Annotated in this window: 55 protein-coding genes and 1 tRNA gene (2 of these 56 cut by a window edge); 35 read left to right on the top strand and 21 right to left on the bottom strand. The window is 64.2% G+C overall.

What is annotated here, in order from left to right; translation table 11 throughout:
- Both K359_RS51865 and apaG read right to left on the bottom strand, forming a co-directional pair.
- Positions 1 to 220 carry the 5' portion of a hypothetical protein gene (locus K359_RS51865; RefSeq protein WP_029079883.1) on the bottom strand. It extends 59 nt beyond the left edge of the window, so only the first 220 of its 279 coding nucleotides appear in the window; its start codon is at positions 218 to 220; its stop codon lies off the left edge, out of view.
- A 341-nt stretch (positions 221 to 561) separates the two neighbouring features.
- Positions 562 to 960 carry a Co2+/Mg2+ efflux protein ApaG gene (gene apaG / locus K359_RS0113800; RefSeq protein ID WP_029079882.1) on the bottom strand — a complete coding sequence of 133 codons (399 nt, stop codon included), beginning with the start codon at positions 958 to 960 and terminating at the stop codon, positions 562 to 564.
- Between the two features lie 287 nt (positions 961 to 1247).
- Here apaG and K359_RS0113795 point away from each other — a divergent pair, with 287 nt between their 5' ends.
- From K359_RS0113795 to K359_RS0113775, 5 genes are all read left to right on the top strand, one after another.
- Entirely contained in the window at positions 1248 to 2525 is a 1278-nt protein-coding gene (locus K359_RS0113795; protein ID WP_029079881.1) for an OpgC domain-containing protein, read from the top strand.
- On the top strand, positions 2525 to 3289 hold the full coding sequence (locus K359_RS0113790) for a hypothetical protein (RefSeq protein WP_029079880.1): 765 nt from the start codon (positions 2525 to 2527) through the stop codon (positions 3287 to 3289). The genes K359_RS0113795 and K359_RS0113790 overlap by 1 nt, the downstream gene beginning before the upstream one ends.
- A 14-nt stretch (positions 3290 to 3303) precedes the next feature.
- Positions 3304 to 4311 carry an SGNH/GDSL hydrolase family protein gene (locus tag K359_RS0113785; RefSeq protein ID WP_029079879.1) on the top strand — a complete coding sequence of 336 codons (1008 nt, stop codon included), beginning with the start codon at positions 3304 to 3306 and terminating at the stop codon, positions 4309 to 4311.
- Positions 4312 to 4574: 263 nt separating this feature from the next.
- Positions 4575 to 6077, top strand: coding sequence for a glycerol kinase GlpK (gene glpK / locus K359_RS0113780; protein WP_029079878.1), 1503 nt, complete (start codon positions 4575 to 4577; stop codon positions 6075 to 6077).
- Positions 6078 to 6187: 110 nt separating this feature from the next.
- On the top strand, positions 6188 to 8632 hold the full coding sequence (locus K359_RS0113775) for a penicillin acylase family protein (protein WP_029079877.1): 2445 nt from the start codon (positions 6188 to 6190) through the stop codon (positions 8630 to 8632).
- Positions 8633 to 8811: 179 nt separating this feature from the next.
- On the opposite strand, the gene K359_RS0113770 is transcribed toward K359_RS0113775, so the two are convergent.
- Entirely contained in the window at positions 8812 to 9093 is a 282-nt protein-coding gene (locus K359_RS0113770) for a hypothetical protein (RefSeq protein ID WP_029079876.1), read from the bottom strand.
- 151 nt (positions 9094 to 9244) lie between these two features.
- On the opposite strand from K359_RS0113770, the gene K359_RS0113765 reads away from it, so the two are divergent.
- Complete coding sequence (locus tag K359_RS0113765; RefSeq protein WP_029079875.1) at positions 9245 to 9838, top strand: GNAT family N-acetyltransferase; 594 nt, start codon at positions 9245 to 9247, stop codon at positions 9836 to 9838.
- 27 nt (positions 9839 to 9865) lie between these two features.
- Here K359_RS0113765 and K359_RS57230 read toward each other — a convergent pair whose 3' ends face one another.
- Entirely contained in the window at positions 9866 to 10333 is a 468-nt protein-coding gene (locus K359_RS57230) for an EF-hand domain-containing protein (protein ID WP_165127502.1), read from the bottom strand.
- A gap of 173 nt (positions 10334 to 10506) precedes the next feature.
- Here K359_RS57230 and K359_RS0113755 point away from each other — a divergent pair, with 173 nt between their 5' ends.
- The 5 genes from K359_RS0113755 (at position 10507) to K359_RS0113730 (ending at position 16549) form a co-directional block, all read left to right on the top strand.
- Positions 10507 to 11133: a glutathione S-transferase family protein gene (locus K359_RS0113755; RefSeq protein ID WP_029079874.1), complete on the top strand. Its 627-nt coding sequence runs from the start codon at positions 10507 to 10509 to the stop codon at positions 11131 to 11133.
- 1145 nt (positions 11134 to 12278) lie between these two features.
- Complete coding sequence (gene thrC, locus K359_RS0113745) at positions 12279 to 13694, top strand: threonine synthase (RefSeq protein ID WP_029079872.1); 1416 nt, start codon at positions 12279 to 12281, stop codon at positions 13692 to 13694.
- A complete protein-coding gene (locus K359_RS0113740; RefSeq protein WP_029079871.1) occupies positions 13695 to 14984 on the top strand; it encodes a pitrilysin family protein in 1290 nt (429 codons plus the stop codon). It abuts the gene before it with no gap.
- A 189-nt stretch (positions 14985 to 15173) separates the two neighbouring features.
- Positions 15174 to 15761: a GNAT family N-acetyltransferase gene (locus tag K359_RS0113735; RefSeq protein ID WP_029079870.1), complete on the top strand. Its 588-nt coding sequence runs from the start codon at positions 15174 to 15176 to the stop codon at positions 15759 to 15761.
- Between the two features lie 140 nt (positions 15762 to 15901).
- Entirely contained in the window at positions 15902 to 16549 is a 648-nt protein-coding gene (locus K359_RS0113730; protein ID WP_029079869.1) for a hypothetical protein, read from the top strand.
- A 119-nt stretch (positions 16550 to 16668) separates the two neighbouring features.
- Here the strand turns inward: K359_RS0113730 and K359_RS0113725 are convergent, their stop codons facing one another.
- The 5 genes from K359_RS0113725 to K359_RS0113705 all read right to left on the bottom strand — a co-directional run bounded on the left by K359_RS0113725 (position 16669) and on the right by K359_RS0113705 (position 19264).
- Complete coding sequence (locus K359_RS0113725) at positions 16669 to 17154, bottom strand: ATP F0F1 synthase subunit B (RefSeq protein ID WP_029079868.1); 486 nt, start codon at positions 17152 to 17154, stop codon at positions 16669 to 16671.
- Positions 17155 to 17158: 4 nt separating this feature from the next.
- Positions 17159 to 17725 (bottom strand): F0F1 ATP synthase subunit B, encoded by a 567-nt coding sequence (locus tag K359_RS0113720; RefSeq protein ID WP_029079867.1) that lies wholly within the window; start codon positions 17723 to 17725, stop codon positions 17159 to 17161.
- Positions 17726 to 17784: 59 nt separating this feature from the next.
- Positions 17785 to 18015, bottom strand: a complete 231-nt coding sequence (locus K359_RS0113715; RefSeq protein WP_016847054.1) for a F0F1 ATP synthase subunit C — start codon at positions 18013 to 18015, stop codon at positions 17785 to 17787.
- 55 nt (positions 18016 to 18070) lie between these two features.
- A complete protein-coding gene (locus K359_RS0113710) occupies positions 18071 to 18820 on the bottom strand; it encodes a F0F1 ATP synthase subunit A (RefSeq protein ID WP_029079866.1) in 750 nt (249 codons plus the stop codon).
- A gap of 72 nt (positions 18821 to 18892) precedes the next feature.
- The gene (locus K359_RS0113705; RefSeq protein WP_029079865.1) at positions 18893 to 19264 is read right to left on the bottom strand and encodes an AtpZ/AtpI family protein; all 372 of its coding nucleotides are present in this window, start codon (positions 19262 to 19264) and stop codon (positions 18893 to 18895) included.
- 275 nt (positions 19265 to 19539) lie between these two features.
- On the opposite strand from K359_RS0113705, the gene K359_RS0113700 reads away from it, so the two are divergent.
- The 3 genes from K359_RS0113700 to K359_RS0113690 all read left to right on the top strand — a co-directional run bounded on the left by K359_RS0113700 (position 19540) and on the right by K359_RS0113690 (position 21245).
- Entirely contained in the window at positions 19540 to 20163 is a 624-nt protein-coding gene (locus K359_RS0113700; protein ID WP_029079864.1) for a 2-hydroxychromene-2-carboxylate isomerase, read from the top strand.
- Positions 20164 to 20194: 31 nt separating this feature from the next.
- On the top strand, positions 20195 to 20707 hold the full coding sequence (locus tag K359_RS0113695; RefSeq protein ID WP_029079863.1) for a hypothetical protein: 513 nt from the start codon (positions 20195 to 20197) through the stop codon (positions 20705 to 20707).
- Between the two features lie 64 nt (positions 20708 to 20771).
- On the top strand, positions 20772 to 21245 hold the full coding sequence (locus K359_RS0113690) for a secondary thiamine-phosphate synthase enzyme YjbQ (RefSeq protein WP_029079862.1): 474 nt from the start codon (positions 20772 to 20774) through the stop codon (positions 21243 to 21245).
- Between the two features lie 96 nt (positions 21246 to 21341).
- On the opposite strand, the gene K359_RS0113685 is transcribed toward K359_RS0113690, so the two are convergent.
- Positions 21342 to 23006, bottom strand: coding sequence for an MFS transporter (locus K359_RS0113685; protein WP_035976527.1), 1665 nt, complete (start codon positions 23004 to 23006; stop codon positions 21342 to 21344).
- 317 nt (positions 23007 to 23323) lie between these two features.
- Here K359_RS0113685 and K359_RS0113680 point away from each other — a divergent pair, with 317 nt between their 5' ends.
- Positions 23324 to 23998 carry a response regulator transcription factor gene (locus tag K359_RS0113680; RefSeq protein WP_029079860.1) on the top strand — a complete coding sequence of 225 codons (675 nt, stop codon included), beginning with the start codon at positions 23324 to 23326 and terminating at the stop codon, positions 23996 to 23998.
- Between the two features lie 191 nt (positions 23999 to 24189).
- On the opposite strand, the gene K359_RS0113675 is transcribed toward K359_RS0113680, so the two are convergent.
- From K359_RS0113675 to K359_RS0113650, 6 genes are all read right to left on the bottom strand, one after another.
- Positions 24190 to 27699 carry a PAS domain-containing hybrid sensor histidine kinase/response regulator gene (locus K359_RS0113675; protein WP_029079859.1) on the bottom strand — a complete coding sequence of 1170 codons (3510 nt, stop codon included), beginning with the start codon at positions 27697 to 27699 and terminating at the stop codon, positions 24190 to 24192.
- A 113-nt stretch (positions 27700 to 27812) separates the two neighbouring features.
- A complete protein-coding gene (hemA, locus tag K359_RS0113670) occupies positions 27813 to 29042 on the bottom strand; it encodes a 5-aminolevulinate synthase (RefSeq protein WP_029079858.1) in 1230 nt (409 codons plus the stop codon).
- 191 nt (positions 29043 to 29233) lie between these two features.
- Positions 29234 to 30298, bottom strand: a complete 1065-nt coding sequence (locus K359_RS0113665; protein ID WP_029079857.1) for an MBL fold metallo-hydrolase — start codon at positions 30296 to 30298, stop codon at positions 29234 to 29236.
- Positions 30299 to 30610: 312 nt separating this feature from the next.
- A complete protein-coding gene (locus K359_RS0113660; protein ID WP_029079856.1) occupies positions 30611 to 32755 on the bottom strand; it encodes a methyl-accepting chemotaxis protein in 2145 nt (714 codons plus the stop codon).
- A 237-nt stretch (positions 32756 to 32992) separates the two neighbouring features.
- On the bottom strand, positions 32993 to 33727 hold the full coding sequence (locus tag K359_RS0113655) for an outer membrane protein (RefSeq protein WP_029079855.1): 735 nt from the start codon (positions 33725 to 33727) through the stop codon (positions 32993 to 32995).
- Between the two features lie 229 nt (positions 33728 to 33956).
- Positions 33957 to 34277 (bottom strand): hypothetical protein, encoded by a 321-nt coding sequence (locus K359_RS0113650; RefSeq protein ID WP_029079854.1) that lies wholly within the window; start codon positions 34275 to 34277, stop codon positions 33957 to 33959.
- A 102-nt stretch (positions 34278 to 34379) separates the two neighbouring features.
- Here K359_RS0113650 and K359_RS65780 point away from each other — a divergent pair, with 102 nt between their 5' ends.
- Positions 34380 to 34505: a hypothetical protein gene (locus K359_RS65780; protein ID WP_256375151.1), complete on the top strand. Its 126-nt coding sequence runs from the start codon at positions 34380 to 34382 to the stop codon at positions 34503 to 34505.
- Positions 34506 to 34547: 42 nt separating this feature from the next.
- Here the strand turns inward: K359_RS65780 and K359_RS51855 are convergent, their stop codons facing one another.
- From K359_RS51855 to K359_RS0113625, 3 genes are all read right to left on the bottom strand, one after another.
- Positions 34548 to 35975 carry a hypothetical protein gene (locus tag K359_RS51855; RefSeq protein ID WP_051346116.1) on the bottom strand — a complete coding sequence of 476 codons (1428 nt, stop codon included), beginning with the start codon at positions 35973 to 35975 and terminating at the stop codon, positions 34548 to 34550.
- Between the two features lie 574 nt (positions 35976 to 36549).
- Positions 36550 to 37641, bottom strand: a complete 1092-nt coding sequence (locus tag K359_RS0113630) for a peptidoglycan-binding protein (protein ID WP_029079852.1) — start codon at positions 37639 to 37641, stop codon at positions 36550 to 36552.
- A 708-nt stretch (positions 37642 to 38349) separates the two neighbouring features.
- Positions 38350 to 38424, bottom strand: a tRNA-Thr gene (locus K359_RS0113625).
- A 319-nt stretch (positions 38425 to 38743) separates the two neighbouring features.
- On the opposite strand from K359_RS0113625, the gene K359_RS63265 reads away from it, so the two are divergent.
- From K359_RS63265 to K359_RS0113600, 5 genes are all read left to right on the top strand, one after another.
- Entirely contained in the window at positions 38744 to 38953 is a 210-nt protein-coding gene (locus K359_RS63265; protein ID WP_165127512.1) for a hypothetical protein, read from the top strand.
- A gap of 53 nt (positions 38954 to 39006) precedes the next feature.
- The gene (locus K359_RS0113615) at positions 39007 to 40701 is read left to right on the top strand and encodes a cyclic nucleotide-binding domain-containing thioredoxin-disulfide reductase (RefSeq protein WP_029079851.1); all 1695 of its coding nucleotides are present in this window, start codon (positions 39007 to 39009) and stop codon (positions 40699 to 40701) included.
- Positions 40702 to 40862: 161 nt separating this feature from the next.
- Positions 40863 to 41171 carry a UBP-type zinc finger domain-containing protein gene (locus K359_RS0113610; RefSeq protein WP_029079850.1) on the top strand — a complete coding sequence of 103 codons (309 nt, stop codon included), beginning with the start codon at positions 40863 to 40865 and terminating at the stop codon, positions 41169 to 41171.
- 176 nt (positions 41172 to 41347) lie between these two features.
- Positions 41348 to 41848, top strand: a complete 501-nt coding sequence (locus K359_RS0113605) for a hypothetical protein (protein ID WP_035976524.1) — start codon at positions 41348 to 41350, stop codon at positions 41846 to 41848.
- Between the two features lie 143 nt (positions 41849 to 41991).
- Entirely contained in the window at positions 41992 to 42816 is an 825-nt protein-coding gene (locus K359_RS0113600) for an alpha/beta fold hydrolase (RefSeq protein WP_029079848.1), read from the top strand.
- A 378-nt stretch (positions 42817 to 43194) separates the two neighbouring features.
- Here K359_RS0113600 and K359_RS0113595 read toward each other — a convergent pair whose 3' ends face one another.
- Entirely contained in the window at positions 43195 to 43845 is a 651-nt protein-coding gene (locus K359_RS0113595; RefSeq protein WP_029079847.1) for a TetR/AcrR family transcriptional regulator, read from the bottom strand.
- A 114-nt stretch (positions 43846 to 43959) separates the two neighbouring features.
- On the opposite strand from K359_RS0113595, the gene K359_RS0113590 reads away from it, so the two are divergent.
- The 13 genes from K359_RS0113590 (at position 43960) to K359_RS61215 (ending at position 55577) form a co-directional block, all read left to right on the top strand.
- Complete coding sequence (locus K359_RS0113590) at positions 43960 to 44898, top strand: SDR family oxidoreductase (protein ID WP_029079846.1); 939 nt, start codon at positions 43960 to 43962, stop codon at positions 44896 to 44898.
- Between the two features lie 40 nt (positions 44899 to 44938).
- Complete coding sequence (locus tag K359_RS0113585; RefSeq protein ID WP_029079845.1) at positions 44939 to 45598, top strand: epimerase; 660 nt, start codon at positions 44939 to 44941, stop codon at positions 45596 to 45598.
- Positions 45599 to 45684: 86 nt separating this feature from the next.
- A complete protein-coding gene (locus K359_RS0113580; RefSeq protein ID WP_029079844.1) occupies positions 45685 to 46113 on the top strand; it encodes a DUF2948 family protein in 429 nt (142 codons plus the stop codon).
- Between the two features lie 224 nt (positions 46114 to 46337).
- Complete coding sequence (hisD, locus tag K359_RS0113575; RefSeq protein WP_029079843.1) at positions 46338 to 47633, top strand: histidinol dehydrogenase; 1296 nt, start codon at positions 46338 to 46340, stop codon at positions 47631 to 47633.
- The gene (locus K359_RS0113570; RefSeq protein WP_029079842.1) at positions 47630 to 48136 is read left to right on the top strand and encodes a UPF0262 family protein; all 507 of its coding nucleotides are present in this window, start codon (positions 47630 to 47632) and stop codon (positions 48134 to 48136) included. Before hisD ends, K359_RS0113570 begins: the two co-directional genes overlap by 4 nt.
- A gap of 96 nt (positions 48137 to 48232) precedes the next feature.
- Complete coding sequence (locus K359_RS0113565) at positions 48233 to 48697, top strand: low molecular weight phosphatase family protein (protein WP_029079841.1); 465 nt, start codon at positions 48233 to 48235, stop codon at positions 48695 to 48697.
- Positions 48698 to 49038: 341 nt separating this feature from the next.
- Complete coding sequence (locus K359_RS0113560) at positions 49039 to 50238, top strand: site-specific integrase (RefSeq protein ID WP_029079840.1); 1200 nt, start codon at positions 49039 to 49041, stop codon at positions 50236 to 50238.
- Between the two features lie 196 nt (positions 50239 to 50434).
- The gene (locus tag K359_RS0113555; RefSeq protein ID WP_051346115.1) at positions 50435 to 50686 is read left to right on the top strand and encodes a hypothetical protein; all 252 of its coding nucleotides are present in this window, start codon (positions 50435 to 50437) and stop codon (positions 50684 to 50686) included.
- A gap of 59 nt (positions 50687 to 50745) precedes the next feature.
- Positions 50746 to 51834 carry a DNA-primase RepB domain-containing protein gene (locus K359_RS0113550; RefSeq protein WP_029079838.1) on the top strand — a complete coding sequence of 363 codons (1089 nt, stop codon included), beginning with the start codon at positions 50746 to 50748 and terminating at the stop codon, positions 51832 to 51834.
- Positions 51834 to 53342, top strand: a complete 1509-nt coding sequence (locus K359_RS0113545) for a hypothetical protein (RefSeq protein ID WP_029079837.1) — start codon at positions 51834 to 51836, stop codon at positions 53340 to 53342. The genes K359_RS0113550 and K359_RS0113545 overlap by 1 nt, the downstream gene beginning before the upstream one ends.
- Before the next feature lie 445 nt (positions 53343 to 53787).
- Positions 53788 to 54426: a hypothetical protein gene (locus tag K359_RS0113540; protein ID WP_156928479.1), complete on the top strand. Its 639-nt coding sequence runs from the start codon at positions 53788 to 53790 to the stop codon at positions 54424 to 54426.
- Between the two features lie 237 nt (positions 54427 to 54663).
- Positions 54664 to 55134 carry a hypothetical protein gene (locus K359_RS0113535; protein ID WP_156928478.1) on the top strand — a complete coding sequence of 157 codons (471 nt, stop codon included), beginning with the start codon at positions 54664 to 54666 and terminating at the stop codon, positions 55132 to 55134.
- Complete coding sequence (locus K359_RS61215; protein WP_156928477.1) at positions 55134 to 55577, top strand: hypothetical protein; 444 nt, start codon at positions 55134 to 55136, stop codon at positions 55575 to 55577. The genes K359_RS0113535 and K359_RS61215 overlap by 1 nt, the downstream gene beginning before the upstream one ends.
- A gap of 72 nt (positions 55578 to 55649) precedes the next feature.
- Here K359_RS61215 and K359_RS51850 read toward each other — a convergent pair whose 3' ends face one another.
- Positions 55650 to 56177 (bottom strand): hypothetical protein, encoded by a 528-nt coding sequence (locus tag K359_RS51850; protein ID WP_051346114.1) that lies wholly within the window; start codon positions 56175 to 56177, stop codon positions 55650 to 55652.
- A 414-nt stretch (positions 56178 to 56591) separates the two neighbouring features.
- On the opposite strand from K359_RS51850, the gene K359_RS0113520 reads away from it, so the two are divergent.
- A protein-coding gene (locus tag K359_RS0113520) for a hypothetical protein (protein ID WP_029079833.1) crosses the window boundary here: on the top strand, positions 56592 to 56633 show its start. It continues 627 nt past the right edge of the window; only the first 42 of its 669 coding nucleotides appear in the window; it begins with the start codon at positions 56592 to 56594; its stop codon lies beyond the right edge, outside the window.

Below are 56633 nucleotides of genomic sequence, written 5' to 3'. Positions count from 1 at the left end.
CTCTGCGAAACGCGCCTGCGCTAGGCCCCTTGGCAAAACCCCCACGCCTGAAAGCGGCTTGGGTCACCACGGCTTCGTCGGCGACGACTCCTTGCTGCACACCCTGTCCGCGCAGATCGCTCAGCAATGCGTCGATACCCTGATGGTCGCTTTGAATGATTGCGTCCGGCCCATGGAGCTGGATGAGGCTCGCCAAAACCTTCAGCGTCGTAATCGGCATGGTCACGCTCCTGTATTCGCAGCGCGGTGCAGGGATCAACCGAAGCCCGGCGCATTGAACAGCCCGAGCAACAACAAAGTATACCGTTTTTGTCGCAGAGGCAACGTGGTCGGTCCGGGCCAATCCCTTAGGGCGCAATTTCCGGATACGCTCGTGCACTATGCCACAAGCACGTTGATGCAAGGAAACCAACGTGTTGGATCGCACCGCGAGAGTGCGGACCTATGTTTGACCGTCACAGCTTCGTCGCGATCGCTCTCCACGGTGACGGAGAGCGTGCGGACTGGCTCCCTGAAGACTTGTGGCGCGCACCCTTGCCGCGACGTTGTCGCCGGGGAGTCTCAGTTCAACACCCTTTTCCCATCCGGGCTCGGGCTGTCCAGCGAGAACGTCGGCACGTCGATGTCGAAGCGCTCGCCGGCTTCGGTGACCATCTGGTAACTGCCGGTCATGAAGCCGGAGGCGGTCGGCAGCGGCACGCCCGAGGTGTATTCGAAGCGCTCGCCGGGCGCGAGCACCGGCTGCTCGCCGACCACGCCCTCGCCACGCACCTCCTGGCGGCGCCCGGTGGCGTCGGTGATGATCCAGTGCCGGGTGCGCAGCTGCACCGTTTCCGGCCCCGCATTGACGATCACGATCTTGTACGACCAGAAATACTCGCGCCGATCGACCGATGAGCGCTCCGGCATGAAGTTCGGCTCGACGGTGACTTCGATCTGGCGGGTAACGGCGCGGTACATACGGCTCAATCCGATGATCTCGGCGCAAAATCCGTTTTCGACCGGATCATGCGCAAACAGGCGCCTATCATAGCCAATTGGTCAGCCGGAACCAATCGCTTGCCGGGCCGTGAAAAGCCGGTCCCGGGGCCGGCCGTTCATCGCGGTTTCAACATAGTTCCGCTCTAAAGCGCGGCGGCATGCCGCCGCACTCTGTGCTTTGTCGGCAAGGCTTTCTCCGGAAGTCGTGGACCGGTATTATCTTTTCAGCACGGCCTGCGGGGCGTCCGCAGCCGACACGGTGTTTGATGAGCTCGATTGCCGATCCCATAGCCGGTTCGCCGGTGGCTGAGGCCAAGACTGACGTCAAGGCCGAGGCAAAAGCCGATGCCGAGGTGAAGGCGAAGGCCGCGGCGCCTGCGATCACGCTGCCGGTGACCGGCGAGCGCGAGCTCAGGCTCGACCTGTTCCGCGGGCTCGCGCTGTGGCTGATCTTCATCGATCATCTGCCGACCAATCTCCTGACCTGGCTGACGATCCGCAATTACGGCTTCTCCGACGCCACGGAGATCTTCATCTTCATCTCCGGCTACACCGCGGCCTTCGTCTATGGCCGCGCCATGCTGGAGGGCGGCTTCGTGATCGCGACCGCGCGCATCCTGCGCCGGGTCTGGCAGATCTATGTCGCGCATGTCTTCCTGTTCACGATCTTCCTCGCCGAGATCTCCTATGTGGCGACCTCGTTCGAGAACCCGCTCTACACCGAAGAGATGGGGATCATGGACTTCCTCAAGCAGCCCGACGTCACCATCGTCCAGGCGTTGCTGCTGCGCTTCCGTCCGGTCAACATGGACGTGCTGCCGCTCTATATCGTCTTGATGCTGTTCCTGCCGCTGATCCTGTGGCTGATGAAATGGAAGCCCGATGTCACGCTCGGCCTGTCGGTCGTGCTCTACGCGGTGACCTGGCAGTTCGACCTCTATCTCTCGGCCTATCCGAACGGCTTCTGGGCGTTCAATCCGTTCGCCTGGCAATTGCTGTTCGTGTTCGGTGCCTGGTGTGCGCTGGGCGGCGCGCGGCGGATGTCGCACATCCTGTCGTCGAACATCACGATGTGGATCTGCATCGTTTATCTGGTCGCCGCGTTCTTCGTGACGCTGACCTGGTACGTGCCGCAGCTCGGCCACATCATGCCCAAGGTGATCGAGCAATGGATGTATCCGATCAACAAGACCGACTTGGACGTGTTGCGGTTCGCGCATTTCCTGGCGCTCGCAGCCCTCACCGTGCGCTTCCTGCCCCGGGATTGGCCGGGGTTGAAATCGCCCTGGCTGCGACCTTTGATCCTGTGTGGCCAGCATTCGCTTGAGATATTCTGTCTCGGGGTCTTCCTCGCCTTTGCCGGTCACTTCGTGCTTGCCGAAGTATCTGGCGGTGCCGCACTGCACGCCTTGATCAGCGTCAGCGGCATCCTCATCATGTGCGGCATGGCGTGGATTATTTCGTGGTACAAACACTCCGCCGACAAAGGCGCCTCGAAAAAAGGCGCCGGCGGCAACGCCGATATGGCGGGAGGGGGAGCATGATGTCCGCGCGGACGCTGCTGGGCCTGACGCTATTGGCCGCCTGTTTGGCGGCGGCGCCCGCACGCGCCGGCGACACCGCCGAGCCGCCCGCGCCGCCCTGCGACGTGCCCGCCTATCTGCTTTCGACCGAAAGCTCGCTGCCGAAGGTCATGGATGCCGTGAAGGCCAACCAGCCGCTCAACGTGCTAGTGGTCGGCAGCCGCTCCTCGACCATTCCTGGCAACGAGGCGAGCGCCTATCCGGCCACGCTGCAGGCGGCGCTCAAGGAGGCATTGCCGTCGTCTGTGATCGATCTATCCGTAGAATTACAGGGAAAGAGCACCGCCGAGGAGACCGCGGGAACCCTTGTTAAGCTTGCTGAAGCAAAAAAGCCTACTTTGGTTATCTGGCAGACCGGCACGGTCGATGCTATGCGAGCAGTCGATCCCGACGATTTCCGTACCGCCATCAACGACGGCGTTGTTGCGTTGCGGGGCGCCGGGACTGACGTGGTGCTGGTCAATCTGCAATACAGCCCGCGTACGGAGACGATGATCTCTGCACCGCCATATCTCGACAATATGAAGGTGGTGGCGCAGCAGCACGACGTTCCGCTGTTCGACCGGTTCGCGATCATGAAGCAATGGAGCGACGCCGGATATTTTGACCTGTTCAGCACCTCGCATGGTGTCGACCTGGCCAAGAAGGTTCATGCCTGTCTCGGCCGGGCCCTTGCGAAATTCGTGATCGATGCGGCCCATCTGGGCCCGGTGCAGCAGAATTAGAGGAAGCAGAGTTGATGCGTTTTGCGTTCCCTTTTCGCCTCACCGTAGGGCGAACCCTGTGCGCCGTTGCGGCGCTCGCGCTGCTCGCGCCGCTATCGGTTACGCCGTCGCGCGCGCAGACCGGCCAGGGCGATCAGCATGCGGCACTCGCGCCCGGTGCCAAGTCTGAGGCCGCACGGCCTGACGCGGACAAGCCCGCCGCCATCGAAGCCGATGCGGCCAATCAGCAGCCCGGCGTCGCCGCGAAGGCGTTCGACAAGGTGAGGCAGGTCGCCAAATCCGCCAGCGACATTTTCCACCGCGTGCCGTGCCAGCAGCCCAAGGGCGTGCCGAGCTCGACCGGCTCGCTGCCGCATGTCGCGGCCAAGCTCGCCGCCGGCAAGCCGGTCGTGATCATCGCATTCGGCTCGTCCTCGACGGAAGGGTATGGTTCGTCGGCGCCCCAATTCACCTATCCGAACCGGCTCGCCGGACAGCTGCGCCGGCAGTATCCGTCCGCCGACATCACCGTGCTCAACCGCGGCAAGGGCGGCGAGGACGCGCCCGAGATGATGGCACGGCTGCAGACCGAAGTGATCGACGTGCATCCCGACATGGTGATCTGGCAGGTCGGCACCAACGCGGTGCTGCGCAACCTCGATCCCTCCGAGACCGCAAAGCAGGTCGAGGACGGCGTGGCGCGGCTGCAGGCCTCCGGCGCCGACGTCGTGCTGGTCGATCCGCAATATTCGCCGCGCGTCACCGAGCGTCCCGAAAGCGCGCGCGGCATGGTGAAGCTGCTCGGCCGCATCGCCGCCCTGCGCCATGTCGGCATCTTCCCGCGCTTCGAGGTGATGCGCGACTGGCACGAGCGGCAGGCGATCCCGATCAACGATTTCGTCACCGCTGACGGCCTGCATATGAAAGACTGGGGCTACGCCTGCTTCGCCCAGCTGCTCGGCGACGACATCATCCGCTCGGTCGGCGCGATCAAGATCGGCGTCAACGTCCCCGGCGACGTGCGGACCTACCGGCCGATGTGATCGGGCTCGTTCTCTCCCTGCGTCTAATGTGTCACCGTCACCCTGAGGAGCGCGAAGCGCGTCTCGAAGGGTCGACGGCCAGACTGTGGCCGTGCATCCTTCGAGACGCGCTACGCGCTCCTCAGGATGACGGGTCTGACAGCCTCAGAGGGTCTGATAGCCTCGCGGCGAACGGCGCCCTCAATCTTGACCTCGCCGCGGTAATCCGCTCCCTTGGCGCCTGAACCAATCTCCTTCGGGAAGACGCCTCAAGGGAAACGCTCATGTCTTTCGTGCTGGCCATCGATCAGGGCACCACTTCGTCGCGCGCCATGGTGTTTCGCGGCGACATCTCCATCGCCGCGGTGGCGCAGCAGGAATTTCCGCAGCATTTTCCAGCCTCCGGCTGGGTCGAGCACGAGCCGGAGGACATCTGGACCTCGACCGTGATGGTGTGCCGCGAGGCGTTGGAGCAGGCCGGCCTCAAGGCCAAGGACATCGCCGCGATCGGCATCACCAACCAGCGCGAGACCACCGTGGTGTGGGACCGCGCCACCGGACAGGCGGTGCACCGCGCCATCGTCTGGCAGGACCGCCGCACCGCCGACATCTGCGCCAAACTGAAGGCCGAAGGCCACGAGCCCGCGATCTCGGCCAAGACCGGGTTGATCATCGACCCTTATTTCTCCGGGACCAAAGTCGCCTGGATCCTCGATCACGTGCCGGGCGCGCGCGAACGCGCCGAGCGCGGCGAACTGCTGTTCGGCACCGTCGACTGCTACCTGCTGTGGCGGCTCACCGGCGGGCGTGTGCATGCCACCGACGCCACCAACGCCTCGCGCACGCTGCTGTTCAACATCCACAGCGGCGCGTGGGACGACGACCTCATCAATCTGTTGCGCGTGCCGCGCTCGATGCTGCCCGAGGTGAAGGATTCCTCCGCCCGCTTCGGCGAGAGCACCGCCGATCTGTTTGGCGGCCCGATCGCGATTTCCGGCATCGCCGGCGACCAGCAGGCCGCGATCATCGGCCAGGCCTGCTTCGAGCCCGGCATGATGAAGTCGACCTACGGCACCGGCTGCTTCGCGCTGCTCAACACCGGCACCACGCCGGTGGCCTCGAAGCACAAGCTGCTCACGACGATCGCCTATCAGCTCAACGGCCAGCGCACCTACGCGCTCGAGGGCTCGATCTTCGTCGCCGGAAGCGCCGTGCAGTGGCTGCGCGACGGGCTCGGCATCATCAAGCATGCCGCCGAGACCGGGCCGCTTGCCGACAAGTCCGACTCGATGCAGAGCGTCTACCTGGTGCCGGCCTTCGTCGGCATGGGCGCGCCGTACTGGAATCCGCGCGTGCGCGGCGCGCTGTTCGGGCTGACCCGCAACACCGGCCCGGCGGAGCTCGCGCATGCGACGCTGGAAAGCGTCTGCTACCAGACCTTCGATCTGTGGGCCGCGATGCGCACCGACTGGCCGGAGGCCAACGCCACCAACACCGTGCTGCGCGTCGATGGCGGCATGACCGCGTCGGACTGGACCATGCAGCGGCTCGCCGATCTGCTCAACGCCCCGGTCGACCGTCCGATGATCCAGGAGACCACGGCGCTCGGTGCGGCCTATCTCGCCGGGCTCGAGGCCGGCGTCTATCCGGAGCCTGCAAAATTCGCCGACAATTGGCGGCTCGAGCACCGCTTCAGGCCGGCGATGAGCGAGGCAACGCGCGACCGTAAGCTCGCCGGCTGGGCGCGCGCCGTGAAGGGCGTGCTGGCGAGCGACGAGGGGGAATAGCGAACTGTGCGGTAGACGCTCCACACCTCCCCTGCAAGCGGGAGAGGGGGCGCAGCACAGCTGTGGCTGAAGACGTCTCAAAACCAATAACAACCATCGGAGAGAACAACATGAACACGGATTTCAACCGGGTCACCAGACTACTCACCGCCGCGCTCTGCGCCGTGATGCTGGCCGCTCCCGCCGCGGCGCGCGAGAAGCCGAGCCCGCTGGTGGCGGCGCGCGAGGTCAAGACCGACGTCGCCGGGCTGACGGCGCCGGGCCAGATCCTGGTCGACGTCTGGGGCATCCCGCACATCTATGCCGGCAACGAGCACGACCTGTTCTTCCTGCAGGGCTTCAACGCCGCGCGCGACCGGCTCTGGCAGATCGATCTCTGGCGCAAGCGCGGGCTCGGCCTGTTGGCGAAGGATTTCGGCCCCGCTTATGCCGAGCAGGACAAGGCGCTGCGCCTGTTCCTCTATCGTGGCGACATGAATGCGGAATGGGCCGCCTATGGCCCGAAGGCGAAATCCTATGCCGAGGCCTTCGTCGCCGGCGTCAACGCCTATGTCGCCGACGTCAAGGCGGGCAAGCGGCCGCTGCCGATCGAGTTCAGGATCGCAGGCACGATGCCGGACCTGTGGTCGGCGGAGGATGTCGTGCGCGTCCGGAGCCACGGCCTGACCCGCAACGTCGCCTCCGAGGTGAAGCGCGCGCAGGTCGCGTGTGCCGCAGGCCTCGATGCCGATCGCTTCCGCGTCAAGCTGGAGCCGGCATGGACCACCAAGATCCCCGACGGGCTCGATCCCTGCAGCGTGCCGAAAGGCGTGCTCGCAGCCTATGACCTCGCCACGCGCCCAGTCGCCTTCGCCACGCCGAAGGACCTGAAGGCGGCGCTGGCGCATGATCCCGACACATTCCTCGCCGCCGCCGACCAGCAGCGCGACACCATCGGCTCCAACAACTGGGTGATCGCGGCCTCACGCACCGCGACCGGGCGTCCGATCCTCGCCAACGATCCGCATCGCGAGCACTCGGTGCCGTCGCTGCGCTACATCGTCGCCCTCAACGCGCCCGGCATCTCCGTGATCGGCGCGGGCGAGCCGGCGCTGCCAGGCATCTCGATCGGCCACAACGACACCATCGCGTTCGGCCTGACCATCTTCAACGTCGACCAGGAAGACCTCTACGTCTACGAGCTCAACCCTGACAATCCGAACCAGTACCGCTACGGCACGGGCTGGGAGGACATGCGCATCGTGCACGAGAAGGAAGCGGTGAAGGGCGAGGCCGACCGCGACCTCGAGCTGAAGTTCACTCGCCACGGCCCGGTGATCTATGTCGACGATGCAAAGAAGCGCGCCTTCGCCGTGCGCTCGATCTGGTTCGAGCCGGGCACCTCGGCCTATTTCGGCTCCTCCGACTACATGACCGCGAAGAGCTGGAAAAGTTTCCTCGGCGCGATGCGGCGCTGGGGCGCGCCGTCGGAGAACCAGGTCTATGCCGACACGTCAGGCAATATCGGCTGGGTCGCCGCCGGCAAGACGCCGCGCCGCACGAGCTTCGATGGATTGATGCCGGTGCCCGGCGACGGCCGCTACGAGTGGCAGGGCTTCCTGTCGCTCGACGAATTGCCGAAACTGTATCAGCCGAAGCAGGGATTCATCGCCACCGCCAACCAGATGAACTTGCCGGCGGATTATCCGGTCAATGAGCGCCGCGTCGGCTTCGAATGGTCCGACAGCGCGCGCTGGCAGCGCATCACCGAGGTGCTGCAAGCCAACAGCAAGGTGACGCTGGCGGACGCGATGGCGCTGCAGAACGACGACACCGGCATGCTCGCGCGCCGGTTGGTCGCGCTGTTGAAGCCGCTGTCATCCGACGATGCCAATGTGAAGAAGGGGCTCGACCTGTTGAAGGCATGGGACGCGCGCGATGCGGCCGACAGCGCCGCCGCTGCGGTCTACGAGGTCTGGATCGCGAACCATCTCGGCCCGGTCCTGCTCAAGACCACGGCGCCGAAGGTGGCCGAGCTGATCGCGCCGGAGGCGTCCAGCATCTCCGCCATCGTCGGCTATCTCGAAAAGCCCGACGCTGCGCTCGGCAGCGATCCCGCCGCCGAACGCGACCGCGTGCTGCGCGACAGCCTCGGCGCGGCCGTCGCCGACGTCACCGCAAAGCTCGGACCCGATGCCTCGACCTGGCGCTGGGGCCGGCTGCATGTCGCAAAATTCGATCACGCGCTGATGCCGCTCGCCGACAAGGCCACCGCGGCGCAGATGACGGTCGGCCCGCTCGCCTATGGCGGCGCCGCCAACGTGCCGCGCGCCGCCACCTATCGCCGCTCCGACTATCACCTCACCGCGGGCGCCTCGTTCCGCATGGTGCTCGACGTCGGCAATTGGGATGCGAGCCGCACCATCAACACGCCAGGCCAATCCGGCGATCCCTTCAGCGCCCACTACCGCGACCTCGCGCCGCTGTGGGCCGCGGGCCAATATGTGCCGCTGCTCTACAGCCGCCCGGCCGTGGAGGCCGCGACGGCGGAAGCGATCACGCTGACGCCGCGGTGAGGGAAGGCTGGTGGCCGCCCAAAACTCCACTGTCGTCCCGGCGAAAGCCGGGACCCATAACCACAGGGTTGCGTTGTTGAACGGCGCTGTGGCCCCAGCGCGCAAAAGCAATCGGCATCGGTGGTTATGGGTCCCGGCCTTCGCCGGGACGACAGTGAATATGTGGCCGATATCGTCGACTACTTCACCTGCTTCTCCTGCAACTCAAGCATCGCGCGCAGCGTGTCGTCGCTGAGCTTGCCGTTCGGTGACGGCGTGCGCCGCTCGACGGTCTCGACCGGGCGCGCGTGCTGCGGGATAACCTGAGTGCTCATCACCGGCGCGCCATCCGTGACGTCCTCGGCCGCACCAGCCGCGCTCGTCCCATGTGCGTAACCGATGCCGCGCCGCCGCCGTGCCGGCTTCGGCTTCGGTGGCGGCGGCGTATAGATGATCGGCGGCAGCGTGTGATGGCGCGACACGGCCTCTGCTCCGGTAGCCTCTCCACATCGAGCGCCTGATTCGCCAAAACGCCGACTGACAAATCGGTAATATTGTTACGCCGCGTTGCATTGCATGTGCCGCGAGACACGCGGATATTTCCCGCCGATAATTGGAAACAAAGGTCGCATGATGCTGCTACCCGACGGGTACTCCGACATCCCCCACGGCAAGATCGCCGCCGTCGTCACACATCTGGAAATGACCGAGCGCCCGCCGCGCCGCGACGATCCGCCCGGCGCGTGGCGCCTGTGCAAGGTCGATCCGCCCGCGCTCGACTGGTACCGCGATCTCTACCGCCGCGTCGGCGAGGAATGGCTGTGGTTCACCCGCACGGGGCTCGATGACGCCGATCTGGCTGCTCGGATCCACGCGCCCGGCATCGAGCTCTACGGGCTGGTCGTTGACGGCCATGATGAAGGCCTGCTCGAACTTGATTTGAGCGAGCCCGGCCAATGCGAGCTGCTCTATTTCGGCGTCACCGCAAAATTCATCGGCACCGGCGCCGCGCGCTTCCTGATGAACCGCGCTCTCGAGATCGCCTGGTCGCGCGACGTCAACCGCGTCTGGGTGCATACCTGCACCTTCGACCATCCCGCGGCTGTCGCGTTCTACCAGCGCTCCGGCTTTCGTCCGTTCAAGCGGCAGATCGAGGTGGCCGACGATCCCAGGCTCGACGGTAAATTGCTGCGCGATGCGGCGAGGCATGTGCCGGTGATTGCGTAACGGGGCTGCGGCAGCAGAGACGTGACCTCAGTGGAATCTGTCGCGTGGCCGCTCGGCCGGGCCTTGGGGACCTTTTGGCGCGGTCGCGGCTCTTAGCTCGTCGGCCGTGACACGGCAGTCGCCATTGCTGTCGAAGCGCAGGATGAACGCGTTCGGTTTCTCGACGAATTCCTTGCGGGTAATCTTGCCGTCCTGATTTTCGTCCAAATAGCCGAAGTCAGCGTCGGCCAATGTCGCATCGGCTTTCTGAACCGTGGCGAACTCGGATCGGTCGAGCTTGCCGTCGCGATTGTGGTCTGCGGAGGCAAAGATCCGATCGGCAAAGCTCTTCCATTCATCGCAGGTGTAGACGCCGTCGCGATTGGCATCCCAGATCGGCGGCACGCTCTTGAGCAGCCCATCCTGCGCAGGCCGACCACTGGATTGGGCAAGAAGCGGGCCGCTCGTCAGAAGCAGCCCCAAGGCCGTAACCCATAGAAGTTTTTCGCGCGACAAATCCCCCTCCCGCTTCTGAGCCGCGAGCATCGGCTTCTGATGGAGCCTGCGCGGGTCATCTGCCGGAGTTGAGATAGAAAATCGATGTGGACTGCTGGTGCATCTCATAGCAAAAAAGTACTGTTTTCGTGAACGGCTCCGCTTCGCGCTCGTCCGGCAATCGTGAGTGAAACATGTTCCTGATCGGCCAATACGACTCGCCCTTTGTCCGCCGCACCGCGATTGCGCTGCGGCTCTATGGGTTGCCCTTTGAGCACAGACCGTGGTCGACTTTCGGCGATGCGGAGCAGGTCGCGGCCTACAACCCGGTGCGGCGGGTGCCGACGCTGGTGCTTGACGATGGCGAAGCGCTGATCGAGAGCGGTGCGATCCTGGATTATCTCGACGAACTGGTCGGGCCGGAGAAAGCGATGATCGCGCGCTCCGGGCCTGAGCGGCGCAAGCATCTGCGCATCACGGCGCTCGCGACCGGGCTCGCCGACAAGGCGGTGAGCCTGATCTACGAGCGCGTGCTGCGCAAGGAGCAGCTCAAGCTTTGGGTCGAGCGTTGCGATGCGCAGATATCAGGCGTGCTCGCGGTGTTGGAGAAGGAGAGGGCGGCGGTGCCATCGCCGTATTGGCTGGAGAAGCGCATCGGCCATGCCGACATCGCGGTCGCCTGCGCGCTGCGCTTCACCGGCGAGGCGCATCCGCATCTGTTCGACGCGCGCTATCCTGCGCTGCAGGCCCACGCCGCGCGCTGCGAGGCGCTGCCGCCGTTCCAGGAGATCGTGCAGCCTCTGGCGCCGCCGAGCGGTTAGGGGATAGCGCCGCTCTCTCTCCATCGTCATTCCGGGGCTCGCGAAGCGAGAGCCCGGAATCCATCAGGCCGCGGGTTCCGTGGATGGATGGATTCCGGGCTCGACGCTTCGCGTCGCCCCGGAATGACGAGTGGATGGAGGCGCGCGCCCCTGCCACTGAGTTGCCCGACGGCGCAAGCCCCAGGAGCAAAAATATTTCGGTTTATCGGAATTGCAACTTAGTGTATGGTTCGCCCGTCTCACCCGATCGAGGGGCGCTTCGCGGTCGTCACGAACGCGGTGTGGGATGCGGTGGACGCCGAGTGTGTGACTGACGAGAGCACGCGAAGCGGACGGTGAAGTCGTGTGGTCCTGACGCCCTAACGGCAGGTGTCTCGTCGCAACACGCGAAGGCGCGTTACGACGGCGGTGACAAGCAAGCCCAGTCTCGCCGGGGAGAGCACGAAGTAAGCCGTAACCCATCGCGCAGGGAAAGCCGGGTTGTTTCCGGTTACACCTGTGGTCCTACCCCCGAGCTTTCTACCCATTGCTCGGGGCCCATGGGTGCGATCGGCACCCGGCTTTCCCTGCGCCCTCTGTTCGAGAGGAGGGCGGAACGAAGAGCAAAGCTCGGACAAATCATGTCGCGAGAACGCGAAGCTGCGTCCCCACCCACACTGTCATCGCCCGGCTCGACCGGGCGATCCAGTACGCCGCGGCTTCTCGATTCAAGCACAACCGTCTCTGGAATACTGGATCGCCCGGTCGAGCCGGGCGATGACAGCGAACAAGCTGTTTGACAGGTTGAATCGAAAACCATCCTCATCGTCGTCTTGGCCTAGTGCGCAATTGCGCACGGGAGCCAGGACCCATTACCCCAAATCTCAATTGTTGTGCGACGCTGGGGCCACGATCCTCGTTCGCCATCCAACTGCGGTGGTTATGGGTCCTGGCTTTCGCCAGGACGACGAACGGAGAGAGAGCTGCACAATCCATTTCATCACGAGGCAATTCACCACCCCGCGCGACCCCGGGGACGTGCGCTTCGGGCTACCCATTGTGGGCCCGATCTTCTATGGTGACCTCATCCGGTTCGCATGCGGCGAACTCGATAATTCCATGATATCAAAGGCTTAAGGCTCGGATCGAAGCCTTTGGAGGGCGGTTTGACGCGGTATATTTCGACCAGGGGCGAGGCCCCGGTGCTTGGCTTCTGCGATGTGATGCTGACCGGGCTCGCCCGCGACGGCGGGCTCTACGTGCCCGAGACCTGGCCGCAGCTTTCGCCCGAGACCATCGCCGCCCTGTTCGGCCGTCCCTATTGGGAGGTCGCCGTCGAGATCATCCGTCCGTTCGTCGCCGGCGAGATTTCCGACGCCGAGCTCGGCCGCATGGCGAACGAGGCCTATGCCACGTTCCGCCATCCCGCCGTGGTGCCGCTCGACCAGGTCGGGCCGAACCAGTTCCTGCTCGAGCTGTTCCACGGGCCGACTTTGGCGTTCAAGGACGTCGCGATGCAGCTGATCTCGCGGCTGATGGATCACGTGTTGGCCAAGCGCGCACAGCGCACCACTATCGTGGTCGCGACCTCGGGCGATACCGGCGGCGCCGCGGTCGAGGCGTTCGCGGGGCTCGACAATGTCGACCTCGTGGTGCTGTTCCCGAACGGGCGCATCTCCGAGGTGCAACGCCGCATGATGACGACGACCGGCGCCGGCAACGTTCATGCGCTGGCGATCGAAGGCACGTTCGACGATTGCCAGGCGCTGGTGAAGGCGATGTTCAACAACCATCGCTTCCGCGACCAGGTGGCGCTGTCGGGCGTCAACTCGATCAACTGGGCGCGCATCGTCGCGCAAGTGGTCTACTATTTCACCGCGGCGGTCGCGCTCGGCTCGCCGCAGCGCACCGTCGACTTCACGGTGCCAACCGGCAATTTCGGCGACATCTTCGCCGGCTATGTCGCGAAGCGGATGGGGCTGCCGATCCGCTGGCTGCGTATCGCCGCCAACGTCAACGACATCCTGGCCCGCACCCTGAAGACCGGCATCTACGAGGTGCGCGAGGTGCACGCCACGACTTCGCCGTCGATGGATATCCAGGTGTCGTCGAATTTCGAGCGGCTGCTGTTCGAGGCCAGCGGCCGCGACGCCGAGCAGGTCCGCCGCCTGATGGGCTCGCTCAAGCAGTCCGGCCGCTTCGTGCTGCCGGATGCGACGCTGGCCGCGGTGCGCCGCGATTTCGACGCCGGCCGCGCCGACGAGACCGAGACGGCGGCGGCGATCCGCGCCGCCTGGCGCGAGGCGGGCGATCTGGTCGATCCCCACACCGCGGTGGCGCTCGCGGTCGCCGACCGCGACACCTCGGACTCCAATATCCCGAACATCGTGCTGTCGACCGCGCATGCGGCCAAATTCCCCGACGCAGTCGAGGCCGCCTGCGGGGTGCGTCCGCAGCTGCCGGCCTGGCTCGGAGGGTTGATGACCAAGTCCGAACAGATGACGGTCATGAAGAATGATTCTGCCGAGGTCGAGCGCTTCGTGCTGTCGGTCAGCCGTGCCGCCAAGCAAGGAGTTGCCTGAATGAGCGTTGAAATCACCAAGCTGCCGAGCGGCCTGACCGTCGTCACCGACAGCATGCCGCATCTGGAGACCTCGGCGCTTGGGGTCTGGGCCGGCGTCGGCGGGCGCGACGAAAAGCCGAACGAGCACGGCATCTCGCATCTGCTCGAACACATGGCGTTCAAGGGCACCGCACGGCGCTCCTCGCGCGAGATCGTCGAGGAGATCGAGGCGGTCGGCGGCGATCTCAATGCCGGCACCTCGACCGAGACCACGGCCTATTATGCCCGGGTGATGAAGGCCGACGTGCCGCTGGCGCTCGACGTGCTCTCCGACATCCTCGCCAACCCGTCCTTCGTGCCGGACGAGCTGGAGCGCGAGAAGAGCGTCATCGTGCAGGAGATCGGCGCAGCGCAGGATACGCCCGATGACGTCGTGTTCGAGCATCTCAACGAGCTCTGCTACCCGGACCAGCCGATGGGCCGTTCGCTGCTCGGCACCGCCAAGACGCTGAAGGCCTTCAACCGCGACATGCTGCGCGGCTATCTCTCGACGCATTACCGCGCCCCCGACATGGTGGTCGCCGCCGCCGGTGCCGTCGATCACAAGCGCATCGTCGAGGACGTCGCGCAGAAGTTTGCGAGCTTCGACGCCACGCCGGCGCCGAAGCCGCAAGCCGCAATGTTCGGCAAGGGCGGCTCGCGCGTGGTGCACCGCGATCTCGAGCAGGCGCATCTGACATTGGCGCTCGAAGGCGTGCCGCAGACCGACCTGTCGCTGTTCTCGCTGCAGGTCTTCACCAATACGCTCGGCGGCGGGATGTCGTCGCGGCTGTTCCAAGAGGTGCGCGAGAAGCGCGGGCTGTGCTACTCGATCTACACCTTCCACGCGCCCTACACCGACACCGGCTTCTTCGGTCTCTATACGGGCACCGATCCGGCTGACGCGCCGGAAATGATGGAAGTGATCGTCGACGTCATCAATGACGCGGTCGAAACCCTGACCGAGGCCGAGGTCGCCCGCGCCAAGGCACAGATGAAGGCCGGCCTGTTGATGGCGCTGGAAAGCTGCTCATCGCGGGCCGAGCAACTGGCACGCCATGTGCTAGCCTATGGAAGGCCGCAGACGGTGGACGAACTGGTGGCGCGGATCGATGCTGTCAGCGTCGAATCGAGCCGCAACGCCGCCCGCGCCCTGCTGTCGCGTAGCCGGCCCGCCGTCGTTGCCCTCGGCAGCGGCAGGGGTCTGGACACGGCGGTGTCTTTTGCGGAAGGATTGACCAAGTCGAAGGCAAAGTCGTTGCTGCACTAGAATTTACCTCTTCCCGCTTGCGGGGAGAGGTCGGATTGCTCTCGGCGATGCGAAGCATCGTCCGGTGCAATCCGGGTGAGGGGGTACAGGTCCCAGCGATCGGCTCGCTCGTGGACGGAGCCCCTCACCCCAACCCTCTCCCCGCAAGGGCGGGGCGAGGGGGAATAGCTTGGCGGGGAGTGTTGGGCCATGGCCCTGTTTCGTTTGCCGTCTAGTGGACCCGCTGCATTGATGCCGCGCGGTCACGGGCTGTTGCTGCGCGCGCCGCAAATGTCGGATTTCCCGCAATGGGCGCAGTTGCGCGAATTCAGCCGCGCCTATCTCACGCCGTGGGAACCGATCTGGCCGTCCGACGACCTGACCCGCGCGGGCTTCCGCCGCCGCTTGCGCCGCTACACCGAGGATATCGCCGCCGACCGCTCCTACCCGTTCATCATCTTCCGCGAATCGGACGGGGTGATGATCGGCGGTATCACGCTCGCCAATGTCCGCCGCGGCATCGTGCAGGCCGGCACGATCGGCTACTGGGTCGGCCTGCCGCACGCCCATCGCGGCTACATGACGACGGCGCTGCGGGTGCTGCTGCCCTCACTGTTCGGCGAGCTCAATCTGCATCGCATCGAGGCGGCCTGCATTCCCTCCAATGCGTCGTCGATCCGGGTGCTGGAGAAGTGCGGCTTCACCCGCGAAGGCCTGGCGCGGCGCTATCTCTGCATCAACGGGATCTGGCAGGACCACCTGCTGTTCGGCCTGCTGCACGAGGATTTCCGCGGCTGATTCTTACGTCTTTTGGCCGGTGGCGGGCGCCGCTCAATGTCCTTTCAAGATGCCTTGGGTTCGCCGCCATTGGCTTGCTATAACGCCCGCGAAACGGGGAACTCCACTCGGAGACCACTTGGGGGCTTTAGGGATATCGCATGGGTGACAGGGTGATCAGGTTCGCGCTCGCGGCGGCGGTAACGATCGGTCTCGGTGCCACCCTGCTGCCGTCGGTCGGCTCGGCGCAGTCGCTGAGCGACCGCTTCAAGAGCCTGTTCGGCGGCGGCTCGTCCGATTCGGACAAGCCGGCCGCGCCAGCCGCGCCAAAACAGCTCAATGACGCCGACGCCGAGCTGACCTGTCCGCCGGTGCAGATCCGCGCCGGGGCCTCGACCTATTCCGTGGCCGCGAACGGCAAGGAGGCGGTCGGCAACGACGTCAAGTTCCTGGCCTCGATCACGCGCACTGCGCGGCAATGCGGCCTGAACAGCGGGCAGATCACCGCCAAGATCGGTATCCAGGGGCGGGTGATCGCCGGGCCCTCGGGCGCGCCGCCGACTGTCCAGGTGCCGCTGCGCGTCGCCGTGGTGAAGGGCGGCATCGGCGAGAGGACGGTCATGACCAAGGCCTACACCACCACGGTGCAGATGGACGAGAGCGGCAGCGTGCCGTTCAGCCTGGTCGCCGAGGATGTGGTCTATCCGGCGCCGACGGCCGCCGAGAACGACGATTACATCTTCTATATCGGCTTCGACCCGCAGGCCCTGAAGCCGGAGCCCAAGCCCCGCGCGCCGAAGAAGAAGTAGCGCCGTTCCGATTCAATCGGAACGGGATCGCGTGGCTTCAGGCGGGGCGGATTTGAGCAAACAAAAAGGCCGGCGCGATCAGCTCGCGCCGGCCTTTTGTAGAAGAAGTTGAGATCGCGTCAGTTCAGCTTGGAGCGGACTTCGGCGATGCCCTTGCCGACCAGGTCGTCGGCAACCGAGCCCTTGACCGACTGCGACAGGATGGTCGAGGCGGCGGTCACGGCGGCGTTGGCCGCGGCGGCGCGGACATCGGCCACGGCCTGGGCCTCGGCTTGGGCGATCTTGCTCTCGGCGGTCTTGGTCCGCCGCGCGACAAAATCTTCCATCTTGGTCTTGGCCTCGGCCGCGATCCGCTCGGCCTCTTGCTTGGCGCTGGAGATGATCTCCTGGGCCTCGCGCTCGGCGCTGGCGCGGCGCGCCTTGTACTCGCCGAGCAGCTTGTTGGCCTCGTCCTTCAGACGGCGGGCGTCCTCGAGCTCGGCCTTGATGCGCTCGGCACGGTGGTCGAGCGCCGTCAGCAGGGTGCGATGGACGCCGAGGTAGCCGAACACGACCATCAGAATGACGAAGGCGATCGCAACCCAGGTTTCCGGTTCGTAAAACATCGGCCTATCCCTTCAGCGACGCGTCGACGGCGCTGTTGACCGCATTCGCGTCCGGCGTGACGCCGGCGAGTTGCTGGACGATGGCGCCGGCTGCATCCGCCGCGATGCCGCGGACGTTGCTCATGGCGTTGGTCCGGGTCGTTGCGATCTGCTTCTCGGCGTCGGCGAGCTTGGCCGCCAGCTTCTCTTCCAGCGCCTTGCGCTCGACTTCCGAGGCCGCGTTCAGCTTCTCGCGGGTCTCGTTGCCGATCGCCTGCGCGTTGGCACGGGCGTTCGCCAGCTCGGTTTCATAGGCCTTCAGCGCCGCGTCGGACTGGTCCTTCAGCTTCTGCGCCTCGGCCAGATCGCCCTCGATCTTGTTCTGACGTGCATCGATCGTCCCGCCGACACGCGGCAGTGCGATACGCGACACGATCAGGTAGAGCGCGACAAATGCAATCGCCAGCGACACCAGCTGCGAGGCGAAATTGGACGAATCGAACGGCGGAAAGGCTCCGCCGTGATGTCCGCCATCGGTCTCGGTGTGGGCGCCGGCTTTCTGGCCTTTTGCCTCGCCATGACTCTCAGCCATGGTGTTCTCCTGTTGCTGTCATGCGCGCCGCCCGAAGGGGCGGCGCGACGGGGTGCCGCTCAGAGCGGAACGAACAGCAGAAGCAGCGCGATCAGCAGCGAGAAGATGCCGAGCGCTTCGGTCACCGCGAAGCCGAAGATCAGGTTGCCGAACTGGCCCTGAGCGGCCGAGGGGTTGCGCACCGCAGCGGCGAGGTAGTTGCCGAAGATGATGCCCACGCCGACGCCCGCACCGCCCATGCCGATGCACGCGATGCCCGCGCCGATAAGTTTTGCTGCTGCCGGTTCCATTTGTAGCTCCTTGAGAAAGATAGACAGATTGGTGGGTGGAGATTCCCCGGACCGCTTAGTGTCCCGGATGAATGGCGTCGTTGAGGTAGATGCAGGTCAGGATCGCGAACACGTAGGCCTGCAAGAACGCGACCAGCAGTTCAAGGGCGTACAGCGCCACCGTGAGCGCGAGCGGCAGCACGCCGCCGAACCAGCCGAGCGCGCCGAGCGAGAAGCCGAGCATTGCGACGAAGCCCGCGAACACCTTCAGCGCGATGTGGCCGGCCAGCATGTTGGCGAACAGACGAACGCTGTGCGAGACCGGCCGCAGGAAGAACGACAGGATCTCGATGAACATGACCAGCGGCAGGATGTAGACCGGAACGCCGTGGGGGACGAAGATACTGAAGAATTTCAGGCCGTTCTTGTAGACGCCGTAGATCAGGACGGTGAAGAAAACCAGCAGCGCAAGCGCCGCGGTCACGATCAGATGGCTCGCAATCGTGAAGGTGTAGGGAATCACGCCCACCAGGTTCGAGACGCAGAGGAACATGAAGAGCGAGAAGATCAGCGGGAAGAACTTCATGCCTTCCGCGCCGGCCGTGCTGCGAATTGTGGTGGCGACGAACTCGTAGGAGATTTCGGCGACCGACTGCAGACGACCCGGAACCAACTCCCGGCCGCTCGCCAGCATCAGCAGCGCTATCAGCAGCACCGCGATGAGCATGAAGAGCGTCGAATTGGTGAAGGCGATCGTGTGATTGCCGATGTGGCCGAGCGTGAAGAGGGGCTCGATATTGAACTGGTGGATCGGGTCGATTTTCATCCGCGCGGCTCTTGGTCCACCGGCCATCGTGCCGGTAATCGAATTTCAGATGTCGTGACTTCCCGCCAGCGCTCACCGCTTGCCCGAGGCCACGCCCGCGGACCTCACCACGTTGACCACGCCGGCGACGAAGCCGAGCAGCGTTAACACGATGAATCCGAATGGCGACGTCGACAGCAAACGGTCGACCCCCCAGCCAAGCGCCGCTCCGACGGCAACGCCCGCGACCAGCTCCGAGGAAAGACGAAAACCGAGCGCCATCGCCGAAGCTCTGGCCGCACGGTCCCCGCCTTCAGTACCGGATTGATCAGTCTTGCTCCTGCGGCTGTCGCGAATTTCTGACAACCGATGATCGAGACTTCCGAGCCTTGCGGAAAGCGCAGCTTCGTCGGGAGACGAATGATCGCGACTTCCATCTGCGCCGTCGTTGGTGCTTTCAGCCATGCTGCAAACACTAACCGATGCCGCGGATGATGGAAATTGCGCCCGTCCCCGTCAAAAGCCGCGCGGACCATACTTACCGCGTCTAATCAAGTCAAGATTGCGTCGTAACCAGTTATTGCTTTGATTCTGCTGGATTTATTTGGAGATATTCAAGGTCAGAGTGACACAGTGATCGCAGTGCAACAGCTTGCGTGGCATTGAGCGATATTGCGCGGCTTATCCTGCTCTGCTGGGATCACCCAAAGTCTCCCGCTCTCGTGCAGTCAAGGTTCCGCATGCCGCGCCCAATCGATTACTACTTCTCGCTGCAATCACCTTGGGCCTATATCGGCCACAAGCCCTTCGTTCGGCTCGTAAGCATTTACGATCTCAAGGTAAATTACCGACCCGTGCTGCTGGTCGATCTGTTCTCGGAGACCGGCGGGCTGCCGCTCGCGCAGCGCCATCCGGTGCGGCAGCGCTACCGGATGATCGAGTTGCAGCGCTGGCGCGACAAGCGCGGGCTGAATTTCCATCTGCAGCCAGCCAACTGGCCGTTCAACGGTCGTCTGGCTGATGGCGTCGTGATCGCGGCGCTCGAGGTGGGTCTCGACCCCGAGCCGTTTTTGCAACGGGCCTATCCCGCGGTCTGGGAGCTTGAGCTCAACCTTGCCGATCCCGCCACGCTGGTGAAGCTCGCCGACGATGCGGGCTTGCCCGGCCGGCAGCTTGTCGAGCGCTCACCCTCTGATGCGATCAGCGCGGCCTATGAGCAGAATCGCCAGGATGCGCTCAACGCCGGCGTGTTCGGCTCGCCCGGCTATGTGCTCGATGGCGAAGTCTTCTGGGGCCAGGACCGGATCGAATTGCTCGAGGACGCGTTGAAGTCAGGCCGCAAGCCCTATAGCTCTGTGGGCTAGGGGCAGGAATCAGGTTGAGGCGGAGCAAGCCATGCCCATCGCGTCGTCGCTCTCAAAATCGTCCATCGCAATTGTTGCGGCCGTTTTGATCACGAGCGGCGCGGCGACGGCGCAAACCGCGCCCGACACCGAGAACGGCCGCTACGCATTGTCTCCGGCAGGCGACGGCTTCCTGCGGCTCGACACCCGCACCGGCGCGGTGTCGACCTGCACCAATTCCAGCGCCGGCTGGGCCTGTTACATGGTGCCCGACGAGCGCGCGGCGCTGGATGCCGAGATCGGGCGCTTGCAGGCCGACAATGACAATTTGAAGGGCGAACTTGTGGCGCGCACACCGCCGGCCAAGACCGACGAGGCGCTGCCGAAGTCGGATTCGTTGAAGAAGGCCGAGCCGAAGGTCGCCGAGGGCGAGCGCAAGATCGAGATTCCGCTGCCGAGCGACCGCGACATGGATCGCGTGATGTCGTTCGTGGAGCGGGCCTGGCGGCGGCTGATCGAGATGGCCAACCGCGTGCAGCGCGACGTCAATGGCGGCAAGATTTGAGGTGACGCGGCGCTGCTCAAAAGCGTCGTCGCAGCCTCCGCCGTGACGTGTTGAAGGAGCGCAGATGAATTCAGCGAGAACCATGTCGCGCTCGACGCCATCATCGGTCGCTGCGACCAGCATCGTCTCGTCGCGGTTGACGGTGGAAACCTCTGGCGCAGGCTTTACCGACATCACGCGCGAGGTCGTAAAATTCCTGCGCGAAGTGCGTGCCGGCGAGGGCGTGGTAACGCTGTTCATCCGTCACACCTCGGCCTCGCTGACGATCCAGGAAAATGCCGATCCGACGGTGCTGGTCGACCTGATGACGGCGCTCGATCGCGCCGCACCCGAAGACGGCGGCTGGCGCCACGATACCGAAGGTCCCGACGACATGCCGGCGCATATCAAGACCATGCTGACGGCGACCTCGCTGCAGATTCCGGTCCTCGATGATGAAATGGCGCTCGGCACCTGGCAGGGCATCTATCTGATCGAGCATCGCGCCCGTCCGCATCGGCGCGAGATCGTGCTGCAATTCATCGGGGCCACGCACTGACGCGTTCGACCGGCTTTCAATTCGATCTGGCTTCTCAAATGACATCGGCCGCGGATCGCTCCGCGGCCGATGCTGTTTGATCGAGATGTCGACCGATCAGGTCTTGCTGATGTCGACGTCCTTGGTCTCCGGAATGAACAATGCGCCAACCACGACGGTGATTGCCGCGAAGATCACCGGGTACCACAGTCCGGAATAGATATCGCCGGTCGAGGCGGTGATCGCAAACGCGGTCGCCGGCAGCAGGCCGCCGAACCAGCCGTTGCCGATGTGATAGGGCAGCGACATCGAGGTGTAGCGGATCTTGGTCGGGAACAGTTCGACCAGCATCGCTGCGATCGGTCCGTAAACCATGGTGACGTAGAGCACCAGGATGAACAGCAGACCGATGACTGCGGCTACCTGCGGACGGAAGACGTCGAACGGGTTCGACATCTTCACGATGCCGGCGTCACCCGGCTTCGGATAGCCCGCCGCCTGCACCGCCGCTGTTATCGCGGGGTTCGACGTCTTGGCGTCCGTGTAGGGCACTTCCTTGTCGTTGACTGTGATCTTTACCGGCGAGCCGGCCGGGCCTGGCACGGTGGAGTACTTCACCGACGACTGGGCCAGGAAGGCGCGGGCGGTATCGCAAGGCGCCGTGAAGACGCGGGTGCCGACCGGGTTGAACAGATCGCCGCAGCCCGCGGGATCCGCCACCACCTGCACCTTGACCGTCTCATAGGCCTTTTCCAGCGCCGGGTTGGCGTTGGTCGTGATCATGCGGAAGATCGGGAACAGTGTGAGTGCGCCGATCAGGCAGCCCGCCAGGATGATCGGCTTGCGGCCGATCTTGTCCGACAGCGCGCCGAACACCAGGAAAAAGCCGGTGCCGAGCAACAGCGACCAGGCGATCAGGAGGTTGGCGGTGTAGCCGTCGACCTTCAGGATCGATTGCAGGAAGAACAGCGCGTAGAACTGGCCCGTGTACCAGATCACCGCCTGGCCCATCGTCAGGCCGAACAGCGCGAGGATCACGATCTTGGCGTTGCTCCAGGTCGCGAAGGCTTCGGTCAACGGCGCCTTGGAGGCCTTGCCCTCGTCCTTCATGCGCTGGAACACCGGCGATTCATTCAACCGCAGCCGGATCCAGACCGAGATGCCGAGCAGCAGCACCGACACCAGGAACGGAATGCGCCAGCCCCATTCCGCGAAGTCCTTTTCGCCGATGATGGATCGGGTGAACAGAATCACCAGCAGCGACAGGAACAGTCCGAGTGTTGCCGTGGTCTGGATGAACGAGGTGTAGTAGCCACGCTTGCCCTGCGGCGCATGCTCGGCGACATAGGTCGCCGCACCGCCATATTCACCGCCGAGCGCAAGGCCCTGCAACAGGCGCAGCGAGATCAGGATGATCGGCGCCGCGATGCCGATGGTCTTGGCGTTGGGCAACAGGCCGACGATGAAGGTCGACAGACCCATGATCAGGATGGTGACGAGGAAGGTGTATTTGCGGCCGACGATGTCGCCGACCCGGCCGAACACGATCGCGCCGAACGGGCGGACCAGGAAGCCGGCGGCAAAGGCCAGCAGCGCGAAGATATCGCGGGTCGCCGGCGGATAGTCGGAGAAGAACTGCGCGCCGATGATGCCGGCCAGTGAACCGTACAGATAGAAATCGTACCACTCGAAGACGGTGCCGAGCGACGACGCGAGGATGACGAAACGCTCATCCTTGGTCATGCCGGCGGGCCGCGCCGAAGTTGCAGTCATTGTGGACATCTGGATCGCTCCCCCCGAATTATTGCTGCCATGCTCGTTCCCGTCTGCCGGGTTGGGCCCGAATAAGCCCCAAGCTTGAGTTAAAGGGTAACATTGCAGTGAAATGTGCCCCAATAAGACTTTTGGCCTTTTCAGGATCGAACTTATCTTTTGAGGGACGAGCGATATGGAACGCTCCCGGCGTGCGTCTATTGCGGCGCACAAGCTGGGCGGGTTAACTGCGTTGGCATCTGGTATTATCGAGCCCTTGCGTGATACTGCCGCGCGGGCGACAACCGAACGGTGCGGGTTTGTCAAGGCCCGCTTGTGGGACTGAGATGACTGCTGCTGCCAATACTCACCTTGTCATCGCCGACGACCATCCGTTGTTCCGCGATGCGTTGCGCCAGGCGGTGTCGAGCGTCGTGAGTTCGGCCACGATCAGCGAGGCCGGATCGTTCGAGGATCTGACCGCGCTCCTGGAACGGGACTCCGAGGTCGACCTGATCCTGCTCGACCTGAGCATGCCGGGGATCAGCGGCTTCTCCGGCCTGATCTATCTGCGGGCGCAATATCCGGCGATCCCGGTCGTCATCGTCTCTGCCAGCGACGATGCCGGAACCATCCGCCGCTCGCTCGACTTTGGCGCCTCCGGTTTCATCCCGAAGCGCTTCGGCGTCGAGACGCTGCGCGATGCCATCATGAAGGTGATGGAAGGCGACGTCTGGGTTCCGCCGGACACCGATCTGTCGGCTGGCGGCGATCCCGACATGACCCGGCTGCGCGACCGCCTGGTGACACTGACCCCGCAGCAGGTGCGGGTGCTCATGATGCTGTCCGAGGGGCTGCTCAACAAGCAGATCGCCTACGAGCTCGGCGTCTCAGAGGCCACCATCAAGGCCCATGTCTCGGCCATCCTGCAGAAGCTCGGCGTCGAAAGCCGCACCCAAGCCGTGATCGCCGCCGCCAAGATCGCCGGCGGCCAATGGCGCCAGGGCACGCCGTCGAGCTGACGGACATCGCCCGGCCTTTCGTTCCGTCACCCCCCGCAACGGCTTCGCCGTTGTCGCTGAGGAGCGCGCTCTTGCGCGCGTCTCGAAGGGTCGACGGCCACCAGCCGGGCCGTGCATCCTTCGAGGCTCGCTTCGCTCGCACCTCAGGATGACGGGGCAGGTGTGGAATGCGCGGTTTGCGCACTTTGCTGCTACTCCGCCGCCACCATCTGCTGCGTCCGCCACTGTCCGAGCAGAGCGCGGAGCGAGGCCGGTTTGACCGGCTTGTTCAGCACCGCGATGTTTTCCTCGCGCGCGGCGGCGCGCACGGCCGGGCTGCGGTCGGCGGTGATCAGGATCGCCGGGATGCCGTCGCCGAAGCGGCGGCGGATATCGCGGATCGCGGCGACGCCGTTGCCGCGGTCGAGATGGTAGTCGACCAGCACGCCGGTGACGCGGCCGCCGGCGCCCTCGATCGCACTGATCGCGCCGTCGGCATCGAGCACCGCGATCACCTCGGCGTCCCACGCCGTCAGCAGCGTCTTCATGCCGTCGAGAATGGCGGGATCGTTCTCGATGCAGACGATCAGTGAACCGCTCATCGGCGTCTTCGACAGCGGCGTGGCGCTGGTGACGGCGGCGGTGTGATTGACCGCGGTCGCGACCGGCACCGTGACCGAGAATGCCGAGCCGCCGCTCAGATTGGCCGAGATCGCGATGCGGTGATTGAGCACGCGCGCCAGCCGCTCGACGATCGACAGGCCGAGACCGAGGCCGCGGGCGATCCGGGCGCCCTGCTCGAGGCGGTGGAATTCCTTGAAGATCTCGCCGCGCTTCTGCACGGGGATACCGACGCCGGTGTCGAAGATGCTGATCTGCAGCTTGTCGCCGCGGCGGCGGCAGCCGATCAGCACGCGGCCACGCGGGGTATATTTGATGGCGTTGGAGATGAAGTTCTGCAGCAGCCGGCGCAGCAGCGAGCGGTCGGATTCGACCGGCAGCGAGCAGGCCACGAAGCGCAGATCGAGGCCCTTGTCGCGGGCGATCGGCATGAACTCGATCTCCAGCGAGCGCATCAGGTCCGCCATCCGGAAGCTCGTGATCGCCGGCGTCATGGCGCCGGCGTCGAGCCTGGAGATGTCGAGCAGCGCGCCCAGGATATCCTCGATCGCTTCCAGCGAGTCGTCGATGTTCTCGACCAGGCGTGAATCCTCGCCGCCGTTCTGGCGCTCGACCAGGCTCGTGACGTAGAGCCGCGCCGCATTGAGCGGCTGCAGGATGTCGTGGCTGGCAGCCGCCAGGAAGCGCGTCTTGGAGGCGTTGGCGTCTTCAGCGACGCCCTTGGCGAGCGCGAGCTCCGAGTTCAGCCGCGTCAGTTCCTCGGTGCGGTCGCGCACGCGCTTTTCCAGCGTCGCATTGGCGCGCTCCAGCGCCTCGGCGGCCTCGAAGCTCGGCGTGACGTCGGAGAAGGTGATGACGAGCCCGCCGCCCGGCATCCGGTTGGCGCGCACCTCGATCACCAGATGGCGGTCGGTGAAGCGTTCCAGATAGGGCTCGCCCTCGGTGGTGTAGGCGCGCAGCCGCAGCTGCAACAGGCTGTCGCTGTCGCCCGCCGGCGGCGGACTGATCGCCCCCATGAATTCGAGGATCTCGGGCAGCGGGATACCGAGCTGCACCAGATGCTGCGGCAGCCCGAGCAATTCGGAGAACTGGCGGTTGGAACAGATCAGCTGCAAATCGGCGTCGAACACCGCGATGCCCTGGCGCACATGATTGAGCGCGGTCTGCAGGATCTCGCGGTTGAAGTGCAGCGCGGCGTGGGAATCGTCGAGCAGCTTCAGCGCGGCCTTGGCCGACACGGTGCGCCGCTGCAACAGCAGCGACATCACGAGGCGCGAGGACGCGGCCCCGATCGAGGAGGCGATCAACCGCTCGGCATGCTGCAGCAGCTCGAAATCGGCCGGCGCCGAGGTCTGCACCATGATGTTGCGGTCGGCCGCGAACGAGGCGAAGGCCTCGCGGGTGCGGTCGGGACCGAGATATTGCGTCACCGTGCTCTGGATGTCCTGCACCGTGACCGTGGTGCGCCAGCGCCGGAAGCTCGGCGCGATCGGCGCCAGCGCGTTGGGCACGAACACATCGGCCTGCAACAGCTCGATCGCGGACGGCGCGCGCGCCAATGAGAACAGGACATAGGTCAGGATGTTGAGCGCAAGGCTCCACAGCACGCCGTGCAGCAGCGGCGGCAGGTCGGCGCCGAACAAGGCCTGCGGCCGCAGCGCCTCGATCCCGAACGGTCCATGCTGCAGCAGCATCAGGCCGGTGGTCGAGGTCTCCAGGAAGCTCGGGATGAACAGCGTGTAGAGCCATGTCGCGAAGCCGACCAGCATGCCCGCCATGGCGCCGCGCGCGGTAGCGCGCCGCCAGAACAGGCCGCCGAAGAAGGCCGGCGCCAGCTGGGTGATCGCGGCAAACGACAGCAGGCCGATCGCGACCAGCTGGGTGTTGCCGAGCGCGCGATAGTAGAAATACGCCAGCACCATGATGGCGAAGATCGAGAACCGGCGCGCCTTCAGCAGGAAATCGCCGAAATCCTTCTGGCCGGTGCTGATGTCGTCGCTGCGCGGCAGCACCAGCGGCAGCACGATGTCGTTGGAGACCATGATCGAGAGCGCGACGCATTCGACGATCACCATCGCGGTCGCCGCTGACAGCCCGCCGACGAAGACGGCGAGGCTGAGCAGCTGCGAATTGCCCTCGATCGGCAGCGCCAGCACGAACATGTCGGCATCGACCGCGCCGAACGGGAAGATGACGAGGCCCGCGATCGCGATCGGAATCACGAACAAATTGATCGCGACGAGGTAGAGCGGGAACAGCCAGCGCGCCCGGCTGACCTCGGCGCTGGTCGAATTCTCCACCACGCTGACGTGGAACTGGCGCGGCAATAGCATGACCGCGCAGAACGACAGCAGCGTCATGATCAGGAAATTGCCGATCGACGGCACGTATTCGATCGCGCGCACCGCCTCCGGCGTCTTCAGGGCGCGCTCATAGAGCTCGACCGGAGAGAACATCCAGAAGGTGACGAAGGCGCCGGCGGCGATGAAGGCGACCAGCTTGACGATGGATTCGGCGGCGATCGCCAGGATCAGGCCGTGCTGGTGTTCGGTGGCGTCGGTATGACGGGTGCCGAACAGCACCGCGAACACCGCCATCGCCAAGGTCACCATCAGCGCGATGTCGCCGATGATCGGGATTTTCGAGAACGCCTGGTCCTCGCTCAGGATGATCTCCAGCGACGACGCCATCGCTTTCAGCTGCAGCGCGATGTAGGGCACCGAGCCGATGATCGCGATCAGCGCCACGGTGGCCGCGACCGCCTGGCTCTTGCCGTAGCGCGCGGCGATGAAGTCGGCGATCGAGGTGATGTTCTGCGACTTGGCGAGCGCGATCACCCGGCGCAGCAGCGGCGTGCACAGTCCGATCATCACGATCGGGCCGACATAGATCGCCAGGAAGTCGATGCTGGTGCGGGTGGCGAAGCCGACCGAGCCGAAGAAGGTCCAGGAGGTGCAGTAGATCGCCAGCGACAGCGGATAGATCCACTGGCTGGCACGGCCGCGCGCGCCCGGCGACGTCCGGTCGCCGCGGCTGGCAATGAAGAACAACAATCCGATGTAGGCGAACGCCGTGGCGATGACGCCCCAGTCGTGCAGCATCGCTGCCTATCTCCTGTCCCGGCCAAGAACGGGCCGGTTGCCCCGATTATAACGCAAAGGGCCGGCCGCGCATCGCACGACCGGCCCAAATTCGGGGGCGGAGAAGGATAGGGTTACTCGGCGGCCAGCGACTTCTGGCGCAGCGGCAGGCCGAGCCGGTCCCAGACCTGGAGCAGGGCCTCGGCCAGCGCGTCGATCAGGCCGTCGTCATGGTAGGGCGAGGGCGTGATGCGCAGCCGCTCGGTGCCCTTGGCGACCGTCGGATAGTTGATCGGCTGGATGTAGATGCCGTGGTCCTCGAGCAGCAGGTCGGAGGCGCGCTTGCACTTCTCGGGATCGCCGACGAACAGCGGCACGATATGGGTGTCGCTCGACATCACAGGCAGGCCGGCGGCGGTCAGGATCGCCTTGGTGCGGGCGGCGCGGTCCTGGTGCCGCTCGCGCTCCCAGTTCGAGGTCTTCAGATGGCGGATCGCGGCCGTCGCGGCCGAGCAGATCGCCGGCGGCAGCGCGGTCGTGAAGATGAAGCCCGGCGCGTAGGAGCGCACCGCGTCGATGATCTCGGCGCGGCCGGCGATATAGCCGCCGAGGCAGCCGAACGCCTTGGCGAGGGTGCCTTCGAGCACGTCGATCCGGTGCATCACGCCATCACGCTCGGCAATGCCGCCGCCGCGCGGGCCGTACATGCCGACCGCATGCACCTCGTCGACATAGGTCATGGCGCCGTACTTCTCGGCGAGATCGCAGATCTTGGCGAGCGGCGCGACGTCGCCGTCCATCGAATAAAGGCTCTCGCAGACGATCAGCTTCGGCCGGTCGGGGCCGGCGGCGATCAGCAGCTCTTCGAGATGGGCGACGTCGTTGTGGCGGAAGATCTGGCGCTCGCAGCCGGCCTGCCGCACGCCTTCGATCATCGAATTGTGGTTCAGCGCGTCCGACAGGATCAGGCAGTTCGGGATCAGCTTGGCGAGCGTCGAGATGCCGGTCTGGTTCGAGACATAGCCCGAGGTGAACAGCAGCGAAGCTTCCTTGCCGTGGAGGTCGGCGAGCTCGGCCTCAAGCTGCACCAGCGGATGGTGGGTGCCCGCGATGTTGCGGGTACCGCCGGCGCCGGTGCCGACCCGGGTCGCGGTCTCGACCATGGCGCCGACCACCTTGGGGTGCTGGCCCATGCCGAGATAGTCGTTGGAGCACCAGATCACGACGTTGCGGCTGCCTTTCGGCGAATGCCAGGTCGCGTGCGGGAAGCGTCCCGCGATCCGCTCGAGGTCGGCGAACACCCGGTAGCGCCGCTCGTCATGCAGGCGGTTGAGGGCGGTTTGGAAGAACTGGCTGTAATTCATCGGCGAACCCAGAAAGCGGAACCTGACTGGAAAAGCTGCCTCTTCTTAGAGCTTTTCCAGCTCTAATGTCCATGCATTGGCTCACATCTGGGCATGCGCCGCAGTTGGGCAAATTGCCCTAGCGGGGGTCTATCCGCCTTGATTTCGGGCAAATCGCCGGGAGGCGGCATGGCCGCCCCGGAACCGGGCGCTCAGGTCGTCCTGAAGCGCAGCATGCCGTCGGCGGCCATCTCGGCCGTCAGCCGGCCCTCGACCAGCATGTAGTTGACATGGGCAACCAGTTCGCCGGCAGCGAAGCCCATCTGGTGCTCGTCCAGCACGTGCTTGTGGAACACCACCGGCACCAGCTCCTTGGAGGTCTGCGGCACCTCGCGGCAGGCCTCGGCGATCAGCCGGCAGCGCTCCTCATGGTGATCGGCGAGCTGCTTGATCCGGGTCTTCAGCCCGTAGAACGGCACGCCGTGTCCGGGCAGCACCATCACGTCGTAGGGCAAAGTGGTGGTCAGGCTCGCCAGCGACGCCAGATATTCGCCGAGCGAATTCTGCTCGGGCTCGACCGCCCAGACACTGACATTGGGCGAGATCTTACTCAGCACCTGGTCGGCGGACAGGAATAATTTGTCGGCCGCACAATACAGCATCACCTGGTCGAGCGCGTGGCCGCCGCCGGTGATCACCTTGAAGCGCCGCGCGCCGATCACGACCTCGTCGCCATGGGTGAGGCGGTGATAGGACGGCGGCAGCACCGAGACGCGCTTCAGATAGTCCTGGCCGCGGCCGAGCAGCTTCTCCGTCAGGTCCTCGTCCATGCCGTGGCGGCGGAAGAACAGCCGCTGCGCGTTGCGCCGTTCCTCGGTGCCGCGGTTCTGGTGATAGACCGACTGCAGATATTCCACCTGCGACATGAACAGTGGGCAGCCGAAGCGCTCGGTGATCCAGCCGGCGAGACCGACATGATCGGGGTGCGAATGGGTCACGATCAGCCGCGTGACCTTGACGTGCTTCAGCGGTCCCTCGAACAGCGTGGTCCAGGCCGAGATCGATTCCTCATTGCCGAAGCCGGCATCCACCATGGTCCAGCCGTCGCCGTCGGCGAGCAGATAGACGTTCACATGGTTGAGGCGGAACGGCAGCTTCAGCCGCGCCCACAGCACGCCGGGGGCGACCTCCACGACCTGATCGTGGCCGGGATGGTTCTCCCAAGGGTATCGCAATGCCTCCGCCGAGGAGGGCAGGCTGTCGGTCTTCGTATGCATGCTATCGGCTTAGCGGCACATTGCCCGCCGCGCCAGCCGAAAAATCAGATAGTCGTCCGGAGAATGGGGCGGCGAGGCACCCGAATTCCGTAGCCCGGATTGCGATGCGCTTCATCCGGGTTACATCTCTCTCTTCTCCTTCCCCCTGAAAGGGGGAAGGTTGGGATGGGGGGCAGCCGCGGGCGACGCTGCAAGCCGAGAGAGCAGATCCCCACCCGCTTTGCTCTAACGAGCAAAGCGACCTCCCCTTTTCAAGGGGAGGTCAAAGCATGCGTAGCCCGGATGGAGCGAAGCGTAATCCGGGGCCTATTCCTACGCCGCGCGGATGTTCGACAGGAAGCCGTCGATCTCCGAGCGCAGCACGTCGGCCTCGCGGCGCAGCGCGTCGGAGGCGCTCAGCACCTCGCCGGCGGCGGCGCCGGCTTCGGCTGACGCGGTGGAGACGCCGACGATGTTGCTCGACACCTCGCTGGTGCCACCGGCGGCGTGCTGGATGTTGCGGGCGATCTCACGGGTCGCCGCGCCCTGTTCCTCGACGGCGGCGGCGATCGCGGTGGTGACGTCGTTGATCTCGCCGATTGTGCTCGAGATGTTGCGGATCGCGGAAACCGCCGTGGTCGTCACCTCCTGCATGCTGACGATCTGCTGGCGGATTTCCTCGGTCGCCTTCGCGGTCTGGCTGGCGAGGTTCTTGACCTCGGAGGCGACCACGGCAAAGCCGCGGCCGGCCTCGCCGGCGCGCGCCGCCTCGATGGTGGCGTTGAGCGCCAGCAGGTTGGTCTGCGAGGCGATGGTCTGGATCAGGTCGACCACGACGCTAATCCGCGCGGCGTTGTCGGCAAGGCCCTGCATGGTGCTGTCGGTGGCGCTGGCTTCCTCGACCGCCTTGCGGGCGATTTCCGCCGAGGTGACCACCTGGCGGCCGATCTCCGAGATCGACGACGACAGCTCCTCGGTGCCGGCCGACACCGTCTGCACGTTGACCGAGGTCTCCTCGGCGGCCGAGGCCACCGCATTGACCATTGCGCTCGACTGGTCGGCGGTTGCCGACATGCTCTGCGCGGTCGACTGCATCGAGTTCGCCGCGGTCTGCAGGCTGCCGAGCGCGCTGCGGACATTGGACTCGAAGGTGACGATCTGCGCTTCCATGCGCGTGGTGCGCTCCGCCTTGGCGGTGCGGTCCTTGTTCTGGTTTGCCGTGAGCTCGCGGCCCTCGATCATGCTCTCGCGGAACACCTGCAGCGCGTCGGCCATCACAGCGATCTCGTCGCGCTGCCGGCTCTGCGGGATCTCGGTGTCGAGGTCGCCGTCGGACAACAGCTGCATCGAACGCTGCAGGCCGCGGATCCGGCGCAGGATGTTGCGCCCGACATAGAGCCAGACGAACAGGAACGAGCCGACCAGCGTCAGCGCGCCGAGCGCGATCATCACCATGGTCGCGAGCGAGATCTGCTGCCGCGCCTGGAAGGTCGAGGTGTCGGTCTCCTTCTGCACGGCCTCGACCAGCTGCTGCACGCTGATGCCGAGCCCGACATTGAGCTTGCGCGTTTCTTCCAAAATGGTCTGGCCGTAATCGATCGCGTCGAGCTCCTTCTGGCGGATCTTGAACACGCCGGTCTTGCCCTCGCCGAGCACGAGCAGCTTCTGCGCCGTGTCGCGCACCGCGACGATCGCCGGATTGTTCGGCAGGTCCTCGAGGTTGGACTTGATGCGTTCGCGCCCGTTCTTGAACTCGGCCTCGATCGCATCGAGCGTCTCGCTGGAATTGGCCGACAGCGCGGCGGTCATGTCGGCGGCCATCAGATTGCCGGCGGAGAGCACGTTGCTGATCTGGCCGACAGTGCGGGCCGCCTCGGTGGCATCATCGGCGGACACGTCGGCGGCGCCGAGGATGGCGTTGAGTCTCGTTTGGGCGTCGAGCATCGCGGGGCTCGCGGCGGAGACGAAGACCGCCTGCGCCTTGCGCAGCGCATTGTACTGCTTGTCGCGCAGCGCGCCGACTTCGAGCCGCTCGCGCGCCGCCGAGATCAGGCTATTGGTGGCCTCGTCGGTGTTCTTGACGTTCTCCTGCAGCGCGCTGACCACGGATTTGTCGGCGCCGAGCTCGATGATCTCGCCGAGCTTGGCGCGGGTCGCCTGCGCGACCTCCTTCACCTTCTTGCTGCGATCGTTGAGTGCATCCTCGCTCTGCACGGCGAGCAGGCCGGGACCTTGCGCCGCCAGCGAGGCGCTCTGCGCTGACAGTTGCAGGCTTGCGGCAAGCCGCGGGATGTCGCGGCCGCTGAGATCGGTCATGGTGCCGCCGAGCTGATGCAGCACGATGCCGGCGCCTGCGCTGATCACAAGCGCCATGCCCGCGATCACGGCGAATGCCGCGAACAGGCTGCCCCTGACGCCCATCTGCGGCAGGCGGATGTGCTTGAGATTGAGTTTGCCGAGCTTGAACCGAAACGCCATTGCCCCCGTGCCCCCTGGCCCACTACCCCTGGCCACTACTCTTGGATGTTTCCCCGGCGCGGGAGTATCGGTGCGGCGGGTTAACAAAATCGGGAAAATTGCGACGATCCGCCGGATTTTTCAGGGCGGCGGTGCGCGAGCACTCTCCTAGTTCGCTGTGCGGAATCGATGCACGCGACCGGACGCAAAAAGGCCGGCGCGAGCCGGCCTTTCCACTATTGGTTGTGGGGCGTGGTCTCAGTAACGCGCGTAGCCGGGGCCGCCGAGGTTGCCGAGATTGAAGCGGTAGTTGAGGCCGGCCTTCACCGTGTGCTCGTCATTGTGGAAGCTGCCGAACGGCACCAGCGCGGCCGGCGCGGTGAAGCGGCTGTCGCCGAAGTCGTAGTACTGGTACTCGACCTTGGCCGACCAGTTCGGCGCGAACATGTATTCGGCGCCGCCGCCGATCGTCCAGCCGTTGCTGTGATTGTCGGTGAGCGCGAAGCCGACCGGCGCGCCGCCAAGCGTCACGGACTCGTTGTTGTCGGAGTAGGCGTAGCCGCCCTTCACATAGATCAGGCCCGGGCCCCAGGTGTAGCCGACGCGGCCGGTGATCGATGCGATGCCGCGCTGGTTGTTGTTGTAGACATAGCCGCCGGGGAAGATCGCGTTGAGCTGGTGGTTGCCGACCCAGGAATACTGGCCTTCGAGGCCGATCACCCACATCGGCGACAGCTGCCAGTCGTAACCGCCCTGCACGCCGCCCATGAAGCGGGCGCTGGAGTCCGACAGCGCGAGGCCGTTGAACGTGTTGTTCTGGGAAAACACGCCGCCGAGATGGCCGCCGAGATAGAAGCCGGTCCAGTTGTAGAGCGGAGCGGCGTAAACGGGCGCGGGCGCCTTCTGGTAATAGCCGCGGTTGAGGTCGGCGGCCTGAGCGGTGGCGCTCAAGGCTGCGACAGCGGCTGCGGTTGCAAGCAGGATCTTCTTCATGTGGTCAGTCTCCGGACAAGTCGTGGAGGCGCAGCGACATGGCGCCGTCCATGGCCGGCGAGATAGACAGCATTTGAATAAAATGCTGTCACCGGAAGACCGCCCGGCGCGTTAAGTCGCAGGCTTTGCGGCGAAACGTTTTGTTGTGCCTAACGAACGCTTAAGCCGGAATCAAGGAAGGCTTAACGCGGCGCGTGCGACGCCCGCCCGCCGTCAATCAAGCCGCTTGCTAACCAAGTCGCTTGCGCACGTCGTCGCGCATCTGCTCGCGGAACGCTTGACGGCGCGCGGCGCGGTCTTTGACGGGGACGTCGTGGCGATCGAAGACGTCGAACTTCTCCAGGATCGGATAGTGCTCGCTCGCCATCGCCAGCACGCGCAGCAGCGCGGCGACCTTCGGGGTCGGGCCGGTGACCTCCCATTTGCGGAGCTTCTCGGCGCCGCCGGCGGCCGGCAACCCGCACAGCTTCGCCATGTCGGCCGCCGTCAGCTCGCGGCCAAGCGCCTCGCCGAGGTGTTTACGCAATTTCTTCAGTTCTGGGCCGGTCACGCTTTAAGTCCGCTCCGCGATCGCAAAGTGTGAAGTGAGTCACATGACGTGCTCGGGGTGCGGGCTATACGCCGCGCATGCGACTTTCTAAAGGAAACCATCATGCACGCCATCATCGAGAGCCTCAGCCCCGAACACGGACACATCGATTGGAAATGGGTCGGCAGTGTGTTCGCGTTCTACATCGTGCTGACGATCGGCGGCGTGGGCCTGCTGCTCGCGCATTGATCCAGCGAACCCGACGAGGGCACTTTCTGCCGTAGACAGTCCTCAGTTGCCGAGGGGCGACGTCAATTTTCTCTTGACGGAACCGAGGGTTCGCCGAAGCCAAGTATAGGCAAAGCGCTTGATGGACATGTTGGCCAAGCTCTGTTGATCCATGGCTAGCCGTTGGAAGTCCGTGGCCAACCTTTGGTGGTCAGTGGCCAGCCTTTCGTAGGCGTTGGCCAGCCCTTGATGGTCTTCTATCAGCTTGTTGTAGACGGGGAGAACATGTTCTTCCAGATATCGGCCGCGTGCGGTCAGCTCCAGTCCGCGCGTGCTGATGGCGAGTTCCAGGGGGTCGAGCGCCCCGGGAATCGCATTGCGCGCAAGCTCAACCCGTTGCGCTTCGTCGTCGACGACTTTGTCAAATTGCTCGACCATTCGCTTGAAAGTCCACGCCGGAGACAGCGCGACTTCGTGAAACGCACGATCGATGATCGATTGCGCCTTCGAAGGATTTCGTATGACCGAGACCACCTCCGCCATGTTGCTGTGGTCGCGGTTGAGCGGGACATAATGATCCCACGGCTTTACCGCACCTGAATAGTCACCTTCATAGAGGATCATCAGAGTACGAAGCGCGGCAGCTTCGAAAATGCGGGGAGAAACCACCCGGATAACGATCTTGCCGTCGTCGTCTCCCAGAAATTTCTGTCTCACCACCTCGTGGGACACATCGGGATTTTCGGCGCAGAAGCGTTCCACCTGGATTTGGGCGTCCCCGGTGAAATCGATGAAACTGACCCCGCTCTCCGTCCCCAAAACGGCCTTCGAGCTCGCGATGAAGTCAACCCAGGAGCCGCCGTAGATTCGGGACGTTTCGCTCGTGTCGATGTCGCAGACCAGATTGTACTGAGCTGCATCAGCGGCAAATCTGTCGGCTATTCGCCATTTTTCCTCGGCGAAGTATCCGTACCAAGGCGGAGCCTTGCGTGCGCGATACGAAACGTCGAGCGGACGTTCCGAATAATTCGGCACGTCCATCGACAACAGATGCTCGGGTACAAATCCCGTCAAAGTATGCTCGAAACGTACCTTGTCGAAGAACGTGTCCCGATAGATTTTTCTGGTGACGTCCGAGTTCGTAACGGTAAAAATCGCTCCGATCTGCAGATCGGCCAATGCAGCATTTTGACGATCGATAAATCGATATTCGTCTTGAATGAACGCGACCTTGACCCCTTTGAAGCGCCTGATCTTGTCACGGAGCGAGGCGGGAACATGGTTCTCCATCGAGATCACGACGGAATAGTGAAATACCAGGCAGTCAAAGGCATCCAGATCTGGTCCGATCGCATCGAACGCCAGCGGATCCACGATCGTATATTTATGCTGACTGTATTGGCGAAACGCTCGGATATGGTCCGATACCGTATTGGTTCTCAGGGCTGCTGCGGCGCACAGCAGCAGAATGTTGTAGCGGGGGGATTGCACTCTGGTTTCTCGTCGTGGTGATCAAGCAGTTGGACGTGAATAATCTGATTCTCTCAACTTCCGCGCGGTCTCCGCTCACCAAATTTGCGAACTTGACATTCGCTCTCGCTGGTGCCTCCCGGGCGCCACGCTGGTGCGAGCCAAGTTCCTGAGGTTTGAAGTTCCGCTGGGCTCGGGTGCTCGCTTACCAGACATTCAGCGCGTCCTTGGCATGCAACCCATGCAAGCGCAACCGAGGGGCGATAGCAAGCCCAATTGCCCGTGCGGGATGATGGTCTGCATTGCGTGGATGCCAGCGCTCACTTCGCGGTCTCCGCCAATGATCTGACGCACCATGCCGTCGTGCATCTGCTCACGAAATGCCTGGCGGCGCGCGGCGGATAGTACCGGCCAATTTTTACAGTATAGCGCACCCGGGAACTGCTCTCCAGGTGGATCAGGCCGCTGACAAGTCTCAGCCGGCAATGGACATGAGGAGGCAAGGGCGTGTCGAAGAGCGTGAGGTTTTTGGGTGGATGGGTCGGTGGTGTCGCAGTTTGAATTTTATTGGGATAGCAAAGCGAGCCAGCCCGCCTCAGAACTGGAGTAGCACGCGGAACATGCTGCGTCCGAAATGTGCCTCGAAGGCGAACAGCGCGTAGAACTCCGCGATGCGCGGCCGCCTATCCGGCGGCAACCGTGCGAGGGAGGCATCGCTCGATGACCTGTCCGGCGGATCGTCGATGCAATCGGGATGGCCATCCGGCCGCCCCACGAAATGCGCGAGTTCGTGGATGAGCGTGCCGATCTGCAGGTCGCTCGACGCGAAGAAATAGACCGGCGCGATCACCACCGCATCCGCCCGCAGCGTGGCGGATGTGCCATTCGTCCGGTCGAGCTGAACGGTCTCGCCGCGCATGGTGACGCCGTTCGAAATCGCGAGCGCTAGCGTGCGGGATTCCGCCATCTCGTTAAAGGAGAGCGTAAACGGGAACTTAATGAAAGTCGTAGCGGGACTCAGGGCGGCGACCGAGAGCTCGCGATCGATGGCGCGAAAGGTGCGCTCGATCAGCACAAAATCCGGCGGCGGCGGATCGCTGAGCAGAACCGCGAAGTGTTTGCGCACGAGCGTCTGGGCCGGAGATTCGATTGTGCCCATTACTTTCGCCGCGGTCAGCGTGCGCAGCGCGCTCTTCACGCAGGCCCGCGAGATGGGCAAGGTGTCTTCGAACATCTGCTCCATCATCTCATCCGTGACGGTGAAGGTCGGAGCCGGCGGCGCAACCTGGCCGACACCGCTGCGGGGCGCGAGCGATCTCGATGATCCGCTCGCCAGGATTGGCAACGAGGCGCGTAAAATGCGATTGAGCGCCTGAATCGTCGGCCCGTTCGGGTCGATGCGGAAATCGACGAAACTGATGTTCTGCTTCTGGAACCTGCCGATCGCCGCGCGCGTCAACGGGCCCATCAAGCCATCCGTTGCGAGGCGTGGCGTCGGGCCGCCCTGACTGGTGCCGACCGCATTCAGTGCCTGCTGGATGGTGAGAACATCGTTGCGGACGTTGGCCCCGCCCTGCCCCACGGAACGGCCGACCACGACGGGCAAGGCGACCTGATTATCCGGTTCGACGCGGGGAGCGGTCGCGCGGCAGCTCTGATCAAAACAGTAGCAACGCAAGCGTCCCATTGGCTGTGCCCCAAGGCGATGCCGGCCCAGTTCTCAAGTCGAACTGCACCGGCTCTACCGGTCTACACAAATTCGCCTGCAAGTCCATGTGGCAACTTTGCTCGACTTGAGCTTGTCGTGCTGGCGGGTGCGTAGCGCAGTCTGCCGCGTGCTCAGGGCGGCCGACGCGGTGTAGTCGAAGCCGCGCCGGAAGCAGGCGACAAGGCCGCCGTCGCCGCAACCCAGCGCCTATTTTCCCTCTGTAATGAGGAAGTCGACAAACACTTCTGCGAACGGGAAGGTCGGTCGAAAAAGAAGAATTCGCCCTCCGCGTTCATCTTCAAATCGATCAGTCGAGACGATGTATATCGTCCGACGTCTGACTCAGCCGATTGAGGACGACGGCGAATGAAGCGCATTTCCGAAGCCGAAGACCGATGGTCTATCGCGAAAATCCGCCCCCGCCGATGCGGAGCAAGTTTCGTTCCGCGGCGCCCCTTCGGGCCGGCTTGATCGTGGGTGTGTCTAGCAGATCAACCAGGCAAAACGGTTGTCGCCGGATAAGAATGGCGGCTCGTGGTCGTCGAGGCGCCCCGCGATGATCGACTCTATGTCCGCGAAGTAGCTTTCGTCGGGTGACCAAACCTGTTTTTGTGGCGACGGTTGGTGGCAAGCAAGCGGGATTAGTGTTGCAATTGCAAGAGGATCTAGGCCTCTCAATAGGATAGGTGGTGCTGCCAGACAGGATTGAACTGTCGACCTCTCCATTACCAATGGAGTGCTCTACCACTGAGCTACGGCAGCATGCCCGGGAAAAATTGAATCGGCCCCAAGGGCCCGTCCAAGCGGGCGGTTCTTGCCACAGGCCTCCCCTTCGCGCAAGCGAAACAGCGTCCCTGCTGCCCGTGAAATCGGCAGAAATTGGCGTTCCTCGCCGGCGATTCCGACCAATCCGGCCGATTTCGGCCGGATTGGGTTCCCGATCGGTCGAAAAGCTCCTGATTCTGTCGCGCGCCGAATCATGCCATCGAGCACAACTGGCCGACCGGGCAGGGTGCGCCGGCGTCGGCCATTGTCTATGCTGGCCTCTTGCTAGAGGCGTCGGCAGTTCGAGAGTTTTGCAATGACGGGCGATCACGACAAGGGCGGCGGGCAGGCCGGGGCCCGCGTGAAGGATTCACGACAGGATCGTCTCAAGCTGGCGCTGCGCGAAAACCTGAAGCGGCGGAAGTCGCAGGCGCGCGGTCGCGAGGATGTGGCTTCCGAACCGGGCCATGGCTCTTTAGATCGTGGCTCGCTAGATGACGCCGGTGGAAACGAGCCGCGCCGTTAACCCGGCTCGTGTGTTGCAAGAACGTGTGTTGCAAGAAGAAGCGGGTCGCCGACATGGCTGTAGATGAGACGACGATCGATCGGCTGAACGCAACCGCTTACGCCTTTCCGCGCCATGAGCAGACCTTTCCGACCCTGACGGCGCATGAGATCGAGCGGATGCGTCGCTTCGGCGAGCCGCGGTCGTTTGGGGATGGCGAGGCGCTGTTCGAAACCGGCAAGCCGGGGCCCGGCATGTTCGTCGTGCTGTCGGGCTCAATCGCGATCACCCAGCGCGACGGCCTCGGCCATGTCACGCCTGTGATCGACCAGGGGCCCGGCCAATTCCTCGCCGAGATCGGCCAGCTTTCCGGCCGCCCCGCGCTGGTCGACGGCCATGCCGACGGTGTTGTCGAGACCTTGCTGCTGCCGCCGGAGCGGCTGCGCGCGCTTTTGGTCGCCGAGGCCGACCTCGGCGAGCGCATCATGCGCGCGCTGATCCTGCGCCGGGTCAGCTTGATCCAGGGCGGCGCCGGCGGGCCGGTGCTGATCGGCCCTGCGTCTGTCGGCAACATGGCGCAGCTGCAGAATTTCCTGGCGCGCAACGGCCAGCCGCACCACTTCCTCGACCCCGAGACCGACAAGGACGCTGCCGACCTCGTCGCGCGCTATTCGCCGACGCGCGCCGAGCTGCCGCTGGTGGTCTGTCCGAACGGCACGGTGCTCCGCAATCCGTCCGAGACCGCGCTTGCGATGGCGCTCGGCATGATCGGCAACAGCGCGCATGACAAGCTCTACGATGTCGCCGTGGTCGGCAGCGGCCCGGCCGGGCTTGCCACCGCGGTCTATGCGGCCTCGGAAGGGTTGTCGGTCGCGGTGTTCGATTCCCGCGCCTTCGGCGGCCAGGCCGGCGCCAGCATGCGGATCGAAAATTATCTGGGCTTCCCGACCGGCATCTCCGGCCAGGCGCTCGCCGGGCGCGCCTTCAACCAGGCGCAGAAATTCGGCGCCGAGATGCTGATCCCGGTCTCCATCAAATCGCTCGACTGCACGAAGGCGTCGGGCGCGTTCGCGCTCGCCACCGGATGCGGGCACACGTTGCGCGCCAGGTCGGTGGTGGTGGCGAGCGGCGCGCGCTATCGCCGGCCTGCGATCGACAATCTCGAGAGCTATGAGGGCCGCGGCGTCTGGTACTGGGCCTCGCCGATCGAGGCGCGGCTCTGCGCCAACCAGGACGTCGTGCTGGTCGGCGGCGGCAACTCCGCAGGCCAGGCGGCGGTGTTCCTGTCGGCGCATGCCCGCAGGGTCAACATGATGATCCGCGGCGGCGGGCTCGGGGCCAGCATGTCGCGCTACCTGATCGAGCGCATCGAGGCGACGCCGAACATCGAACTGATGTTCAACACCGAGGTGATCGGCCTCGACGGCGCAGAGACGCTGGAGCGCGTGCGCTGGCGCAGCCGGCTCGCGCCCGACGAGTTCACCATGGATATCCGCAATCTGTTTTTGTTCGTCGGCGCCGATCCCGCCACCAGCTGGCTCGAGGGTTGCGGGGTGCTGGTCGACCGCGGCGGCTTCGTGATGACCGGCGAGAGCGGCGAGGGCGCGCGCGCCGTGCCGCTGCTCGAGACCACGGTGCCCGGCGTGTTCGCGGTCGGCGACGTCCGCTCCGGATCGGTCAAGCGCGTCGGCGGCGCGATCGGCGAGGGCGCCCAGGTCGTCGCCGCCCTGCACGGCTATCTCGCCGATGCGGGCAGTCCGTCGCTGTAGGGAATGATCGATGCGACACCATCCCCGTCCTCCTGAGGAGCCGCGCAGCGGCGTCTCGAAGGATATACGGCACGCCTGTGGCCGGTTCATCCATCGAGGCTCGCTCCGCTCGCACCTCAGGATGACGGGCTAAATAGGCGCACGAGGCAAGAGGGCCAAAAATGTCAAAAGGCTGCACCCACATCACCGGCATACAGGACGTCACGCCGAGCGCGCTCGGCTGCGAGGAGTGCCTGAAGAGCGGTAGCCGCTGGCTGCATTTGCGGATCTGCCGGAGCTGCGGCCATGTCGGCTGCTGCGACGACTCGCCGAACCGGCATGCCACCGCGCATTTCCACGCCACCGGCCATCCCGTGATCGAGGGCTACGATCCGCCGGAAGGCTGGGGCTGGTGCTATGTCGACGAGGTGCTGTTCGATCTGTCGAAGCGCAAGACGCCGCATAACGGGCCGATCCCGCGCTATGATTGATTCAATGTCTCACCAGGCGCACGTGCCGCGTGGTGCGACATCGGTTGCGAACATTTTCGGCAACAGGCGGCGTCGGCGAATTGTCATGAGATGCCGGTCATCCTGCCATCGAACCGTGTAGCAATTTTCGAGGATGCATCGTAACGTGGCGCGGGTCTCAACGGGGAGTGCGCCATATGACGACGTTGGTGCTTGTGCACGTCATTATCAGCCTGATTGCAATCGTCGCCGGTGTGATCGTGATGTTCGGCCTGCTCGGCTCGCGGGCGATGCCCGGGCTGACCGCGATCTTCCTCGTGCTCACGATCCTGACCAATGCCACCGGGTTTTTGATCCCGCCGCTGGTGACCGAGAAGCTGCTGCCGTCCCACATCATCGGCGGGCTTTCGCTGGTGCTGCTCGCGATCGCCTGCATCGCGCTGTATGCGATGCAGCTCAGAGGCGCCTGGCGGCCGATCTATGTCGTGACCGCGATGGTCTCGCTCTATCTCAACGTCTTCGTGCTGGTGATCCAGAGCTTCCTCAAGGTGCCGGCGCTGCAGGCGCTGGCGCCGGCCGTGCCGCCGAACCCGCCGTCCGGGCCGGTATTTGCGGTGGTGCAGGGCATCGTGCTGGTGTTCTTCGCCGTGGTGATCATCGGCGCCTGGCGCCGGTTCAGGCCGGTCACGTTCGCCTGATCCGGGGCGGATGACATCGTCGCAAAGTGACGTACAGCATAGAAGATGATGTGCGATGGCGCGTCCGCGACGTGCCGTCGTCCGAGGTCCGTTCACCCCTAGCGCGTCCGGACCAAAGGATCAGCAACAAGAGGAGCAATCAAATGCCCACCATCACCACCAAAGACGGCGTCGACATCTTCTACAAGGATTGGGGTTCAGGCCAGCCGATCGTGTTCAGCCATGGCTGGCCCCTGTCGTCGGACGATTGGGACGCGCAGATGCTGTTCTTCGTGGGTCACGGCTTTCGCGTCGTTGCCCATGACCGCCGCGGCCACGGCCGCTCCGCCCAGGTCGGCGACGGCCATGACATGGACCACTATGCCGACGACCTCGCTTCCGTCACCGCGCATCTCGATTTGAAGAACGCCGTCCATGTCGGCCATTCCACCGGCGGCGGCGAGGTCGTGCACTACATCGCGCGCCACGGCGAGAGCCGGGTGGCGAAGGCGGCGATCCTGAGCGCGGTGCCGCCCTTGATGCTGCAGACGGCAGCTAATCCCGGCGGCCTGCCCAAGTCGGTGTTCGACGGCCTGCAGGCGCAACTTGCGGCCAACCGCTCGCAGTTCTACCGCGATCTGCCGGCCGGGCCGTTCTATGGCTACAACCGGCCCGGCGCGAAGCCGTCGGAGGCCGTGATCCAGAACTGGTGGCGGCAGGGCATGATGGGCGGCGCCAAGGCGCATTACGACGGCATCGTCGCGTTCTCGCAGACCGACTTCACCGAGGACTTGAAGAAGATCAACGTACCGGTGCTGGTGATGCATGGCGACGACGACCAGATCGTGCCCTACGCCGATTCCGGCCCGCTCTCGGCCAAGCTTCTGAAGAACGGCACGTTGAAGACCTACAAGGGCTTTCCGCACGGCATGCCGACCACGGAAGCCGAGACCATCAACAAGGATCTGCTGGCGTTCATTAGGGGGTGAGGCTGAGGGCCGCGCGTGCTGGCGAGCGTCGCAATTGGACGTTCTCAACGGCACTGACGTGAGGAAGCCACCAGCGGCAGGGTTCCCTCCCCCCTTGCGGGGGAGGGTTAGGGAGAGGGGTCCACACGACGCGCTCTCTCAATTGCCGTTCGACTAGTCGCAAGCAAGATTGGGATGGCGGTCGCTTCGTCGATCATCTCGCCCGGGGCCGCCCCGCTCCCCAACCCTCCCCCGTCGCAAGTCGGGCCTGCCCGACTTGCGCAAATAAATGATGCGCAACCGGGGTAAACCCCGGTTGCGTGGGGGAGGGAGCCTGATCAGTGTGCTCACCTTACGTTTTCGCGAGCTCCACAAAGAACGTGAGAGCGGCGAGAAACATCACTCGAAAATCGCGCGGATCGCGGCGAAGATGCGCTTGGCGAGCAGTTCCGGCTTCTCGCGGGCGCCGTCGGCGGCCCAGAGATCGCCGCCGACGCGCATCGCGCCGGTGGTGATCATTGCGACCAGCCGGGCCTTCATCCGGTCGGCCTTGTTGCCGGCGCGCTTGAGCAAGGCGTCGGCGAGCTCGCGCTCGAGCTTCTCGTACTTCACCTGATCGCGGGCCTGCAGCGCCGGATTGTCGCGCTTGAGCCGTGCCAGTGCGACCGCCTCGCGCGGATCGAGCTGCCGCACCATCTCGGCGATCGCGTTCTCCGCGGCCTGCAGCATCGACTCTGCGGCCGGGCGCGCCGCGACCGCTGCGATCAGCGCCGTGCTGCCGTCCTCCTGCCAGGCGAACACGACGTCTTCCTTCGATGCGAAATAGTGAAAGAAGGTGCGGCGCGAGATATCAGCTGCGGCGACGATGTCGTCGAGCGTGGTCGCCTCGAAGCCGCGCTCAAGAAACAGCGCCATCGCCGCCCGGGTCAGCCGTTCCCTTGTTTCCCGCCGCTTGCGCGCGCGCAGGCCGGACGTCACCGTGGGCGGCGCCGAATTCCCGTTGGACTGCCGCGGCTTGGCGGATTTGCGCGCGGGCGCAGAGCGTTTCAAATTTTTCACCTCTTGCAAAAATGCACTTAGTGCACATTTCATCGGAGTGCGGCTGGAACCCGCAAGACCGACAACAACCGTCAGCACCGATTCGTGTCGCAAGGAGATATAAGCATGACCGGCTGGAGCACTGCAGACATTCCGCGGCAGCGCGGCAGGACGGCCGTGATAACAGGCGCAACCGGCGGGCTCGGCTACGAGACCGCGCTCGCGCTGGCGCGTGCCGGCGCCAATGTCGTGCTGACCGGCCGCAACGGCGCCAAGGGGCAGGACGCGCTGGCGCGGATCCGCGCGCAGCTCCCCGATGCCGCGGTCACCTATGAAACGCTCGACCTCGCGAGCCTCGCATCGGTCGCCGATTTCGCCGCGCGCTTTGCCGCCAGCCACGATGCGCTCGATCTGTTGATCAACAATGCCGCCGTGATGGCTCTGCCGAAACGGCAGGTCACGTCAGACGGCTTCGGGATGCAGTTCGGCACCAACTATCTCGGCCACTACGCGCTGACCGCGCATCTGTTGCCGCAGCTTCGCCGCGGCCAAAACACCCGCGTCGTCAATCTGTCGAGTCTCGCCCATCGCAGCGGCGCGATCAGTTTCGCCGATCTGCAGTCGCAGCGCGCCTATGTGCCGTGGCGTGCCTACTGCCAGTCGAAGCTGGCGATGCTGATGTTTGCGCTCGAGCTGCAGCGTCGCAGCGCGCGCAATGGCTGGGGGATCATGAGCAATGCCGCGCATCCCGGCTATGCGCGCACCGAACTGATCCCGAACGGACCCGGCACCGACAGCCTGTCGTGGCGGCTCGGCAGATATCTGCAGCCCTTGATGAGCCATTCGGCGGCCGCGGGCGCGCTGCCGACGCTGTTCGCGGCGACCTCGCCGGCGGCCGAGCCCGGCGGCTATTACGGGCCCGACTGGTTCTATGAATTGAAGGGACCGCCGGTGCCAGCGCGGATCATGCCGCACGCCAGGGACACCGTGGTGGCGGAGCAGCTCTGGGATGTCTCAGCAATGCTGACCGGTGTATCGTTCGATCAGGTCGCCACCGCCGCCTGAGCGTGATCGGGCGGCAACGCGGCATCGAGGGGCAATCGAGATGAAAATCATCCTGTTCGGCGCGACCGGCATGGTCGGGCAGGGCGTGCTGCGCGAGTGCCTGCTTGATGGCGGCGTCGAGCGGGTGCTCGCGGTCGGGCGCAGCCCGACCGGGCAGCGCGATGCCAAGCTCGTCGAGTTGACCTGCGACAATTTCACCGATTACAGCGCGATCGAGCCGCAGCTTGCGGGCTATGACGCCTGCTTCTTCTGCCTCGGCGTCTCCTCGATCGGCATGGACGAGGCGCGCTACCGCCACCTCACCTACGACATCACGCTGGCTGCGGCGACGACGCTGGCGCGGCTCAATTCCGGCATGGTGTTCACCTATGTCACCGGACGCGGCACCGATTCCACCGAGCAGGGCTCGCTGATGTGGGCGCGGGTCAAAGGCAAGACCGAGAACGACCTGCTGAAACTACCGTTCAAGGCCGCCTACATGTTCCGCCCCGCCGGCATCCAGCCGCTGCACGGCGTGCGCTCCAAGACGCCCTGGGTGCAGGCGATCTATCTCGCGACCTCGCCGCTGCTGTCGGCTCTGGTCCGGCTCGCCCCCGCCTACATGACGACGTCGGAACAGCTCGGCCGCGCCATGCTCAAGGTCGCCCGCGACGGCTACCCCTGGCCGGTGCTTGAGAGTGAGGACATCAACAGCCTCTGAGGCGTGCCGAAGGCCCGGGTTCCCTTGAGCGGGATTCCTTGGGCCACGTGGGTACCCTCGGGGTCTCAAGGCGTTATAACTACCGCATGTCCCCACCTGCTCCCCTGAAACTGATCGCCCTCGATGCCGATGACCTCGCGGTGATCTCCGCCCATGTGCAGGACGCCCGCGTCCTGCCCGCCGACATCGTCTGGCGCCAGGACGAGAAACGCCTGGTGGTCGGCCTGAACCGGCTCGACTGGGAGCAGACCCTGTCCGGCGGCGCCTGCTCGCGCCGGCTGATCGCCGCGCTCAGGTTCGACCGGGTGCTGGCATGCAAGTCGCGCAATATCGACCTGGAGGCCCCGGAGGCTAGCCTGGAACTGCTCGGGATCGAATTCCATGCCTCCGACCCGCCGGGCGGCAGCGCGCTCCTGATGTTCGGGCAAGGCGCGGCGCTGCGGCTCGATGTCGAGTGCCTGGAGTGCGAATTGACCGATCTCGGCACGGATGATCTCGGGGTGGCGGCGGGGTAAATATGCCGTCGTCCCGGCGAAGGCCGGGACCCATAACCACAAATGCCATTTGTTATGGGACGCTGGGGGTCCCACCCTGCTCCAGCAGCAGGCTTCTGGGGTAATGGGTCCCGGCCTTCGCCGGGACGACGGACGACGGTGGGATTGCGTGTCTGCCAAGGGTTGACGGCCATTATCCGCCGCGCCATTGAGCAGGGACCCAGAGTCCTCTTCAGAAAGCCGCCATGCCCGTTCGCCTGGACCGACAGAGCGCCGATTTCGACCAGCGTTTCCGCGACTTCCTGGCGGCGAAGCGCGAGGTGTCGGCTGACGTCGAGCGCGCCACCCGCGCCATCGTCGACGACGTGGCGGCCCGCGGCGATACGGCGCTGCTCGAGGCGACCAAAAAATTCGACCGGCTCGACATCGACGCTGCCGGCCTGCGCATCACCGCCGCTGAAATCGACGCCGCGGTCGCCGCGTGCGACCCCACGACGGTCGAGGCGCTGAAATTCGCGCGCGACCGGATCGAGACCTTCCATCGCCGTCAGCTGCCGAAGGACGAGCGCTTTACCGATGCCGCGGGCGTCGAGCTCGGCTGGCGCTGGAGCGCGGTTGATGCGGTCGGGCTCTACGTGCCTGGCGGCACCGCCGCCTATCCGTCCTCGGTGCTGATGAACGCGGTGCCGGCCAAGGTCGCCGGCGTGCCGCGGGTGGTGATGGTGGTGCCGGCGCCGGACGGCAAGCTCAACCCGCTGGTGCTGGCGGCAGCAGGTCTCGGCGGCGTCTCGGAGATCTACCGCGTCGGCGGCGCCCAGGCGGTGGCCGCGCTCGCCTATGGCACCGCGACGATCGCGCCGGTCGCCAAGATCGTCGGCCCCGGCAACGCCTATGTCGCCGCCGCCAAGCGGCTGGTGTTCGGCAAGGTCGGCATCGACATGATCGCCGGGCCCTCCGAGGTGCTTGTGATCGCCGACGCGACCTCCAACGCCGACTGGATCGCGGCCGATCTGCTGGCGCAGGCCGAGCATGATGTCAGCGCGCAGTCGATCCTGATCACCGACAGTGCCCGGCTCGCCGCCGATGTCGAGCGCGCGGTCGAGGCACAGTTGGCGACGCTGCCGCGTGCGGCGATCGCGCGCGCCTCGTGGGACGATTTCGGTGCGATCATCATGGTCGCAGAGCTCGACGACGCGGTGGAACTCGCCAACGCGATCGCGGCCGAGCATCTGGAGATCATGACCGCGGATGCCGAGGGCCTGTCGAAGCAGGTTCGCAACGCCGGGGCGATCTTCCTCGGGGCCCATACGCCGGAGGCGATCGGCGATTATGTCGGCGGCTCCAACCACGTGCTGCCGACCGCGCGCTCGGCGCGGTTCTCCTCCGGCCTCGGGGTGCTTGACTTCATGAAGCGAACCTCGATCCTGCGGTGCGGGCCGGATCAGCTTCGTGCGCTCGGGCCCGCCGCGATGACGCTCGGCCAGGCCGAGGGTCTTGATGCCCATTCACGTTCCGTCGGATTGCGCCTCAACCTCTCATGAACAAGCCACCAGACGACGAGGATTCCAACAATCGCATCGTCGCGGTGACGCTCGACGAGGAATCGATCGGCCGTTCCGGGCCCGACATCGAGCATGAGCGCGCGATCGCGATCTACGACCTGGTCGAGCAGAATCTGTTTGCACCGGAAGGCGGCGCCGGGCCGGGGCCCTACACCCTGCACATCGCGATCACCGGCAACCGGCTGATGTTCGACATCCGCAAGGAGGACGGCGCGCCGGTGGTCGCGCATCTCTTGTCGCTGACGCCGTTCCGCCGCGTCGTGAAGGACTACTTCATGATCTGCGACAGCTATTATCAGGCAATCCGGACCGCTACGCCGGACAAGATCGAGGCGATCGACATGGGCCGCCGCGGCATCCATGACGAAGGCTCGCGCACGCTGCAGGAGCGGCTCAAGGGCAAGGTGCGCGTCGATTTCGAGACCGCGCGGCGGCTGTTCACACTGATCACTGTGCTGCACTGGAAGGGTGAAGGCGCATGATCCCGAAAAGTGGGTACCGGTTTTCGGATCAGATCATGCGCAAAAACATGAGGCGCATGATGTCGGTGTCGGCCCCTCGACCGAAAGCCTGATCGCATGGCAGCGCCGCGCGCGCGCAACCCGCAGGCCGTGCTGTTCGCATGCGGCCTCAACAGCGTGCGCTCGCCGATGGCCGAAAGCCTGCTGCAGCAGATGTTTCCGCAAGGCCTCTATGTCCGCTCGGCCGGCGTGCGCAAGGGCGAGCTCGATCCGTTCGCGATCGCCGTGATGGCGGAGCTCGGCCAGGACATCTCCACCCACAAGCCGCAAACCTTCGAGGAGCTCGAGGACTGGGAAGGCCTGAACTTCGACCTGATCATCACGCTGGCGCCGGAGGCCCACCACAGGGCGCTCGACCTCACCCGCACGCTCGCCGCCGATGTCGAGTACTGGCCGACGGTGGACCCGACCGGCACCGAGGGGACGCGCGAGCAGAAGCTCGCCGCCTATCGCGAGGTCTGCGATGGCCTGTTGCTGCGCATCCGCCGCCGTTTTGCCAAGGCCGGCGCCGCGAACGAATGATTGCCCGATAGTCGCGAGCCGCCCCGCACACCCGGTTCGCCTCTCCCCTTGTGGGAGAGGTCGGAATTCAAGCGACAGCTTGAATTCCGGGTGAGGGGTTCAGGTCTGTCGGCGAGCGGAAGTCCCACGAGAGACCGAAACCCCTCACCCGGATTGCATCTGTCGATGCAATCCGGCCTCTCCCACAAGGGGAGAATTCATAGTCCATAACAGTCCACCGCGATCCACACGCATATACTAAATCATTGTAATTGCTGAAATTATATCTATTAGGCTACAATCGGCTCCATGCCTATCCACCCCCATCGTGAGGACACTTTCGGGGACACTCGGGGAAATCCATGGCTCGCCGCACACGCTCTGCATCACTCGAAAACCGCACCAATCGCCTGAAGCTCGCGACGCGCAAGAAGCCGTACACGGCGTTGATCGCGCCCGGCATCTTCCTCGCGTACCGCCGCAACGGTGGCCCTGGCACATGGAGCGTGAAGTGCAATGGCTGGCTGAAGCGGTTCGCGCTTGCCGACGACCACGAGGACGCAAACGGCAACAGCGTCATGAGCTATTGGGAAGCGTTGGAGCACGCCAAGAAATTGGCGCGTGCTGGTGAAGGTAACAGCGAGCAGCCGATCAGTGTCGCCGAAGCGATCGACGGTTACGAGGCCGATCTCGAAACGCGCGACAGCAGCAAGTACAACGCCACGCTGGTCCGCCGCCACTTGGGTGCGCTGGCGAACAAGACCGTTACGCTCCTCACTGAACGCGAACTGCGCGATTGGCGCGCCGGACTGATCAAGAAGGGTCTGAAGCCTTCCAGTGCCGACCGCATCGCTCGTTCTCTCAAGGCGGCGCTGGCTTTGGCAGCAAGCAATGACAAACGTATCATCAATGCTGCGAACTGGAAGAACGCACTGAAGAAGCTGCCCGATAGCGAGAACGCACGCAACGTTATCCTGCGGGAGCAAACCGTGCTCACCCTGGTGCGCGCCTCCTACGAGGTGAGCCATGACTACGGTATCATGATTGACGTTCTTGCCGAGACTGGCGCGCGCGAAAGCCAAGTGCTGCGGCTCCACGTCGAGGATTTGCAAGACAGCAATGCGGCCGCGCCTGGGCTAATGATGCCACGTAGCCGCAAAGGTAAGAGCCGCAAGGCTGAACACCGCCGGTTGCCGATCTCGCCACGCTTGGCGACGTTGTTGCGGCAGCAGGCGAAGGGCAAGGCCGAGCATGATCGACTGATCGACCGCATTCCAAAGCTGTCTGGTCGGTTTCGACCTGTCGTCAAGCGACTTGGCCTTCGCTCGGAAATCACGCCGTATGCTCTGCGACATTCGTCGATCGTTCGTCAATTACTGAACGGCCTGCCCACGCGCGTTGTCGCCGGAAACCATGACACCAGCGTCATCATGATTGAGCGAAACTATTCGCGGTTCATCATCGGCGACATGACTGAAGAGATCACGCGCAAAACACTCCCCGATCTCGGGAGTGCGCCGCGCTCATCACCGGTTCTTCCTTTTGAGCGGTTGGTCTCATGATGCGCTTTCAACCACTGCTTTCCTGCGGCCCAAACCGGTGATTGTTGTCGATCATTGTCTGCCTGCATTGGTTGATCGGCTACCGCTAACACGAACCGTTGGCTAACTCATCAAGCCGTTGGATAAGTGGCTTCTCAAACTGGGATGACGTGTCAACATTGCTCCGACGTATCTGTATGAGCGCGGAGAATAGAGAATGGCACGCCCCGAAGTCACCGGCCGCAAGCCGATCAATTCCAACGCATCGGTCGATGCCGACGCATACAGCGTTGACGAGTTCTGCGCTCGTCATCGCATCAGCCCGCAACTCTTCTACAAGCTGAAGCCCCAGGGCTTGATGCCCGCGACGTTCAACGTCGGCACGCGAGTGTTGATCTCGCGCGAGGCTGCCGCGGCTTGGCGTCGTGCGCGCGAGGACGCGGCGCAGATGACCGAGAGCATCGCGTAGTCGCAGAAAAGGCGGCCCGGCAGCCGCCTCATCTCAATTCTCTCAAAGGACATTTCGAAATGTATCTCACCGATAGCAGCGCTGGCGCGTCTGCGCAAGACCACCCGACCGGCTCGACGGTCATCGGCCCCATCGAGTTTCTGAAGACGCTGTTCGCCTACACCACTGGGCCGATCTACACTTGCACGTTCACCAACGAGCACAAGCGCGGCGCCGAGCGCCGCCTCATTGGCCGCAAGCCCGGCGAGATCACCAGCTTCATCAAGAAGTGGGACGGGCCGGGGCGCGGTCTTTTCTTCTGCATCGCCACGCAGAAGGAAGGATCGCAGAAGCGCAACAAGGAGAACTGCCACGAGATCGGCTTCCTCCACGTTGACATCGACTTCAAGCATGTCGATCTGCTGGGCGCTGATCCGCTCGCCGATGTGTTGCGGCATCTGGGGCGCCTTCGCCATCGGCCGAGCATCACCGTGGCGTCGGGCGGCGGCGTGCATGCTTATTGGCGCCTCACGGAACCTATGGATACCCAGTCCGAAATCGATCGCATCGAAGCGGTCCTGCGGCAGCTTGCGGACATCGTCGCCGGTGACCTTGCGGTCTGCGAAGTCTCACGCGTCATGCGGCTCCCCGGCTCGCACAATACCAAGAATGGCGGGTGGAAGGAGGTCAAGGTCACTGACTTCCACCCCGAGCGCCAGTACGAATTCGACGACATCGAGGAATGGCTCAGCGAACAGTCGCCGGTCATGCTCCGCCGCAATCGTGCGTACGCGCGGACGGCGGGAGAACATGTGGCTGTGGAGCCACAAACCGCGTCCGGCGAGGCCGACTTCTTCGCTGAGTACGCGAAGCGCGAGGGCTTCAAGCCGCGCATCAACGTCGAGCAGCGGTTGCGCAACATGATGTACATGGCCGGTGGCGAGAATTCGATCCACGTCACACAACGCTCGGTGACCGCGTCGCTCCTGAACGATGGCGTGGACATCGATGCCGTGATCGAGCGAGTGCTCATCGCCACGCGGGCGGCCGCAGGCGAGTACGGCGCGCGTTGGAATTGGCGCCGCGAAGAGCGCAAGGTCCGACATATGTGCGAGACCTGGGTGAAGAAGCGCTCGCGCCGCAACTACAAGCGCCGGGAGGTCCGGTGATGGACAAGATCATGGATCGCGGCACCACGATGGGCGGCCCCGACAACGTGGTGGAGTTCCCGCGCGCCGTTGGGGTCGCCAAGGGTGAACTGCATGTCGTGATCGGCAACGCGGTGCTTGCGCGCATGCGCGCAAGCGGCGAGGCGTTGATCAACGCCGATAAGTGTACCTGGCTCTATTCGGGCGGCATCTGGGAGATGCGGACCGACATCAAAGCGTGGTTGGGGGTTCGTATCGAGGAGGCGTGCGAGGGCATGGGCGTCACGAATACCAACGCGCTGACCTCGGAAGCCTGTAACCGCATTTTGCGGCGCCCTGAGCTTTGGCGCGATGATGACATCCCCTGGGATCAGCACGGAAAGATTCCGACGCGATCGGGCTTGATCGATCCGCGTACGGGCAAGTTGGAGGCCGCGCGGCCTGATCACTACTGCACCTGGTGCATCGAGGTCGATTACGATCCCGATGCGACGTGCCGCTGGTGGGAGACGATGATGACCGACATGTTCGGCGATCGTGATCCGGTCGAGCAAGCGGCGCTGATCGGCATCGTGCAGGAACTGGTGGGCGCCGCGCTAATCGACAAGAAGCCGCGCGCGTTGTCGAAGGCATGCGTGTTTTGGGGCATTCAGAACCGCGCCAAGTCGGGGCTGCTCGACGTTGTCGCGGGACTGTTCGGCGGCAATCCGATCGCGGCATCGCTGCCGTCGATCGAGGGCAATCATGGGCTGATGCCGTTCGCGCGACGCGCGCCTTGGGTGCTCCACGAGGCTTTCAGCGGGCAATGGCACTTGTCCGCGACGGTCAAATCAATCGTCACGGCCGAACCCGTGCAGATCAACGTCAAGAATGGCCCGATGCTCAGCCAGATCGTCCGCGCGCCCATCTTCTGGGCCACGAATTTTCAGCCGCAGTTCAAGGAGAGCACGCGCGCGATCGTCGAGCGCATGATCGTCATCGAAGTGACGCGGGCCTTCGTGGAAGGTCAACCGATCGGCGCTGCGGCCGAGGCGATCAGCCGGGGCTACAGCAAGCCCGGCGAATTCGTCGTGGCGACCGAGATGCCCGGCGTTCTCAATTGGGCCATGGCCGGCCTGCGGCGGGCGCTGGCGCGGGGTTCGATCGCGACCACCGAAGGCATCAAGGAGACCGCCGAGACAATCCACAAGGACAGCAACCTCGTGGCGGGGTTCCTTGACGACTGCATCGAATACGATCCGCTCGGCCGCGTGCGGGTGTCGGATTTCTGTTTGGCGCACAGCGCATGGTGGCTTGACTTGAAGGGGGAAGATCGGCGGTTGCCGTCTAACGAAGCCGTCGGCAAGGCGCTGAAGTCCATTGGTGATCCGCGCATTGGTATTCACCGGGTCGAATTGCGAGAGAGCGGCAATCGTTATTATTGCGGGTTGTGCTCAACCAGCTCGGCCTTCAGTTCCACAAGACCGCCTATCAGAGCGCCTTGTTCGAAGGCAAGACTGCTCGTGCAACGGACCCGTCGCAAGAGGTGAATAGCCTCATCCCGGCGTCCTGGGGCGATCGACCGAGTATCGTTGCGATGCGCGAGCAGCACAACGCGACGGTCATGAATGACCGGAGCGACGATCGGGGCGATGCGTCGGTCACTGACCAATAACCCGAATGAGCTGAATGGAGCTGTTGTCGGTCATCAGTCCGGTCACGACCTCAAATATCTAATTGTATTGGGCTTTTCGATGACGATGACCGTCATGACCGTTTCACCTCCATTATCTGGAAAGCTGAAGAGAGTGGACAGTCGGAGCGTTTAGCAGAGCGAAAATAGGGTTCTAGAGAGAAGAGAGAGTTTCGGGTCAGTCGGGTCATCGGTCATCGCGGCCGCGGGCGGTCGCCGCCGTATCATTGGAGTGTGAAAGAATGGCAATTGCAAATCTCCGCGAATTGAAGCGTGTCGTGTCGTCGCAAGAGACGGCGCCAGTGCATGATGTCGCGAAGGCGATTGGCATCAAGCTGCGGCTCGCTGATCAGAATGAAAACGACGCCGCCAACCATCGCAGGGAAGCGGGCGAAATGCTCGTCACGCTGCGCGCGCGCGTCGAGGCCGACAATCAAAGCTGGAAGCAATTCGTTTACGACTACTTCGACCGCCCCTGCGCCGAGCTGGAAAAGCTCATGACGCATGTGCCGAAGAGCGTCGTTGCCAAGGCGGCGATCGAGGCGACGCCGCACAAGTCCGATCGCGCCATCGCAGCGGAAACCGGCGTTGGCAAAGACACTATCCGCCGCGCGCGTGGCCAACTGGCGCAAACTGCGCCAGTTGAGAAGCGCGTCGGCCAGGACGGCAAGGCTCGCAAGGCGCCCGAGTTCAAGCAGTCTTCGGAAACTCCGGCTGGGTCGCATTTGCCGAAACCGAAGGCGATCAACATGGACGTGATCAAGCAGGCGGGCGCGTTCCATATCGAGCTGACGAACTACACCCAAGAGTTCTGCGCACGTGTGAAGTCATGGCGCCCGGAACATCAGATCGATGACGAGAGCCATTACTGCGTCGTGCAGGCTCTTGAGATGGCGTCGATGCGCCTTCAGCGAGCCGCCCAAGACATTGATGATCGGTGATCAAATCGTGCCGAAGGCGAGGTTCGGCGCGAATTGGGCAGTAGTCACAAGCCTTGCCGAACCCCACCCCCTCTTGAGGGGTGTGGGTGGTGGTAAGGCGGGAGATCGAAATCAGTGGTTCGGCAAAATCGGTCGGGTCCTTGGGAACGGCCCCGCCTATGCGGGTCGCGCGTGCGGTCCCGGTATGACCAGTCCCAGCATTTTCCAAGACCTACAACAACGACAGGGAGTTTGGATGTGAAACTGATTTCGGCGTTCGGGGCCGCCGACATGCTGGAACTTGACCGGCAAACCGTGCGCCGCGCCTTGCGCCATGTCCGGCCGGACGGGCACGAGAATAAGCAGCCCCGTTGGCGCCTGAAGACGATTATCGGCGCCGTCGATCGACACCTCGGGCGCAATAGCGGTGCCGTTGTGCCCACTGCGACCGGCGTCCTGAGCGATCTCTTTGAGGCGTTCGATATCGGCTGTAGGGGGCTCGACGGCTTGCCGGACCTCGAAGCTCGGCGCCGTGAGGCCCAACGGCTGATGGCCGCGCTGGTCGAGCTTGACGCCGCTATGCGCGCCGATGCGCGCGCGCGTCGTGAGGACGAACTGCGGGCTTCCTTGCGTTGTGACGAACACTTCCGGCTCGCGATGCGCAACTTCGAAAGGCCGTGCGAATGGACGCTGGATGAATGCTGGGCCGTCCTGGCTGAGGTTGAGTAATGGCCGACAGCCCGAAATCGCTGGCTGCCGAGCTTGACCGGCTCATCGTCGAAGTGGGACAGCTCGCCGAGCGCGCGAGACAATTCGACAGCGAAGGCAGCGTTGTTGCCCGCATACTCCGTGGTGAGCTGTTGAATTTGGAACAGGCTGCCGACATTGCTGAGTGCTCAGACGAAAAAATCCGCAAGCAGTGCGAGCTGACGGCCGGAACGAAACGCCCGCTTGGGATCAAATTTGCGAACCGATGGATGGTAGGTAAATTGGAACTGCTCGACGATCTTGAGCAGGGCAAGCTCGACCGCCGCCGTGGTCCGCATGCGCGTCAGCGCGCTGAGAACCGGGCGCAAAAATATGAGGGATGGGCGCGGCCACAGGAGCCGCCTGCGATGCCCACGCGTGCAACAACACCCGATGGCTCCGAAGCACCATCAGATGCGGCCTAACCTAACGTCCTGTCCTGAGATGATGGGTTCAACCTTCACTCAGGACAGGAGCCTACCAATGACTTGCACCTGCTATTGCTTGCTCGTACTGACCGCGATCGTCGTTTCGCTGTCATCCGTCCATTCGATGCTAAATCGACCAACACCAGCTGGTTTGGTTTCCCATCTAACGGTCCTTCCTGAGAGTGTGGCAAGTGTGCCGGAAGCAAACTTGAACAGCGCTTTTCCGGAACTTTCGTTGCCAGCAGGCTTGCCGTCCTTCATGACAGCGGCCCCTTTACCTTCGGTGATTTGGGTGACCGCGAGCCCCCCGGCCGCTCGGACAGTCCCCCCGCCGGACAGATAGGTTCCTTGAGGGCCATCCCATTCACTGGTCGAAGTCCCTGAGTAGACTGCGCCTTTCACCAGGCCATCCACACCAGAGCAAGAATATTGGACGCCAGTGATCCGATGCCCATCCTTGTCACCGATGGGTTCTTGGCTTACCGCGCCGACGACGTTGCATTCATATCGGCCGACCGTTTCCGCGAGCGCAAATCCGCTTGCGCCGATTGAGCCTAGGGCGGAGCAGACAGCAGTAATGATGATACGCTTGTCCATTGAAGTCTCCTAAAAATGAATTTGCCAGCACACCGATGGATCGAGTGCCGTAGGATCACCAAAGAATAACTTGATTTATTGAGGCTAATGCCCGCCGTTGGCACTGAGGCTGCCGCTACAAATAATTGGGGACTTCGGCACGTCCGTCTGGCAGCTCCAAGTAATATTACCACCATACACCTCCGGGAAGGGGACCGGAAGGAGGGGTTCTCGATAATCCTGAGCAGTGCATGAAGCAGACCGCAACGCCCCTTGGACGCAGCATTGGCACACGCCACAAAAAGCCGTTCACCATGTGGCGTGCGCCACAACTCCGGTCTCTGCAAATCGCCTTGCGGCCGGTAAATTGTGGCATGGCATTCCTCCGACGAAAATCCCCCATGGAAAAACTCGAAGCCGAACTGGGCTCGCTGCGTGCGCGCGCCGAGACGGCTGAACAGCCGCCACGCCACCGCC

It is taken from the genome of Bradyrhizobium sp. th-b2 (assembly GCF_000426785.1).
In the GTDB taxonomy this organism is placed as follows: Bacteria; Pseudomonadota; Alphaproteobacteria; order Rhizobiales; family Xanthobacteraceae; genus Bradyrhizobium; species Bradyrhizobium septentrionale.
Note: the sequence above shows the minus strand (reverse complement) of the source record. Positions and strands in the feature narration are given on the sequence as shown.

Coding starts and splice junctions, on each gene's coding strand:
- K359_RS0113685 (WP_035976527.1), bottom strand. CDS start 23,006: ATGTCCACAATGACTGCAACTTCGGCGCGGCCCGCCGGCATGACCAAG.
- K359_RS0113680 (WP_029079860.1), top strand. CDS start 23,324: ATGACTGCTGCTGCCAATACTCACCTTGTCATCGCCGACGACCATCCG.
- apaG (WP_029079882.1), bottom strand. CDS start 960: ATGTACCGCGCCGTTACCCGCCAGATCGAAGTCACCGTCGAGCCGAAC.
- K359_RS0113660 (WP_029079856.1), bottom strand. CDS start 32,755: ATGGCGTTTCGGTTCAAGCTCGGCAAACTCAATCTCAAGCACATCCGC.
- K359_RS0113585 (WP_029079845.1), top strand. CDS start 44,939: ATGAAAATCATCCTGTTCGGCGCGACCGGCATGGTCGGGCAGGGCGTG.
- K359_RS0113765 (WP_029079875.1), top strand. CDS start 9,245: ATGCTGCTACCCGACGGGTACTCCGACATCCCCCACGGCAAGATCGCC.
- K359_RS0113565 (WP_029079841.1), top strand. CDS start 48,233: ATGGCAGCGCCGCGCGCGCGCAACCCGCAGGCCGTGCTGTTCGCATGC.
- K359_RS0113610 (WP_029079850.1), top strand. CDS start 40,863: ATGTCAAAAGGCTGCACCCACATCACCGGCATACAGGACGTCACGCCG.
- K359_RS0113545 (WP_029079837.1), top strand. CDS start 51,834: ATGGACAAGATCATGGATCGCGGCACCACGATGGGCGGCCCCGACAAC.
- K359_RS0113590 (WP_029079846.1), top strand. CDS start 43,960: ATGACCGGCTGGAGCACTGCAGACATTCCGCGGCAGCGCGGCAGGACG.
- K359_RS0113580 (WP_029079844.1), top strand. CDS start 45,685: ATGTCCCCACCTGCTCCCCTGAAACTGATCGCCCTCGATGCCGATGAC.
- K359_RS0113605 (WP_035976524.1), top strand. CDS start 41,348: ATGACGACGTTGGTGCTTGTGCACGTCATTATCAGCCTGATTGCAATC.
- K359_RS0113740 (WP_029079871.1), top strand. CDS start 13,695: ATGAGCGTTGAAATCACCAAGCTGCCGAGCGGCCTGACCGTCGTCACC.
- glpK (WP_029079878.1), top strand. CDS start 4,575: ATGTCTTTCGTGCTGGCCATCGATCAGGGCACCACTTCGTCGCGCGCC.
- K359_RS0113600 (WP_029079848.1), top strand. CDS start 41,992: ATGCCCACCATCACCACCAAAGACGGCGTCGACATCTTCTACAAGGAT.
- hemA (WP_029079858.1), bottom strand. CDS start 29,042: ATGAATTACAGCCAGTTCTTCCAAACCGCCCTCAACCGCCTGCATGAC.
- K359_RS63265 (WP_165127512.1), top strand. CDS start 38,744: ATGACGGGCGATCACGACAAGGGCGGCGGGCAGGCCGGGGCCCGCGTG.
- K359_RS0113555 (WP_051346115.1), top strand. CDS start 50,435: ATGGCACGCCCCGAAGTCACCGGCCGCAAGCCGATCAATTCCAACGCA.
- K359_RS0113690 (WP_029079862.1), top strand. CDS start 20,772: ATGAATTCAGCGAGAACCATGTCGCGCTCGACGCCATCATCGGTCGCT.
- K359_RS61215 (WP_156928477.1), top strand. CDS start 55,134: ATGGCCGACAGCCCGAAATCGCTGGCTGCCGAGCTTGACCGGCTCATC.
- K359_RS0113710 (WP_029079866.1), bottom strand. CDS start 18,820: ATGAAAATCGACCCGATCCACCAGTTCAATATCGAGCCCCTCTTCACG.
- K359_RS0113570 (WP_029079842.1), top strand. CDS start 47,630: ATGAACAAGCCACCAGACGACGAGGATTCCAACAATCGCATCGTCGCG.
- hisD (WP_029079843.1), top strand. CDS start 46,338: ATGCCCGTTCGCCTGGACCGACAGAGCGCCGATTTCGACCAGCGTTTC.
- K359_RS0113755 (WP_029079874.1), top strand. CDS start 10,507: ATGTTCCTGATCGGCCAATACGACTCGCCCTTTGTCCGCCGCACCGCG.
- K359_RS0113795 (WP_029079881.1), top strand. CDS start 1,248: ATGAGCTCGATTGCCGATCCCATAGCCGGTTCGCCGGTGGCTGAGGCC.
- K359_RS0113730 (WP_029079869.1), top strand. CDS start 15,902: ATGGGTGACAGGGTGATCAGGTTCGCGCTCGCGGCGGCGGTAACGATC.
- K359_RS0113785 (WP_029079879.1), top strand. CDS start 3,304: ATGCGTTTTGCGTTCCCTTTTCGCCTCACCGTAGGGCGAACCCTGTGC.
- K359_RS0113790 (WP_029079880.1), top strand. CDS start 2,525: ATGTCCGCGCGGACGCTGCTGGGCCTGACGCTATTGGCCGCCTGTTTG.
- K359_RS0113720 (WP_029079867.1), bottom strand. CDS start 17,725: ATGGCTGAGAGTCATGGCGAGGCAAAAGGCCAGAAAGCCGGCGCCCAC.
- K359_RS0113630 (WP_029079852.1), bottom strand. CDS start 37,641: ATGGGACGCTTGCGTTGCTACTGTTTTGATCAGAGCTGCCGCGCGACC.
- K359_RS51850 (WP_051346114.1), bottom strand. CDS start 56,177: ATGGACAAGCGTATCATCATTACTGCTGTCTGCTCCGCCCTAGGCTCA.
- K359_RS0113705 (WP_029079865.1), bottom strand. CDS start 19,264: ATGGCTGAAAGCACCAACGACGGCGCAGATGGAAGTCGCGATCATTCG.
- K359_RS0113655 (WP_029079855.1), bottom strand. CDS start 33,727: ATGAAGAAGATCCTGCTTGCAACCGCAGCCGCTGTCGCAGCCTTGAGC.
- K359_RS0113615 (WP_029079851.1), top strand. CDS start 39,007: ATGGCTGTAGATGAGACGACGATCGATCGGCTGAACGCAACCGCTTAC.
- K359_RS0113715 (WP_016847054.1), bottom strand. CDS start 18,015: ATGGAACCGGCAGCAGCAAAACTTATCGGCGCGGGCATCGCGTGCATC.
- K359_RS0113775 (WP_029079877.1), top strand. CDS start 6,188: ATGAACACGGATTTCAACCGGGTCACCAGACTACTCACCGCCGCGCTC.
- K359_RS0113725 (WP_029079868.1), bottom strand. CDS start 17,154: ATGTTTTACGAACCGGAAACCTGGGTTGCGATCGCCTTCGTCATTCTG.
- K359_RS0113550 (WP_029079838.1), top strand. CDS start 50,746: ATGTATCTCACCGATAGCAGCGCTGGCGCGTCTGCGCAAGACCACCCG.
- K359_RS0113560 (WP_029079840.1), top strand. CDS start 49,039: ATGGCTCGCCGCACACGCTCTGCATCACTCGAAAACCGCACCAATCGC.
- K359_RS0113665 (WP_029079857.1), bottom strand. CDS start 30,298: ATGCATACGAAGACCGACAGCCTGCCCTCCTCGGCGGAGGCATTGCGA.
- K359_RS0113700 (WP_029079864.1), top strand. CDS start 19,540: ATGCCGCGCCCAATCGATTACTACTTCTCGCTGCAATCACCTTGGGCC.
- K359_RS0113735 (WP_029079870.1), top strand. CDS start 15,174: ATGGCCCTGTTTCGTTTGCCGTCTAGTGGACCCGCTGCATTGATGCCG.
- K359_RS0113695 (WP_029079863.1), top strand. CDS start 20,195: ATGCCCATCGCGTCGTCGCTCTCAAAATCGTCCATCGCAATTGTTGCG.
- K359_RS0113675 (WP_029079859.1), bottom strand. CDS start 27,699: ATGCTGCACGACTGGGGCGTCATCGCCACGGCGTTCGCCTACATCGGA.
- K359_RS65780 (WP_256375151.1), top strand. CDS start 34,380: ATGCACGCCATCATCGAGAGCCTCAGCCCCGAACACGGACACATCGAT.